Below are 55,697 nucleotides of genomic sequence, written 5' to 3' on the forward strand. Positions count from 1 at the left end.
AGGGTGGAGGAAAGAGTGGCGGACTCAGTGAAAATGAGATTGTTCAGGGTCTGAAAGAGGCGTTGAACGTTGGAGTCAGCATCGGTTCCGACTCCGCCTCGAAGGTGGATGGTTTCTTTAAAAACGAGCTGATTAAGATCGCTGTGCCGCCCGAAGCGCAAAAAGTGGCCGAAACGTTGCGCAAAATGGGACTTGGGGAACAGGTCGATAAATTCACATTATCACTCAACCGCGCAGCAGAGGATGCAGCCAAAAAATCGAAGCCGATTTTTTTCAAGGCGGTTAAATCTATGACCGTACCCGACGCATTAGGCATCCTTAAAGGTTCTGATGACGCGGCAACGCAATATTTGAAGAAAAGTACCAACGATGAGCTCTTCAAGACTTTCTTTCCGGTAGTCGACAGTACATTGAAGCTTAACAAAGCGACGCAGTATTACGCAGACATCGTCAAAACTTACAATCAGATACCTTTGGTTAAAAAGGTGAACCCGGATTTGAAGCAGTACGCGACCCAAAAAACGATCGATGGTTTGTACATACTGATTGCGCAGGAGGAAAAGAAAATTCGAGAAAATCCCGGTGCACGGGTGACCGATTTGCTGAAAAAAGTGTTCGGCCAAACAGGGAAGTAGGTTTCACGTCCCAGATTTGGACCGCCTGTTTGGGTTCAAATGCTTACTTTTGTAAAAATTAACACCTCAGTATGAAAAAGTCAGAAATACATTTTACCGTTGAACTCGACGAAAAAAATATACCGGAGAAGATCTTTTGGGACGCAACCGACAACCCGAACGAAGGTATCAACGACACCCGCGCCATCGCAATCGGGGTGTGGGACCATTACCACCGCGGAACGCTAAAAATCGATCTCTGGACAAAGGATATGGAGGTTTTTGAAATGAAGCGCTTCTACATCGAGCTCTTGAGCGGCATTGCGGATACATTGCTGACGGCGACAAACGACCGCGGGATGGCCGATATGATCGAGGGTGTTTGCGACACGTTGAGCAAGCGTCTGGATGAAGAAATGAAAGCAGCGAAATAACGTTTGTCACGCTGAGCGGAGTCGAAGCGCATGCAGGACGCCATTGCGTTTATCCTTCGGCTCCGCTCAGGATGACATTACCTTCGGCTCCGCTCAGGATGACATTACACAATATCTTTTAATTCCTCCTGAGCTTTTTTCGGCAAGCTGGCCACTACCAGGTCGTAAGAGTCTTTCACCCAGCTAAAAAGTTCCTCGCTGGGAATGCTGCCAGTGACGTACACGGTATTCCAGTGCTTTTTATTCATGTGATAACCCGGTTTCACGTCGGGATATTTTTCTCTTAACTCCTCTGCCTTTTCCGGATCGCATTTCGCATTGAACTGGTGCCTGGGCGAATCCAGCGGCGTGAGCAGGAACACCTTTCCGAGCACTTTAAAAACCAGCGTATCGGGGCCGAATGGCAATTCCTCCGTTACACCGGGTAATTTCAGGCAGTAATCCCGCAGCGTTTCAAGGTTCATCGTGTTAAGGCTCTGATGATCATGATGATGACACAAATCAAAAACATGACGATGGAGATACGGTTGATCCCGTGCATCATGCGCAAATTGAACGAATCGGGGTTGTTCGGGTCGCGTTTTTTGAAGACGCGGATGAAGTAGGAAAACACTTCGCCCAGTTGAAAGTATCTTTTCATTGTATTTGTTTAAACCAAAATTTCGCGTTCCTCCGGCTCTATCCACCGGCCATCTTCCCGGATCAACTCGATCAGTTCTTCCACCGCTTTCGACGAATGCACCGACCGCTTGATCACTTCCTGTCCGCGGTACAACGCAATTTTGTCTTTGCCCATACCCACGTAACCATAATCGGCATCGGCCATTTCACCCGGGCCGTTCACAATACAACCCATAATCCCGATCTTGACGCCTTTTAAATGCTCCGTATGTTTGCGGATCATCGCCGTGGTTTCCTGTAAATCGAATAATGTACGGCCACAGGAAGGGCAGGAGATGTATTCGGTTTTCGACATCCTCGTGCGTGCTGCCTGCAAAATGCCGAATGCGATACTGTTATAAGAAGCCGCTGCTTTTAACTTTTCCGGATGTTCTGTACCAGCCGGAAATTCAGGGGAAAGCAATGTTCCGTCACCGAAACCGTCCACCAGCAAACCACCGATGTCGGTCGCCGAGTATAATGTCAGCTTATCTTCCAGGTCGGTTTTATAGTCCCGCTGGATAATCACCGGTACCTTATTTTTCAGTTCCGTGAGTTTGTAAAAGAACCGCCGCATTTCCGGCATCGCGTGCGCATTGTGCGTATGAAGCACAAGTACGACGTTCTTTTCAGCTGAAATGCGGGTTAGAAATGCCTCGTCAAAGGGGTGAATGTCGCCTTTGATAAAATTCAGTTCGGATGATGTTTCCGTAGCTGCATTCCATTCAGCTACATCAAATAGCGGGAATTTGATATGCCTTTCGGGGTGCGCCTGCCATTGCTTCTGGTCGAGGATCTCACGAAGGCCGTTCGGCAACATGAAAGGCGCCGGTTTTTGCCCTGTGTAAATAAAATCGGCACCCTGGTCGTTCATTGCCCATTTATCAGGAACGGGGAGAAAGAAGTGGCCGATGCTTTTGAGATCATCCAATTGCTGAACTTCGATATTCGAATAGTCGGCAATCACACGCGGCACATTCAAATGGCCGATATTGTAAACTTCCCTCGTATCCCGACGCGTATACTGGAACGGATTGATAGGGCAATGGTCAATAGGCTCGATGGGCGCATGCGCTGCCCGTGACGTATACCGCTCGATCAGTGCGCGAGCCACCGGCGCTTCTTTTTCCGGCGCTTCGGTCAGTGAAACGCGCACCGTATCGCCCAGGCCGTCTTCCAGCAAAGTGCCGATGCCGACTGCCGATTTAATGCGTCCGTCCTCGGCCTCGCCTGCTTCGGTAACGCCCAAATGCAGCGGGTAGGGTTTCAAACCTTCCTCATCCAGCCGTTGCACCAATAAGCGATAGGCTTCGACCATGACCTGCGTATTGCTGGACTTCATCGACAAGGCGATGTTATAGTAATTGAACTCTTCGCAAATCCGCAAAAATTCCAGTGCGGATTCCACCATTCCCAGCGGCGTATCGCCATAACGGCTCAGAATGCGGTCGGAAAGCGAGCCGTGGTTGGTGCCAATCCGCATAGCCGTACCGTATTCCTTGCAGATTTTGACGAGAGGAATAAATTTTTCCCTGATCCTTTCCAGCTCGGCCGCATAGGAAGCGTCCGTATAATCGATCACCTCAAAACGCTTGCGATCGGCGTAGTTTCCAGGATTGATCCGAACCTTTTCAACGATGCGGGCAGCCAGTTCGGCTGCATTGGGCGTAAAATGGATGTCGGCTATCAGGGGTACCTGAATACCCAGCTTGCGCAATCCGTTACGGATATTTTCCAGGTTTTGGGCCTCCTTCACGCTTGGCGCGGTAATGCGCACATACTCGCAACCCGATTCCACCATCCGGATAACCTCGTCGATCGAGCCCTGCGTATCCATCGTATCGACGGTCGTCATCGACTGCACGCGGATCGGGTAATCGGAGCCCATCGGAATATCGCCAATGTTGATGGAGATCGTCCGGCGCCGTTCATAGGCGGTCAGCGAAGGGCAGTAAATATTGGTTTTTTGTTCAGAAGGTGTAATCACGGTCATTGAATGGTAATATCGACAAAGGTCTTAAAACTAAAACACAATCGGAACGCCAATGGTGCATTTTTCCGTGGTCGTCTGTCGGTTTGTAATAATCGCTTGTCGCCTTGTAAAACTTCGGTACTTCGCCCGTTCGTATATCGATCCCAGTCATTCACACATATCAACTTGAAAAGGTTATGTTTTGTATTTGAAATATTAAATATTTGTACCCATCGCCCCGATACTACATAGGAAAAGTCAATCGCTCAATGTTCCGGTAAAGGCCGCCGAATGTCGCGGCATCTGCATGCATCATCCACCATGTAAATCGGAGCCATATGAAGAAAACAAGTCTGTGCCTGCTTATCACAATGCTTTCAGCCGGTGTATTCGGGCAAGCATTATTGCGCTGGAATTATCCCTGCAAGCCGGGGACTGAATGCTGGAATGCGCTTACATCTGTCGAAGAACGGCAGAACGCCTGTCAGATCACGGGGATCGATCTAAAAACGTTGAGTACGGAAGAGTTGCTGCTGATAACGATGGAGCATCCGTTTTTTCGGAGCTACATCGCACACGACAGTCCCGTCGAGGGTTTGGGTTTTGCACTGGAAGGCTTCAACGGCTTTTTGGAATTCAAGGGGCGGCCCGACGCGATGAAAGCGTTGCGCGAGACCTATTTCAGGGAAGACTTCAATACGATTCGATCATTGTCAGACAGCGCTCAAATGGGAGCCTATTCACTGAAATGGATAGGGGCAGAGCTGATTATGAGCGACGACGCGCTGCTGAACCAGATGTCGCCCGGCGAGAAAGCCGAATTTTTGAAGCGCTTGCACTCACAGCTCCTTGTAAAGCAAAAGTACGGCAATGTTTTCGGCGGCATTTCGGACGGTGTCGACGCCTACATCTTTTACAAGGTGATGAAGACATTGAATGTGGATGTCCTGCTAAATGCATTCAGCCAGCAAAGCGCCGATCAGTTTGGTAACAGATTGATTGTCAGGAATTTATCTGAGCTACAAGCATTGCTAGTGAAATTTGAAGAGTTTATTAAAACCGTTAAACATTAAAATCGTCAGTCATGAAAACATTTAATATTCTCGCAGTAAGTCAAAATCGTAGTGTAAGCAAATTGTTGGCAATAGTAATTTTATCGACCCTCTTGTTCGGTGAATCTTGCGATCAAAGAGAGGTGAAAGAATACGAGGCTGTTAACTCCTGCTTCACAAAGGAATTCCTGGAAAATGAACCTTGGGTTAAGGATCAATTGGCATTTTTTCAGGTGCCTAAAATGAGCTTTCTGAACGTTGTTGTTTACGAATATCGCAGTCAATATTTTCTCGCGTTCGAAAATACAACAGTTTCGTCACCAATGTCTTACATTTTTGATTGTAACGGCAAGACTATTAGTGAATTGGGAATACACTACAACGAATTTTATGATCATGCTGAACCAAAGGCGATCCTATTACAAGAAAAATACTGATCTATGAAAAATTTGATAAATATTTTGCTGCTGGTCGTCAATGTCAATATACTTGCTCATGCACAAGTCAATACGCCAAATGGCGTCGCGGTTCCAGCATCTGCGTTATTTGTGTACCAGAATGCGGGGGATTACACAAACCCTCAATTACAGGCATTTCAAGATGCTGTTCAAGGCGGAGTTTATGGACCGAGTCGTGTCATTCTAGCCAATTATTCCCGGCAGTATAATTGCCATGGTTATGCCTGGCATGTTTCTACTGGAGGTAATCAAATTGGTATCAATCAACCGACCTATGGCGGTGTTACGCCTTACGTCGCAGGTGTAAATCCCAGCTATATTCAAGGAAATTACAGCGGCTCACAGGGAAAAATGCGAGTCCGGTATTCTGGCGATCATTCCGCGGTAACTACCTATGACGCCGGGAAGTTTATCTCAAAATTTGGTCCCGGCCCCTTGGTCAAGCACAATCCAACCGATGTCCCACCAGGATATGGCGTGCCGTCCACCTATTGGACTTGCAACTACGCCCCGCTATTAACCAGCGTCTACCTCGACGGTAAGCTCATCTCCGGAAGTTTCCAAAATACAACCTGGGGCGCGCATAATATGCAAATCTTCTGGGGACTTGATCCGGATACCGGGCCTGCATTCAGCTCAACTGCTGGAAGTACGATCATCAGTAACCAAAGTTCTGGCACGGTGAATTTTACATTCAATGGCCCGTCGAATAATGGTGGTCTCTCGATCGCATTCTGTGGACAGCCGCGGCATTCGTTTACATTCTTTAAACCAAACGGCGCTAAAATGCAAGTTTATCCTAATCCAGCTGAGAGTGACGAGACCATTACTGTTTCGGTAGAAGCCGGCGAGGATATTCAAGCCGTCAATTTGAATAATCAATTTAACAAGATGATAAAAGTTAACCTGCTGGACGACCGGCAACGGATTGTGCAAGACTACCTGCCGAACGCAGAGGGAAACCCGACCACAGTGAAACTGAAAGCCGGTTTAAAAGGAGAATACTTTTTGAAAGCCACCTTCGAGGATGGAACCACTCAGACCAAGCGGGTTTTAATTAAATGAAGAAGCTGATGGCAAAAGCCGCCCGGATACAGGTTACTCCTCGATCCGGGTGCCTTCATCTACTGTAATAATATAACTCTTCCCGCCTTCGCGCTCGATGGCTGCGGCCACTTCTTCCGCATGCGTAGGTGCGTAGGCGAACATGCAGCCGCCTCCGCCCGAGCCGTTGATCTTGCCGCCCAGTGCGCCGGCACCAAGAGCGGCGTTCATCATGCGTTCGATTTTAGGCGTGGAGGTGCGTTTGTGGTCGCGGAGATTTTGGTAATGTTTGTAGAGCAGGCTGCCGAAATGTTTATCGAAGTCGCCGCTTGCGTGGTTTTGGGCGCTTTCGATCAGCAATGCCTTCCCTTCTACGAGAATGTCCCGGTCTTCGATGTTGGCTTTCAGCAGTCCTAACTGGTCGGTGGAAAGCAACGACTTGTAATCTGACAGTTGCTCGATCGACGTTGTGAAAATAGAAAATGATGGATCGTAATCGGTGACTATTTTGATTACATCTTCCATTCCATAGCGACAACGCGCGATAATGCCGAGCGTATCTTTCGGTTCCAGCGAGTCGCCGAGCACGAATGTGCCTAGTTTCGGGTTTAATGCCTCTACTTTGATAACCGGTGTCGATTCGAGATAAATGACGTTACCAATGGCGGTGGAATAGTTGTCCATCATCCCGCCCGGCTCGCCGAATTCCAGTACTTCGGCCGCATTGGCGATTTCCCCTAGTTCCTTTTTGGAGAAATTAAGCGGGTTATCGCTCAGCTTATCCAGGAAATGTGCCCAGGAAACAATCAACGCCGAAGAGCTGGACGTCCCTGAATTGATGGGGATGTTACCATGAATGGTCGCTTCGAAACCTTTGGAGAACGTGAGCCCCTTTCTTTTTACAACATTGATGGTACTGCGGAAATAGTCCCGCGGCTTCACATAGGGAAAGGTAGTATCGAGGGAAAATTCTTCTTTGGTACCCAGATCGGGCAAATGCAACACTATTTTATGATCATCGCGATAACCACCGTCAACGCTAATCCTTCGCGATATGGCCGCTGCAATCACGGGGAGCCCCAGGTAATCCTGGTGTTCCCCGAAAAAGCAAATACGGCCGGGAGTTGAAATCCTCATTGAACTACCAGCTTTTCTTTTTGTGGCCTGCAAAGCCGAAATAGAGCATATAAATGTAAAGTGGAACCAAAATCCAGTAAGCTTTCTGCGTACTGCCGATCGAGTCGGCGATGCTTCCGTATACCAAAGGTAGCACTGCGCCGCCGGAAATACCCATTACAAGCAATGCAGAAGCGATTTTTGTGAATTTCCCCAGACCGCTCAAAGCCAACGGCCACAATGCAGGCCAGATCACCGCATTGGCAAAACCGAGGATCGCGATACAAAGTACCGAAGTGAAACCGGTGGAGTTGACGGCGATCACTGTTACGATCAGACCCAGAATGGCTGAGAATTTCAAATAGGCTTGCTGAGATACATATTTCGGGATCAATACGATACCCAGTAAATAGCCGGTCATCATACCATATAGAGTATAGGTTCCGAACAAACGTGCCTCTTCCTCGGGAAAACCGAGCGAAACACCGTAGCTGATGATCGTGTCGCCGGCGATTACCTCGGCACCTACGTAGCAGAACAGCGCCAATACACCCAATACCAGGTTAGGGAACTGCAATACACTTGTTTTCTGTGCCACTACCGGCTGTCCTACTACCGGGGCGTCATCTTCCTCTTCGCTCACTTCCACCAAGCCTTTCGACATTCTGATCACCAGTGCCAGGATCACCAATACGGCTGTCAGCACCAGGTAAGGCATAGCCACTTTGTCGAGCTCCGATTTGGGGTCACCCGTAGATGCGCCCGCGAGAAGAAGTTTACCAAAGATGATCTGGCTGAAAATACCGGCCGATTTATTGGCAATACCCATAATACTGATGCGCTGCGCAGCACTTTCGCGTGGCCCGAGGATCGTAGCATAGGGATTGGAAGCGGTTTGCAAAACGGTAAGGCCAATACCGATCGTAAAAAGGCCCACCAGAAATAGTGGATAAGAGGCCATTTCCGCAGCCGGAATGAATATCAGCGTACCTACCGCCATCACTCCGAGCGCCAGTGACATACCATTTTTAAAACCGGTCTTTTTCAAAACCATCGAACACGGGATCGCCATGACGGTGTAGGAAATGAAAAATGCGAACGTAACCAGATATGAACTGGTGTTGTCCAGCGAGAATGCTTTTTTGAAGAAGGTGATCAGTGTTCCGTTAACCCATGTGACGAAACCCATCACAAAGAATAGAATGCCGATAATGAAGAGGGGACCCAGGTAACTGTTCTTTTTGCTCATTTAAGGTATTGGATTAGGTTGTTCGGGTTATTTGTGCTGGTATAAATTTGGTTTTGTTATAATACTCAATATTCATCATTCAGGCCAAAGATCCGCTGATTTGTTCGCCATTTTCCCCGCGTAAAGTCCGGAATTTCAACGGGAGAGCTTCCACGGGCGATGGAAAGTTCTGACAACGGACTGATAGCGCTCCAAACCGCTGCGTCATAAACGTCGATCGGCGGGGCCGTTTTGCGCTTGATGGCTTCGACAAAGCCCCTCAATACAAAGTAATCGATGCCTCCGTGGCCGGCATTTTCAGCTTCTTTGGCATATTTTGCCCAGAGCGGGTGATCGTTTTTATCCAGGTAAGGCTTGTCGGGCTCGCCGATATGCTCCTTGGGTGACACGCCCTCGAGGTAAATCGTGTGGCCGTCGTTCATCCAGATTCCCTCAGTGCCCTGCGCGCGGAATGCGAGCGAGTAGGGGCGAGGCGAATTGGTATCGTGGATGAGGACGATGTTCTCGCCATTGTAGCATTGGATCATCGTTGTCACGATGTCCCCGAGTTTGAAATTGACCTTCGCATTCGGGTGGTCCTTGCCGCCATGGTCTACAATATATTTGTGTAAACCCCGCGATTTGGTTGACATCGACGTCAGGTGCGTGAAGCAATTACCCCGGTTAATATCCAGCCAATGCGCCACGGGTCCAAGGCCGTGGGTTGGGTAAAGATCTCCGTTGCGGTCGACGGAATGCTGGGTGCGCCATTTAGCTTCGGAAAAGCCTTTCGGGCCAAATTCGACGCCGTGGCCTTCATTGCTTTTGCCGGTGTTGAACTTGATACCCCGCAAATCATGCTGATATCCGCAATGTGCGTACGTCATTTCGCCGAACATACCTGCCCGGATCATTTTGAGAATGGCCATCACATCGCGCCGGTAGCACACGTTTTCAAGGATCATGCAATGCGAGCCGGTTTTTTCGAAAGTATTGACCAGGTCCCAGGATTCTTGCAGGGTAACGGTTGCCGAAACCTCTACGGCGGTATATTTCCCCGCATTCATTGACGCAAGCGCCATTGGCACATGCCATTGCCAGGGTGTGGCAATAAGTACGCCGTCCAGGTCGTCGCGTTTGACCAGGTTCATGAAGTCCTCTTCTCCTTTGGAATACACAGCCGGCGCTTTGCGGCCCGCTTTTTTGATCTTGTCGAGGGTGATGTTGATCGCGTCGGGATCGATGTCACAAATCGCGTTAATCTCGACATCCGGACGGAAAAGTGCCTGCTCCACGTGGTTACGGCCCCTCAATCCGACCCCGATAAATCCTAAACGTACATTTCCTGCCGGTTTTTCTTTTTTTAAACTAAGCGATGGAATAATTCCCGCGACGGGAGCGGCCAATGCTGTTTTTTGCAGAAAATCACGTCTATCCATATCAAAATCTCTTGAAAGTTTGCGGCTCGGTTGGTAGAAGATTATTTGGTCTTACCCAGTCCGGGGCTGCAATTTACACGCAAAAGCCAGATTTTTAAATTTTTTTATTAATTAAAAATTGACATTGCGGACGCTTGCCGGTAACAGTAAATAGGAACGCAGTGAACAATTTCCTAGCTTACAGCGTTTACCCGAAGCAAGAGACTCCTGAGAGCGATTCACAGCAAGCTCGGACCCTTAAATGTGTTGGACACAAACTTTGTTACGACATTTAAGGCAAACTAAATTTTTAAGTGGTTTAAAATATGGTGCAAAAGGTGGCGGTGTTCCGGAAGGAGCACTTCAATGCAGCCCATCGTCTTCACAATCCGGAATGGTCGGAGGAAAAGAACAGGGAGGTTTTCGGGAAGTGTAATAATCCCAACTTTCACGGGCACAATTATGAGCTGATCGTACAGGTGACGGGTCCGGTTGACCCTGAAACAGGTTATGTGATAGACATGAAAGTGCTGAGCGCCATATTGAAGGAATCCGTTATCGACCGGTTTGATCACCGGAACCTGAATCTCGACGTTGAAGAATTCAAAACCCTTAATCCGACCGCGGAGAATATCGCGATCGTTATTTATTCAATTATAAGACCCAAAATAGAAGCAGGTCTTGACCTGAAAATCAGATTGTATGAAACAGAACGGAATTTTGTCGAGTATCCAGTCCAGTGAAGCTTTGGACATCGAGGAGGTTGGTGACGATCATTTGTTTTCAGGTATTGAGACTCCCCTCCGCAAGGACGCGTTTGCCATGGAGGACGAGCTTAAAATGGAGCTTATCGAGAAACATTTCCGCCACATTATGGAGATTATGGGCCTTGATATGACCGACGACAGCCTCAAAGGCACGCCGAAACGGGTTGCGAAAATGTATATCAAGGAAGTTTTCAGTGGTTTGGATCCCAAGAACAAACCGGCGATCGCGCTGTTTGAAAATAAATATAAATACAACCAGATGCTGGTTGAAAAGGATATTACCGTGTTTTCGAACTGCGAACACCACTTTGTTCCGATTTATGGCAAGGCACACGTCGCCTATATTTCAAGCGGAAAAGTGATCGGCCTGTCGAAACTGAACCGCATTGTGGAGTATTATGCCAAACGCCCGCAGGTACAGGAGCGGCTCACCGTTCAGATCGCCAATGAATTGAAGGAAGCGTTACAAACTGAGGATGTAGCCGTGGTGATCGACGCGCAGCACATGTGCGTACAGTCACGAGGGATACGCGACTCCGGCAGCTCGACGGTTACCGCGTATTATGGCGGTAAGTTCGAAGAGGAGATGACCAAGAAGGAGTTTCTGAGCTACCTCGGAATGTAGGGCGATCATGTCATGCTGAGCGCAGTCGAAGCTTATTGGCGCGATGCCAATACCCTTCGACTCCGCTCAGGGTGACATAGGCGGTCTTGCGTGAATTTAGAAGCTGTAAATGACAACACCTGACAAATCGCTTGTCAGGTGTTGTCATTTATAGTCAAGTATAGTCACTTGTTGTTGCGGATGCAGTTACACCGTCGGCCCAACACGTTCCAAAAGCGCCTTGGTAGCCTTGATACCGTCATATTCTGAAAGCTTGCTTCCTTCATACTCGATACCGGCGATACCTTTGAAACCGCTATCCTTTACTACTTTCAGAATTTTAGTGTAATCCGTTTCGATACAGTTGCCTTTTTCATCGAAATCGTAAGTTTTCGCGCTTACACCCTTTGCGAAAGGCATCAGCTCCTGCGTTCCCAGGTAACGGTCGTAAGATTCTTCGCAGCCGTTAGCCGAGCGTTTGATGCAGAAATTACCGAAGTCGGGCAGGGTACCGACATTTTTCATATTCACTTGTTTCATGACGCCCGACAGCCATTTACCGTTCGAAGATGAACCGCCGTGGTTTTCAACGATCACATTGATACCGGTTTTCGAAGCGAATTCACCCAGCTTACTCAGGCCTTCTACCGCCGCTTTCGCGATTTCTTCGTCGGAACCTTTGCCGAATGCATTTACGCGGATCGTTTTGCAGCCGAGGTATTTCGCTGCTTCAACCCATTTGTAGTGGTTTTCAACCGCTTTATTACGTACCGCAGCGTCGAGCTCGCCCAAACCGCCTTCGCCGTCGATCATGATCAGGTTATTGGTCACGCCATTGTCTTTCGCTCTTTTCAGAAGCTCGGCAAGGTAAGTTTTATCTTCTGCTTTGTCTTTGAAGAACTGGTTTACATATTCTACGATCGAGATACCAAACTCTTTTTTGGCGAGTTCCGGGAAATCAAGGTTGGTGAGTTTTTTCGCGAAAAGAGCCTTGTGCAGCGACCATTCGGCCAAAGAAATATCAAACCAGAGTTTTTTTGCAGCCGGTTCGGCGAACAGATCGGTGAATGCAGTGGCAGCAAGCGCAGTGGCTCCGGCCTTTTTAAGGAAATCGCGACGAGAAAAGTCCATGATTGGTTAGAATTTAGATTTGATTATTACTCCTGAATATTGATTCTGGCTTCGCGGTACAGCTTCTCGTTTTTGGTGAGCTTGGCTGCGTCCCATTCGATATCCTGCACGAATGCATGCTGGCGGACGGGACAGTGGTCGATCCTGCAAAAGTAGCAACATTGGTATACGCAAGGATCGGCGTGGACGAAAATTTCCGTCTCGCCCGGTTGTGAGCCTTTCAGGATGTTCTCGAAATCGTGGATCGTTTCGTGTACTTTTTGCAGCTCCCAGTAATAGGGCAGTGTTAAATGGCAGTCGATATGCAAGTCCGAACCGTATTGTTGGGCACGGAGGTTATGGACGTCTATCCATTCGTCCTTTTTGTTTTCATTTAAAACCTGGATCACCTTGTCGAGCAGCAATTCGTCGCTGGCATCCATGAGTCCGGCGACCGACCTGCTCACCAGCTGAGACCCGCTGTACGCCAGAAAAAGCCCGAAAAGAAGAGACGCCACGCTGTCGATCCAAACATAGCCGGTAAGCATTATTAACCCGACACTTAAAATAAGCACGACACTGCTGATACTGTCCGACATTAAATGCTTCCCATCTGCCACCAAAGCGAGCGAATTCGCCCGGCGGCCTTCCGTCAGCAGCTTGTAGCCGATGGCGGTGTTGACAAAGATCGTGAAGATGATAAAGACCGAACCCTGCGCCAGGTTGTCGATAGGGGCCGGGTCCATGATCCTTTTCACAGCCTCCACGACAATGAATATCGAAGCGATGATGATCAGAGCCCCTTCGAAGCCGGCCGAGAAAAACTCGACCTTGCCGTGGCCATAAGGATGGTTGCGGTCTTTGGGCTGAGAGGAAAGATAAACGCTGTAAAACGCAAAACCACTGGCGATTACGTTGATAATCGATTCCAGTGCATCGCTTAGAATGGCATTAGAGGAGGTAAGATAGAATGCAAAAAACTTCAATCCTGTCAACAGAATGCTGGCTACAAAAGACAGCATGATGAGACGTTGTTTAAGCTTATTTTGGTTTATTTGCATTTGAGATTTGTCAATGAGGAGTCAAAAATACTAAGAAAATGCGGGTTATATCCACTGAAAATAACTGGAAAACACTATCGACTGAAACCGTTTATGAGAATGCCTGGCTGGAACTCAGTCACCGTGACGTGATTAACCCTTCGGGCAACAAAGGCATTTATGGTTTGGTTAAATTTAAAAATCAGGCGATAGGGGTAATTCCGGTGGATGCCGACGGCAACATTTACCTCGTAGGCCAGTACCGTTACGCGATCGATGAGTATTCCTGGGAAATCCCGGAAGGCGGCGGGGCACTTGGCGCCGATCCGCTTGACGCCGCTAAACGCGAATTGAAAGAGGAAACCGGTCTTCTGGCCAGCAAATGGACTAAACTCGCCCGCATTCACACATCCAACTCGGCAACTAACGAAGAAGGGTTCCTCTTCATTGCCGAAGAACTTACGCAAGACCAGGCCGAACCCGAAGACACCGAGGATTTACAGGTATGGAAATTGCCCTTAAAGGAAGCAGTAGAGATGGTCATGCGCTCGGAAATCACCGATTCGCTTTCGGTAGCGGGCATATTGATGACTGCCAGACTGAAAGGTATCTGATATGCTGCAAGCGTTATTTTACGGCACGCTGACCGGCGTCGCATTGTGCCTTACCTTTGGGACGGTATTCTTTTCACTGGTACAAAACAGCGTCGATAACGGATACCGCACCGGCATCAAAATCGCTTTCGGCGTATTTGTGTGCGATATCATCTTCGTTTTCTTCGCCATTTTCGGAACGGCACTGCTGCCCGACATTCCCAATTTTCAGAAATGGATGGCCGGCGCCGGTGTTGTGTTCCTCGTCGCGTTAGGTCTGAGTAACATCATCAAAGGCCAGCCGCAGATCGCCGAGCCGCAAACGCGTTTTGGAAACTTTCTTTACTATTTCACAACGGGCTTCTTGCTGAATGGGCTGAACCCTGTGAACTTCATCAGTTGGGTCACCATCGCTTCATACATCCGTACCAATTTGCATTATAACCTCAACCAGGTCATACTCTTCTTCGCAGCGAGTGTTGTAGCGGTATTTTTGGTGGAAAGCGCGATTGCCGTTTTTGCCCACAGGCTCAAAAAGCTCTTCACGCCCAAAGTGGTAACCGTATTTAACAAAGTGACAGGCGTGGTTTTTATTCTCATCGCCTGTCAGATTGCCTATACCAATTTTTTGAAGTAGGGGATCAAGGGGCAATATACCCCTCAGCTTTCAGGAAATTCTTCCAGTCGCTGATCAGGTCCTTTTTGAAAACGCGGGGGAACTTGTTCTGGCCACCGAGCTTGCCTTTGGATTCCATCCAGTGGTAGAACGCCTGGTTGGGCAGAACCGTCACAAATACCTCTTTCAATGCGTGACGCCGCTCGACAGCATAGTCGTCGTTTAGCTCCGATAGTTTAGCGTCGAGTTTTTGTTTCAAAACTTCCGCATCCACATTGGATTCGTCCACGCCTACGTACCAGTCGTGCGCGAATAAAGTACCGTACTCGATGCCGCACACGGTAAATTCTTTCACCGAAATACCCATTTCGCGTGATACGAGGTCGATCGCCTTGTTCATATTGTCGACCGAAAGGTGTTCTCCACAGAGGCTCAGGTAATGCTTTGTCCGACCGGTAATAACGATTTCACCGCGTGATTTGTCGACAAATTTCAGCGTATCGCCGATCAGGTAACGCCATGCCCCCGAGCAGGTCGAGAGCAGTAATGCATATTCTTTGCCCTCTTCCACCTGATCGATCATCAGCGTCTCGGGGTTATCGAGCATTACGCCGTCGGAGTCGAAATTTTGGGAGGTGAAAGGGATGAATTCAAAGAACAGGCCGTTGTCACACACCAGCTCCATTCCTTCCGCACCTGGCCGCGATTGGTAGGCGATAAAGCCCTCCGATGCAAGGTACGTATTGATATAGGTCATCGGTTTGCCCAAAAGCTTCTCGAAACCTTTGCGGTAGGGTTCGAAAGAAACGCCACCATGCGCGAAAACCTGCAAATTGGGCCATATTTCATGGATGTTCTTCACATGGTAATGCGCGATGATCTTTTCGAAAAGCAATTGGATCCACGCAGGAACGCCTACCACAAAGCCAATGTCCCATTCGCTCGCCACACGGGTGATTTCTTCCAATTTCAAGCCCCAATCGCGTTGTGCGGCGATTTTCTGGCCGGGTTTGTAATAGGGGCGGAACCAGCGCGGGATCTGCTGGATCTGGATGCCACTCAGATCGCCCGCCAGACTGCCTGTTTCGTGCGGGTTTAAATTCGTACTTCCGCTCAGCATCAGAAAACCTTTTTCATACAAATCCGGCGGAAGGTCTTTGTAGTAACCTAATGACAAAATCTGACGGATACTGGTCTTCTGAATGGCTTTCGTCATCGCCTTCGTGACTGGAATCTGCTTGGAAGCAGCCTCCGAGGTTCCTGAGCTCAATGCATAGTACTTCACTGTGCCGGGCCAGCAAACGTCATTTTCGCCTTCGAGAGACTTGTGCCACCACTCGTTAAATATCTTATTGTAATCGTAAACAGGCACCGTACGCTTGTATAGCTCGTAAAATGCGCCTTTTTCACCGAAAAGAATGGTGGAAAGCAGTTCGTCGAAGTTGTATTTCTCGCCGAACTCGGTATATCTGGCCTTGGCCAGCAGTTTGGCCAGGGTTTTCTTCTGTTGCTGGTGTAAACTTGCCTTGCGGCGATTGGCAACAATGTTGCTGAAATGGATGCCTTTCTTTAATAAACTGCCTACTAATGCCATAGCTGTTGGTTAAATTACAAATCCCAGGTCGATAGCTTTTTCAACGCTTCATACTCTGTCAGATCATATTGACATGGCACCACTGAGATATAGTTATTATCCAGTGCCCAGACATCAGTATCTTCTTTTTCCGTATCAAAATTGACAAACTCTCCGGCCATCCAAAGGTAGCCGCGACCATTAGGGTCGACACGGTAGTCAAATTTCTCCTGCCATTTGGCATGTGCCTGGCGGCAAACCTTCACGCCTTTTAGTGCCAGATCCGTTTTTGCGGGAATGTTCACGTTCAGGGCAATGCCGTTTGGAATACCATTTTTTAAAGCCTCCTCGGTAATCGACCTGATAAAAGGTATGGCGTGGCTGAAATCAGCGTCCTCCCTGAAATCGCAAAGTGAAAAACCGATTGCCGGGATGCCTTCGATGGCCGCCTCAATCGCTGCCGACATCGTACCGGAGTAAAGCACGCTGATCGAACTGTTGCTGCCGTGGTTAATGCCACTCACCACCAGGTCGGGCTTGCGGTCCTGCAAGACGTAGTTTTTAGCGAGTTTCACACAGTCGGCCGGTGTCCCCGAGCATTCGTATTCTGTAATATCATCAAAAATATGGGTGGAATAGAGCCTTAGCGGTTCACCGATGGTAATGGCATGCCCCATTCCGGATTGCGGACTGTTGGGAGCGACTACGATCACCTCGCCCAGCGTCTGCATAATTTCAACCAGTGTTCGGATTCCTTTTGACGTTATTCCGTCATCATTAGTAACTAAAATGAGGGGTTTCATATATTTCTACTGATCGGGTGCTTAGCTGCTTCTTGCGATCTCGTCTGCCGGCTCAGTAACATGGTTTTTAAGTGAATAAATATTTAATTGCGCTTTTCAAGCTGCCAAATTTAAGCAATATGCCTTCATTCGCAACACTGCAAGCCTCTGTCGGAGACATTCCGACTATTATCGAAATCCAGGAAAAAACATGGGAACCGACTTACCGTGACATCCTTAGCAAGGACCAGATCGATTTTATGTTCGAAAAAATATATTCTCCCGAAGCCCTCACGCACCAGATGCAATCCGGTCAGCAATTCCTGATCCTGGTGAGCGACCAGGCTCCCGTCGGGTTTTCGTCGGTGGCGGAAGAAAAACCCGGAAAGTTCAAATTACACAAAATATATGTGCTTCCCGCGATGCAGGGAACCGGCGCGGGGAAATTCCTTTTACACGAAACTGAAAATTACGTCAAGTCGGCGGGGGGAACGGTGCTGTTGCTGAATGTGAACCGCTACAACAAAGCGAAAACATTCTATGAAAAAATGGGCTTCCGCGTTGTGGACGAGCAGGACATTCCCATCGGGCCTTACTGGATGAACGATTATGTCCTCGAAAAAACCTTAAACTGAACCGGCTATGCCGATTCAGTTTTCAATGCCAGTTTCATTTTTTTGATATTCTTCTGCTGGCTTTTGAGGCCTTGCAAAGGGTTGTAATTGTTGCTGTTTACCACGTAGTAGCCCGTGCCGTCGTAGGCTCGTTTACCCGGGTGCGATTTGCATTCCGCCGAGCATGTACCTTCCATATCCCAACCGCATTTTTCGCAGATCGGTACGTGGTTATTGCATTCGGCATTGGCGCAGTTTACCATGCGATCGCAGGGTTCATCGCAGATGTAGCATTTGGAGATCACCGTCGGGTTGACTTTGTTGACATCGACGGTAATGCGGTTGTCGAACACGTAGCATTTGCCGTCGAAGTTCTCGCCGCCCTCTTCAAGGCCGTACCGTATAATGCCTCCGTGGAGCTGGTACACATCCGTAAAACCCTGATCGAGCAGGTAGGCACTGGCTTTCTCGCATTTGATCCCGCCGGTGCAGTAAGTGACGATCTTTTTATCTTTCAAATGGGCAATCTCGTGCACGTGTTCGGGCAGCTCCCGCAAGTTATGCATATCGAATGTGATCGCACCCTTGAACTTGCCCACTTCATGCTCGTAATCCGAGCGCATATCTACCAGCACCACGTCCGGGTCGTTGAGCATAGCTTTGAAATCGGCCGGTTCGAGGTGCTTGCCTGTGCGTACGAGCGGGTTCACGGGAAGGTCTGAATTGACGATCTCATCCTTCACGCGCACGTGCAGTTTTTGAAACGCAATGTGGTCCGACTCTTCCACTTTAAACTGGACACCAGCGAACCGTGCATCGGAACGGACATAGTCCATATAAGCCTCGCATTGCTCGGGCGTGCCCGAAACGGTGCCATTCAAACCTTCCGGCGCCACGATAATGCGGCCCAGCAGGTTGTTCTGCACACAAAACAAATGATGCTCATCGCGATAGGCATCCGGATCGGCGATGGTCGTGTAATAATAATATAGGATAACCTTGTAAGGTTTCATCGGTTGTCGATTAAGTATTCCAAAGGAAAAAAGAGAGGAGTCCCCTCGCCAGGTGCCGGAGGCCGGACCGCAGCTTTTTTCTCCAAATCAGCCGCAAATATACGAATAATGCAAGTTTTAAGAAAATGCCGAAAATCAGTTTTGTGGCTGATCGGTTATCCGTTGAAATACATATTTTTGTAAGCACTCGTTCATTTACTCAACTCATCCCAATTTCCTTATGCACATCGCTATCATTGGTAACATCGGCGCCGGTAAAACCACATTGACTCAAATGCTGGGCGACTATTTCAAATGGGAGGTAATGTACGAGGCGGTGGAAGGCAATCCCTATCTGGCTGATTTTTATCAGGATATGGAGCGCTGGGCATTCAACCTGCAAATCTATTTTCTGAACAATCGTTTCGCGCAGGTTCAGAAAATACGCGAAACGACTTATTCGACCATTGTCCAGGACCGGACTATTTTTGAAGATGCCTACATTTTCGCCCGCAACCTGTATGAATCCGGCGTGCTCGTCGAGCGCGATTACCAGACCTACCTGCTGCTTTTTGAATCCATTATCCGCACCGTTTCCCAGCCCGATCTGATGATTTACCTCAAAGCGGATATTCCTAAACTGGTGTCACAGATCAAAAAGCGCGGCCGCGATTTCGAGTCCGATATTTCGGTCGATTATCTTCAAAACCTCAATCACTACTACGAGGATTTCGTACAGAACTATGAGGATGGCAAGATTCTGGAAATTGATGTGAACAATATGGATTTTGCGTCGAACCCAGACGACTTCAATCACATTATCTCATTGCTTAACAAGGAACTGTTCTACGTGTAGCGAAAGCATCAATGCATGCAGGCAATCGCCTTGTTGAGCAACGCGTTTTTCTGGTTGTCGAGCTTGAAAACCTTGGTATCTTCCGGAAGCAGCACTTCGATTTTCGTGGCGGCTTTCATCCTTTCAAGCTCTTTCGGCGTAACAGGGGCGGCCAGTACAAAAATCGGCTGCCAGTTGCTGCGGTCATTAGCGGCTGAGTACAGCGAAAATTGTCCTTGCGGTGTCCAAAATCTGATCTCGATAAACATCTGGGTATAGTACACCAGTCCGATCCGCTCGTTATGGTAGCTCAGAATACGTTCTTCTCCTGTGCGGGTGAGCGTCAGGTATTCCTTTTTGTCGGCAAGCTGGATCGTGTGATAATGTACTTTCTTGTGATTCGATGGGCTGATGGTTTCCTTGCATTGGGCCAAACATTTGTAATTTTCAGCCGTCAGCAAACCGACCACACCAAGCAGGAAAGTAAACTTCATGCAGGGGGCATAATTCAACACTTTCTTGATATCGGGGTTATTCAAACGATTGTAAAGATACTCGCCTGATAAGTAGAATGCAACAAGATCCGGAGAAATGACTATTTAGCCCTGCGTTCCTCTGCCAGTTGCTTGTAAACTTCCCCTAATTCGTCTTTCAATTCCCTGATTTTTGATTCCAGTTTCTCGACTTCACTTTTGTGGACGAGGTCTTTCAGATACATGATAGTATCAGATTCTCCTTCATAGCCGAATAACCAGTTAGGATTAATTTCAAGCTCCCTGATGAGCAGTCCTATGGCGTCGGAAGTGAATTTTTGATCTCCTGCGAGGACTTTTGAAATTTTGGATGGGGATAAGCGCACGATCTCGGCCAGTTCGCTCGTGTTCAAGTGGTGTGCTTTCATGAGTGCCGCTATTCTTGCAACTTCTATCATTGCTGTCAGTTCTGTTGTGATACCGCATTGTTTCAGGCCTGGGAATCCCGAGCGAATGCAGTATGTACAAAGTGTCTAGGTTAAGCGCGTTGTGTAAATATAGTAAAAGTAGCGGCATTCCGGCAGTGGTATGGCGAAAAGCATAGGGAGGATGTGTGGAGGCTGCAATGGAAGTAGAGCAGAGACCAAAGGGCATAAAAAAAGTGCGTTGGTTTATCCCAAACGCACTTTTACGGTGACCAGAAGGAGAGTCGAACTCCCATGATCTTTTTATAATATGCTTATTATGAGTTAGTTAGAGATTCCTGTTCGTTACGAGAGTGGGTTATTTATGCGTTCGATTGTCCCGAAATTGTCCCGAGACGGAATAGTGCGTAATTCGCTACCTGATAGGAGCGTCAACAATGCGTAGGGCTTGCCATACTTTCCTGATTTTGGAAAGTGGGATTTCCGTGGTTCCGCTGGTGGTAGAATTGTCCGAATGCAGGGCCAAAATGCCGTTCACAGGACTGTTTTTTACTCTCTTAATAGCAAAGAAGTTCCCATACGCAACGGCGTAGACGCCGCTCAGTAAAAACTCCCAATCATCCGCCGGGACTTCCTGACACCTAATTTTGGCCCCATCGCAGTAGTATGGTTCCATACTGTCACCATCTATTTCAAAGATGATCTGTCCCGCGTAGCTCTCTGTCGGGTTCAACTTCAACGCCTCAAACGTTTCAAATTCCGCCATTACACTTAATGATTCCATGAAATTCACTCTCGATTTTGTACTGATAAAGGTTAGATTTTCATAGTTAAGTGATTCCCCCTCAATCAGTTTCACAGAAGAGTTTCCGGGAGCGGGATTAAACATCTCCCCTTCACCGGTTTTCCACCAGTGAGCATTCACGTTAAACGCATTGAGGATCTTGTATTCCAAATTGGGGCCAACTTGGAGTTTACCAGCCAAAATTTTGGAGATCGTTCCCGTATCGGTTTTAATACTTGCAGCGAATTCTTTTTGCTTTATTGATAAAGCCTCGATGAGTTGTTTTGTTCGCGCCGCAACATTGGCGATATGTAACTGATTGTCAGTTTGTTGTTTCATCCAGAAGAAAGGGTAAGAAAAATAAGTTGGGATTTCCCTTGTTTTAAAATTGGGAAATCCCAATATTTACGCTGTAATCATTACAGTGTAATCATTACAGCGTAAATGTAGCGAAACCAAAACCTAAAATGAAGACAGTATTAGTAACTGAAATCAAAGAGCGCCTAATGGTCGAATTCCGGAGTTTAAAACCCCGAAAGCCCGGCAAAGAGTGGCGCAGACTCCTAAAAAGCTTCAATGATTGGCACAGTACCGACGAAGCCGGTAACATTTGGAGAAACGCCGCCCGAGGATTAGCAGGAAGTGAAGGCCTGCGACAGCTTGTAGCAGATATGCAGACGATCTTGGAAACAGAGCAAGACTATCAGGAAGTGAAGTTTTCCCCCGCGCAGGTTCGGCAGGGGCGTGAAAGTTCGATAGCACTAAGCGCCTCGAACCTGCGAAGACGAAAAAAAGGAATAGGAGTGGTTGCAAAATGAGCATTACGGAGAGTTAATTTTTGTCCTACAAGAATTGACCGCAAAATGCACATCACCGATGCAATCCACCCCTAACTCCTTCGAAAATTAGTGTTTTTTTGATTTTAAGGGATATTCCAGGCCCAGGAAAATAATGTCCTTTCAATCAGTGTAACAATCAACGTTTTTGCCCCCTCAATTTAAAACCGCAATCAAATGGAAACTTTTACCCTTTCCGTAGTGGAATTCGTGCGTAATCCCGATTCCCTGGCCACCGGCTTTTTGGTGCTGGCCATTGCCTGCCTTGTTTGTATACCTCTCTTATTTACTCGTAAAAATGGAAATCCTTCAACACTTCATTAACGGGCTAGATATGTACGACCTGTTGGCCGCCGTAATCGGCTGCGCCCTTGGATGTGCAATTGGCTTTATGATCACAGATTTTAATAATTCACCAATATTCCCCCCAGATTATGACTTGCCAATTAATCATCCAGCCGCCAAAAAGGAAAGTTGTTAAAACAACCGTTTCGCCTGATTATGACCAGATACCGGCGCTAAATGACCGTATCAAGTGCCCAAAATGCGGGCGAATCCAGGTCGCCAGCATTTTGCAAACATGGCCCTGGGCAACCTACATACACTACTGCAATAACTGCCAACACATAATTACAGAATCTGACTGGCAGTCAGTCAAATAACCCATTCCACAAATGACGCTATCAGAAATTTTAGCCCTTTGGGATGCCGGACGGCTTCCCGAGGGATCCGAGCAGCTTTGTGCCTGTAAAAAGGTCATGCAGGCAGCTTTTGCCATCACCGTAGATACCTGGGCCGCTACATCGAACCCGGTTACCGGCGCAATGCTGGGAAAAGAGCTGGTTACATATGAGAAAGTTATCCGGGCCATTTCCCAACGCCTGGTTGAACAGCCGGTTAAAGGCGCCCAAATCCCCGCCGCGACTGTCCGCCGTGGCCCTGAACAAATGTTTTACCTTGCTTCGAGAGTGATATAATGGGAGAGCAAAAGAGGAATACCGATTCCCCCGCATTTAGTTTTTTTGCAGGCGGCGCGAAAGTCAATAAACCGTCGCAAAACGTAACCCTGCCGCAGGTTATTGAATGGATCAGAACCGGCATGTATGCTGATGTAGTTAAGGCAGTTAGGAACGCGACGAATGAGAAGGAAGCCGCATTTATTAAACGGGGCCTGGACTATGTGACGCTTTCCGGCATATTCAGCCCGACCAGGAAAGCCGAAAACCTGGTCAGCCACAGTGGCCATATCGTTATCGACTTCGACCACATCGAACAGCCCGAAATGTTGAAAATGCAGCTGATTTCGGATCCTTACGTGGCGGCTTGTTTTATTTCCCCTTCCGGCGCTGGACTAAAAGCCGTTGTTCGGATTAAGGACGGGACCAAGCACAAGGAACATTTTGCAGATCTAGCCCATTATTTCAACAACGTATATAGGCTAACGGACGCCGAAAAAGTGGATCCGTCGGGCAGTGACGTTAGCCGCGCATGCTTTCTTTCCTGGGATCAAGACGCATATTACACACCTGATTCAAAGGTTCACGTAATACTGAATAAGATCCCGGAAAAGCCAAAAACGCCGCAGCAGCTGGCTAATGATGCCAGCGACGTGGAAAAACACGTGGCCGCCGTTGTTGAGCGGATCGAGGCCAGCAAAATGGACATTTGCAATGACTACGGCACTGAATGGTTGCTAATCGCTTTCAGCCTTTCTACGCTGGGCGAAAATGGCCGCCAGTACTTCCACCGGATTAGCCAGCAAAACGCCAAATACGACGAAAAGGACGCGGAAGAAAAATTCGATAACGCGGTTAAAACAAGCCGATTCACTAACGCCGCCAAGTTTTTTAGCATTTGCAAGGATTACGGCATTGACGTGCGCCGCCCCCAAAAAGAGGGACAGGCGAAAACCGAAACATCAGAGAAACCGGTAACCGGCCAAAAAATGGATGTAAGCAATGGTGATAGCTCTAAGCTTGCCAAAAACGGGAAGAAAAAGCAGCACGAGGAAGGCGAGAACGAAGAAGTGGAAATTTGGCACCCGACGGTTTGGTATTTGAAAGATGGCGGGATTAAGATCCGGGGCGGCAAGTATTTCGACTTGGTGGCGCCAAACTTCCAGATCTTTATCAAATACAAGACCGAAGACGAGCAGGAGAACGTAACCTGGGTTTTGGAAATCCGTATGGATACCGGCCGTTCCGAATTTATCGAAGTATTGCACGACGATTTTTGCAGCGCCCGGAAGCTGAAAAATATGCTGGCCACCAAACGACTGGGATTCAAAATTAAGGACGGCCACCTGGACGAGCTACACAGCTACTTATTTACTGAAACAGAGTTTTCGACGGCTACAAAGGTTGTACGCTACGGATACCACGCGCCCAGCAAGGTTTATTTCTTCGCTAACAAGGCATTCAATCTGAAAACGAATACCATGTTGACCCCTGACAACTTTGGAATCATTGAGGCCAATAAAATGCACCTTTCGATTCCACAACCGCCAAAAGCGAAACAGATCCGCAATACCCTAACGGATACAAATGTAACCTTTGGTGACTTTTGGGGTCTTTATGCCACGGCCCACCTGCATGAAAACGCCTTTGTTCCCGCCTGTTTCTACATTTTTAGCCTGTTCCGGGATTTGGCGTTACAGTATAAAAACTTTTCCCCGATCCTGTTTTTAAAGGGTGGGGCAGGCACCGGTAAATCGTCGATGGTTCGGGTTTTAACCGCCGCTTTTGGTCGGAAACAGGAGGGTGTGAACTTAAAAGGTAAAAATACGGACGCCTCTCTGGTGAAGCTTATGAGCCAAAGTAGTAATGCAATTATCTGGTTCGACGAGTTTCACAACGAGCTGACCAATGAGGGCCTTTTACAAGCGGCTTATGATAACGACGGTTACCACAAATCAACAACCGATTTTAACAGTATTGAAACGGCCGCCGTCGAGATTTACAGTGCCCTGGCCCTGACTAGTAATTACATCCCGCAAAACCCCATTTTCTTTTCCAGGTGCGTGTTTATCCCGATCACGGCCCAGCAAAAGACCGACCACCAAAGAACCGCCTTCGACAAGCTGGAAGCGATCCAAGAAGCGGGAATGGGATGCCTTACCATTGAGCTGTTACAGTACCGGGAGATCTTGGAAGCAAATGACAACTATGCAGTTAGTTATAACCGGATCTACAATAAACTAAAAACTAAGTTCAAAGGCCAGAACGTACCAGAACGCCTTTTTGCCAATATGGCCCAAATTATGGCAGCGCCTTATTTTCTGCACGTTATGGGCAAAATCAATATGTTGACCGTCCAACACGACAACGAAGCCGACATACTCGACGAATTTGTGGACATAGCCGAAAACTTTATAATGCGGCAATACCGGATCCAAAGTGAGAGTACGGCAGCAGCTGAATTCTTTGAGATTATCCAGTCGCTTTTCGAAAGCTATGTAATCCAGGAGGGGTTCCACTTCCGGTTTGAAGGGGATCAAATCCTAATCAATTTCCGGAAAATGTACAATTTGTTTGCACAGAAGTATAGGCAGACTTTTTTCAAATCTCCGCCCGATCGGGACACAATTCAGTCGGAGCTTACTACACTATCGGGCCAAACCGAGTGGGAAGCAATTTCGAAGACGATCAGATTTTTGAAAGACGACGATTCAAATTCTAAGTCTTCGACCATGCCGCAAACAGGAGCCTGTCGCCTGGATTACAAGATGTTAGCAAAGACTTTTGGAATAGATCTGACGAAAAGGCCAGAACCTAGAATGTAAAAAGAAAGATTTTTTTCATTTCAAAAAGGGAAAAACAGCTACTACGCTACTACAAAACAATATAACTATCTGATAATCAAATAAAAGAGTGTTGTAAATGTGTAGTAAAGGTGTTGTAAAAGTGTAGTAGTGTTGTATTTGTAGTAGATGTAGTAGGTGAGCTACTACACTTTTTGAAGGATAAGTATTTAAAAATCAATCAGTTAAAAAAGTGCCGTAGTGTAGTAGAAACACACCCCCTTAAAACTCAAAAAAAAATCATTTTTTCAATTATGGCTGAATCGCAGGAAAGTACAACAATCGACGAAGACCTGCCGGTTAATGTTGACCGCTTCTTTGTCCAGAAATTCAGCCGGTGGACGGATCCCAGCGGGCGCCTTTTGGTTGTTCTAGGCTTCTACTACGGCAACGGCGGTAAGCCCGAAACCGGCGTGAATTATCGCGAGGCCCTGGATCTGCTTTCTGTTCACGACGAAAAAGTGGAATACGTCCTGATCAGGCGATTTGTCAACCTGGTGAACCTGGGGAAGCTGGCACCCTGGGAAGATCAAGAATTCAAAGCATTAGCATAACCATTTAATTCAAACCAAACAGTACAATGAAACAAATTCTTATTACCGGCCACCTGGGCCGCGATGCGGTACAACGCAATAGCAACGGCGCCGACTTTATAAGCTTCACCGTGGGGGTGAGCGAGAAGGTAAAAGATAGCCAGGGGCAGCCAATGGATAAAACAGACTGGTTTTCGGTGATCAGCAAGCATAAAGGAGTGCTTCCATACTTGAAAAAGGGCACTAAGGTTCTGGTGCAGGGCCGATTCAATGCAAAGATTTACAGGAATACAAACACCGGCCAGGACGCTATCGATTACACAATCAACGCCGACGCCATCGAATTGCTATCAGCTGCAAACACCGTCCCGGCCACCGGCCCCACAGATAGCCAGGCCACGACAGCCAGCCCGGCGACCCCCGGCGCGGAAAAGGCAGACGACGATTTACCATTTTAATGCTTGCTGATGGAAGAAATTAAGCCTGGCCAGGTCTGGGAGAGCCGGAACGGCGCCCACTGGTTTATTGATCAAATAATGCCGGAAGGCTGGGGCCTGACGCCGGTAAGATCCGGGGAACGTCACTGGCAGCAAAACGGCCGGTACTGGGACGACAAAACCGACCACACCAAAGACCTGGTAAAGCGAATTTCCTAACGCCAGGATCCAGTAAAACCATTCCGTGGAACAGGTAATGGCCTGTTCCACATTCACCGCCCAGCTGGGCAGTAATGATTATCGCAATGTATTTCATGACGCATAATGACAGTGATACCGGTCTAAAATTCGCATATGTCCAATTTGATATGGAGGAAGCGATTGAGGCACAAAAGGCGATGGCCACAAAGTACGGATTTGAGGCGTGGCGGCCTGGATATTGGAGCCTTGCCGGACGCTTTTCTTCGGTCGTTTTTAAGGAGGCGCCGGATATGAAATTGTGGAAACTAGTTAAGGGAGATAACGAGTATATGCCCAGGTTGACAAGTAAAGCGGGTAAGTCAATAGATGCCGAATTTTCCAAAATGCCGTGGGTTCCGAATTGGAGATTGAACGAATGCGTCGGTATTAAAGACCAGTTCGGGCATATCGGAGTTTGCTGGAATCATCCTGATTTGTTAGGTTTTTCAGTGCCGGATGAATGGGAATTTACATGCCCGGCCGATTGCCGAGAAATTACTAGAACCGAGTATTTGCAAACCTTTTCAAAAGAGGGAACCGATGGGCAGCAGCACAAGTAAAATAGCTGACGAAATACGGCTGCATGGATCCTGGGATAACTACCTGGCCTGGGATAATGAGCAGTATAAAAAGTGGGCGCATACTGAACCGCCGAAAACCCTTCAAAGAAAACCCATTGAGGTAAGGGCCGTAGTGATCAAAAAACCGCCGCTGGGTGTGATGCCTTACGGGATCTGGTTAGTGAATCGCTTTGACGAAGTGAACGCCGCTATCGCCAGATATGAGGCCGCTGGATGGAAGGTAAACCCGGACTGGATCCAGGAAAGAGAATGGCTACACAAATTATTATCAAAAGCAATCGGAATTAATGAAAATGGAGAATCAACTAGATATTAAACAAGTTATTGCTGTTATTTCAGGATCAGCAGGTTGCGGGAAAACGCATTCAGTTAGGGAATACACCAGGGGGAAAAATGTCATTTTTTCGACATTACGGGACTTCCCGATCGTACTAAGACGCATAGATGATTCGACGGATTTTCTAGTGATAGATGAGATACAACGCATCGATTCGTTTACATGGTCTGCATTATTGGACGGTTTTGTCGCCACCGGACAGTCTCGCCCAGAGAGGAAAATTCAGCTTCCAGGACTTATTTTAATCTGTCAGGTAATACCAGAACAGCTGCAAATGTCCTTAGAAGTGGGACGCTTGAAACAAATTGAATTTGCGGGAGGTGGGCTTTCAGGTTATGGCCCACGTAAGGGCGATTACCGGGTTGTAGCGTACCAGCGTGTGCCCAGACATTCACAGTTCAACCCCTTAACAGATCCGAACCTTATGGACAAACAACAAGTGAAGCTACTGGCCGACAAAATAAGTGAGATTTGCGACCACGTCCCCAACGGACTATCTGGCCTAAAAGATGCTCTAACCTTCGCACAAATGGAATTGCTAATGAATTTTCGGTTTGGGAAACAGGGTTCAACCTTCCAAAAGGCCCTGATTTTCGCAAAGTCGATCCCAGATTTTACAGATTACGATAGCGGCGAATTTTTTGATTGGATGATGCAAGACGAAGAACATTTAAAATACCTGCCCTACTAGTTTAGACGACCTATGACCAATCGAAGAACCCAAGCAGCTCCGGAAATGACACATATTTTTAAACCAGAAGCTAACGCCTTGGAAACGAGGATAAGGCGGGAGAGTGGCGCAAAGATCATTGTGCGCGTGGGTGGCAAACGGTCGCTGATGCGCTTTTACCTGAAAGATCGGGGCCAGGGTAGTTATAAGGTCATTTCGTACCGGGACGGCCTGGATAAAGTGACTATTACCGAACTGGCCGAGATCCAGCGCGAATTTCAAGGCTGGCGAAGTCTAACATAAATAAGGCCGGGACAATGTTCCGGCCTTATCGGTTTTACTCAACGTTTTTGCGTTTCACCGCAAGCGTACAATATACACACACGTGCCAGGCGAAACGCTGCACATTGATTTAGCGGCAAAAAAGAGGTTACTTTCGCACGTAATAACCCAGCACCCGTTTTATGAGCCTGGCCGGTCGAGCACCTGCCGGGCTTTTTTATTTGACTTAATACTGATCATGTGATACTATTGTGATCAATTTCATGGTACTCACTTCATCAAGAATATGGCAGCAAGACTAAAACAGGGTGACGTCTTCCTGATTAGTAACGGGGATTTTGTTACCGCAAATGGCTTTAATGTCGAAATTGGCCATTTATACGATAAGCCGGTTAAGCATGACAAGACCAGGGAGAAATTGAGGGCTGCGATCATCGACCAGCTTTACAAATATGGCGTCCGGTTCGACTACGACCTGATAATTAAGTTTATCAATCACATTGCGCCCGACGTTCCGCCCAGTATGACTTTGATTGAACAGGGCCACTTCATTGTCACCGAGATAAAAGGGCTAGGGGAAACGGTTAACGAGCGGGTATATTGCAAGCGGTTTCACCCCGAGCCAGGGCAACGGGCAGACGAATTCCATTTCTTGCAGAATGCCCACGGGGCTGGTAATTACAAGTACAATGTGCTGATGACGTTAGGGCCGGATGAGTATTCATAATCGGGCTGGTGACTATTCATTTCGCGATGGGCTTATAGGTGGGGCGCAAAGAAGGAGCAGGAGGGAAAACTATCGTATCTGTGCCGGTTATTCTCACTTTTACACCTTGTGTTTGGGCTTGATTCGTCATTGAATCACTTTTTTTTGGTAAGTAGCCCAGATCATTTGCCAGTGCAAGGAAACTTATTATCAACGCAATTATACCGACCCACAAGGCGTTCCGCGAAATCTTCTCACTTCGTCGCGCCCTGAATTCTTCCTGCGTTATGTAGCCATTTGCTACGAAAGCATTGAATTCTGCCGTTAGAAGGACTTGTTTTGTTGCGTAACGAAGTATCAGCGCGGATATTTCAGGGTCAGGAAATTCGAAATATTTGCTGTCGTCATTAATTTCTCTTGATCCGATATTGGTAAAGCCCCGAAGTTTTACAGATGTGTAAATGGTTACCAACCCTTCATTTTCCAACAACCTAATTAGCTGGATTATTGTAATTATTTCCCTTATTTCATTGTAATACGCATCCATTTTGCTAGATACGGTTCCATATTGTTGCAAAGATCCTTCATAGAAAACCTTGACTTTCCCTTCCTTTAAGGTGTCGGCGTATTCAATCCGCATTACGAAATCTCCCAGGTTCCATTCCAGGAAGTCAAATATAAAGTTCAGGGGTTCTTCACTTTCTCGAAGCTGTTCGCAAATCCGAATTTCCTTTTCATTTAATGCTCTCATTTGCGCGAATCGATTATGTGCCTCGAATTAATAAAGCGTGGGCGGATTGCACAAGAAAAGGCAAATACGCCACGCAGCTGAACTTAACGAACGACAAACTACTAAAAATATCGGGATCACATCCAGAATGAGAAGAACAAGCGTTTTTATGGCTATTGGTTGAATGTAGCACCCCGTTGTCTAATCTCTGTCTGGTGCTTTCGATACGTTGGCAGAACCCACTTGAAAAACGGAATGGCCCATAAAATTGTGTGTAGAATGAAATTAAATACAAGATTTGGTGAACCGTCTCCGAAAATCGGAATGAAGGAGAAGAAAAAGGCCGAGTAAACGGCAGCCATTATAAAAAGAGATCCTACTAACAATCCACCTTGAAGTGTTTTCCATGTGATCTCAGATCCCATGAATGGTGTAATATAACAGAGGATTCCCAATGCAAGCGGTATGAGGGCAGACGTGAGAAAGTGAGCGATGTGGTACCATCCATCAGGCCGTTTGTGAAAATTTAGATTGTTGCTTATTACCCCTCGAGCATTAAAAAGCATATCTCGGTAATCCCACCGTTCCACTATCTGCATTTTTTTTCTCACGAGATACTTCGCAGTTGTACTATCAAGATTCTTGTTTTGTAGCATCTGTTGGATCTTCTCCAACTGCTCAATTTTTTGACTATTAAAGGCATTGGTGAAAAAGTCCGTTAGAAAATCGATAACGAGAAACAAAGCAATGACGATGAAAATCACGTATAGCTTTTTGCCAAATGAGCTTCTGTTACTTAAAAATAGATCAGCGAAACCGTTAAGAAATTCCATAATTAGTTACGGGAGGGAAGTGATTTTTATTTGCGGGAAATGGGTAAGGCGTCTACAAAATTAGTGATTTTTATGTCCTTTCGGTCCCGCGACCAGCTGGCCAGCTTGCAGAAAAAACGCAAATGAGCCATGCAGCTGATCGTAAAAGACGACAAACTACAAAAATACCGGGATCACATCCAGACCGGGGCCGAACTGGCCGAAGCCGATAAACGATACTTTGACAGATACTTTTTCGCCTTCACTTTGCTACTCGACGGTTTGAGCGAACGCAAGGTGGTAGAAACCCTGATGTTCAGCCCTGAACCGATTGGCCGGTTAAGCCAGTCCCACGCCTACAACGTGGTCAACGGGTGCCAGCAGATCTTCGGCGCCCTGGACTTTGGCAACGCCAAAAAAGTGGCCCAACGCGAGATTTACGCCGTCCGCCTGGAAGAAATCGCTCATTCCCTGGAAGAAATGGGCCATAACCTGCTCAACGAATACAAAATGGAGCTGGAAGACGACGACGGGAACCCCATTTACAAAATGGATCCTGATATCCAGGAAAAGGCCGCCGGGATCCTGGAACGGTCGGCTAACGTCCGCATGAAAGCCGCGAAAATCCGGGGCCTGATGGAGAAAGACAAGGTAGAGAACCCGAACCGCTACAAAGTTGCCCCCAATATCATTTTCACCGACGATATGTCAGCGCTGGAATTAATGCGCGAGATCGAAGACACCCAATTTGACGATGTTACCAGAAACGGAAGCGAGGCTGTTTAAAGCCAAAATGCGGCAGCTCGCCGGGAAGGCGAACGTCGTTTTTCTGTCCACAAAGCAGAAAATATTCATCAATAGTACGGCCAAACGCAAAACCCTACTGGCTGGCCGCGCATTCGGGAAAACCTTTACTTTGCTGGTTTGTATCGGCTACATCGCCAAGATCCTGGGCCGGGCCAAATTCTTTTTGGCGGGGCGTACCTTCAAACAGGTACTGGACATTGTTTTGACCGATAGCGCTGATGCCTGGTCACAAATGGGCTGGTACGAATACCACGAAAAAGTAAACCCGTTCGGTAATTACGTGCTTTTCAAGGAGCCGCCAGCCGATTGGCCAAAGCCGTATAAACCGCCAAAAAGCTATAACCGCTGCATCACCTTTGACAGCGGGTTTTGCCTGCAACTGCTTTCGTTCGAAAAGCCTGATTCCAACCGGGGCCATAATTTTGACGGGGGGTTTATTGACGAGTCGGCCATTTTTAAATCGGATTGGGTTTCTAAAATCTTGATGGCCACCCTTTACCGGGCCAATTCCTGGCGGTTCAAAGACAACCACCTGCACAACGCGTTTTACGATTTCACGTCAAACCCCTGGACACAGACGGGGCAGTGGATCTTTAAAACCGAAGAGCTGATGCGGGAGAACCCGGAGAAGTATCTTTTTTTAGAGGGGACGGCCCACGACAACCCGACACTAAGCCCGGAATATATTACCAACATGGAGGAAAATACAGAGCCGCTGGTTTTCCGCATCGAGGTTTTGAACGAGCGTTTAAAGAAGCTGCCAAATTGCTACTACCCAAAATTTGATTCGGATAAGCATTGCACCAGCGACATTTACAATTTCGACATGAACGCCGACGGGCTTTGGGTGCCTACTTATTCGGACTATGACCCGAACAAGGCCCTGGAAGTAAGCCTGGATTTTAATAACTATATCTGTTGCGGTATCATTTGCCAGGATGCGCCGGGTAAATTGAAGGTGATCAATAACGTGTATGTCAAGCAGGCAAAGGAGGAAAAGACCCTGGCCGAGACGCTGGCTATCGCCATATCGGACGCTTACCCAGACCATGTTCGAAAGGACATTATCGTATATGGTGACGCGTCGGCCAGCAGTAAGAGCGCCGGTAGCAATACGCCCATGTTTGCCCAGGTGGTGGCCGAGTTGCGCCGCCTGGGATGGCGGGTGTACCTACGGGTATTGAAGGCCAACCCCGAGCACAAGGATAGGTATGTGCTGATCGACGCCATCCTGGCCGAAGGCTCACCCCACTATCCCAAGGTGCGTATCAACCTGAACTACTGCAAGGCCCTGATCATATCCATCCAGAACACACCAATAACCAATGAGTTCAAGAAAGATAAGTCAAGCGAAGGAACGAGCACACCACAAGAGTACGCAACTCACCTTAGTGATTGCCTAGATTACATCCTTTACTACAAGTATTCGAGTGAATCCAGCAAAACCAAGCTGAAAGGCAAAGGAACGCGCATGCGGTTCCTGGGCGGGTGACCGGCCGCCCCCTATGGGACTGCCGCACCCACCAGATGGCTTTCAGATATCCCATTTTTTTTTCTCGCGGTAATTACCGGAATAGGAAAGGGCGCCGCCTTGCCTGGGAGAGCTTTGGAAAATAAAATGGCCGTGGCGGGTTTTCTGGGGCGTAACGATTTGATAGCCAGCATTAAGCCCAAAATAGAAATTGGAACTGTTTTCAGGCGTTTTTTCTGTCTTTTCCTGCGCCCCCAATGGGAAATAGTTTTGGGCTATGGAATCTATCAGCATAGACACTTTTTGGAAACTGTTGCACGACCCATCTAACCGGGGCTTCGACTTGAAATACCGGAAAACCGACGGCAGCTTTGGAATGAAACAAAACCTGGGAAAATCCGGGAAGCGCTTCGAGGGCAAAAGCACGAAAGGGAAACTTCGGTACGACCTGATCGAAAAGGGATCTGTGCTTTTGGAGGATATCGACGGGCTGGGCCATCCGCTGACGCTTCGCAACCGGTTAATACTGGCAATCAGGCTACCCAGAACTACGAAATGGCTTCGAATTATTCATAAAAACTACTGAAATGGTTACAAAAATTGAACATGGTTTCTACCACCTCAAAACTGCCGACGCGACCGTAATGATCACGCCGACCATTGACGTGGTGACCAGCGACAAACCCGAGGGCACTTTCGCCAAAGACTCAAACTTTAACTGGGTAAAATGGGGTAAGGAAGACCGTCAGGCTATCGAAATGCTGAAAATGTGCTGGGAATCGCCGAGCAAACCGCGCCTGATGGATACGGCCAAAGAATTCATCCTGGGCGCCGGAATCCGGTTAATGCAAACCGACATCAACGAGGAAGGGAAGGAGGTGCGCAAGCTGGTAAGCGAACCGAAGCTGCGCAAGTGGCTACGTAGTAAGCAAATCTATTCCCGTTACCTGGAACTGGCCGCGTTGAGCCTGACTTTTGCCGAAATTGCTTTCATCCGCTTTTCGATCCTGGACGACGGCCAGGTGGCCCTGGAGACAATCCAACCTACGAAAGTACGGTTCGAAAAGCCGAAGGATGGCCGCCCGGTCGAGCGCGTTTTGATTAACCCATATTTCGGCACCACCACGCCGATTAAAAACGCCAAAACGGTTTCAGTTCCCATCTTCGACAAAGAAGACCCGAAGAAGTACCTGGAAAGCGTAATAGTGCTCAAAAAGGCCCAAATCGGCGCGGATTTCTATAACCAGGGCCTTTGGTGGGGGACAAAGACCTGGACAATGGTAGACAACATGACGCCGGAATACCACTTATCGGGGCTGACCAATGGCTACAACATCAAGCTACTGATCGAGATCGACGAAAGTTATTTCATCGTGGAAGGGGAAGATCTGAACGACCCGCAGATACTGGAACAGATCGAAAAGCGCAAAGATGAGTTTATGGCGAAAATGGACGAATATTTATCTGGCGTCAAGAACACCGATAAAGCCCTGGTACTGATCGGCGACATTATGGGCGAAGCGGGCAAGGGTGACAAAAAGCTGATCAGGATCACGCCGATAGAAAACAAAATGACCGACGACGCCTATATGGCCCTGATCGAACAGGCGAGCACAAAGCAGGCCCAGGGGCACGGGATCCTGCCGAGCCTTGCCGGTATCGCGGAAGGTAATAAATTAGGCGGCAGCGGGTCTGAATTGATGCATTCGGTCATGTACCACGTCCGGTACCTGACGCCGTCATACAGGCGCCTGCTTAAAGAACCGCTGGACGACGCCCTGGAAGTAATGGGCCACGACCTGGACAAAATGGAGTTCCATTTCGTGGATGTCGAAATGACGACCCTAGACAAAAACCCGACTGGCCAGCAGGCCGCAACCTCAAACGTGCAATGAAAATCAAACAATTTTTTGAAGCTATTGGGCTGACGCTAGCCGCCCTGTTTTATTCATTACTCGAATTGTTTTACCAGGCTGGCCGCTTTTTGGTGAAGTGGTTTCTAGTAGGTATTGTGGTAGCAATCGCCGCCCTGGTTTTTATTACTATTTCGCCTTTCTCGCTCTACAAATGTGCCGCCAGGGCAATATCACACCGGTCGTTTTCCGCCGGTGGCCAGCTGATGAAATGGATATGGTTTGACTTTTGGAAACAGATAGGACTATGAGCGCAGTGACACTTCTACCGTCCGACATTGTCAGCATTGAGGACTACTTTACCGGTATCGTCGCCCAGGATCCAGAGCTGAACACCCTGGTACTGGAAACCTCTAACAACCCTTTTGAAATGGAGCGGTTTAACGAGGTTTCAAACTCCGAAGGGTTTGCATATCCGGCCCTGGCCATGCTCATGCCGGTCATTACCGGCGACGACAACGGCATGCACGATTTTGAGGCAAAGCAGGAAATAGGTTTTTGTTTGCTGTATCCGACTGATGGCACGCACATTCAGAAATTGGAAAAATTTAAGCTTGCGCAGTTGGCCGCCTGGCGTATCCTGCGCCGCTTGCGCCAAGATACGAAAGCCGGGCGCTTCCGCATGGATAAACTTTCCTACAAAATGGCACCCTTTGAGTATGGCAGCGATAACGCGGTGGGGCAGTACGTTGTCCTGGTAATGATCACCAACACAAACGCGCAGATCGGGGCATGAGCGAACTTGTAAGCTGGTCGCCAGATATCGACTACGATACGATTTGGTTTGTGGTCAACCAGATCACAAACCAAATCAGCGGGCGCGGTATCCAGCAGCTGGAAGAAAAGCTGCAAGACGAGGGCCTGGTAATGACCGGAAAGCTAAAAAGTTCGCTTTTCCGGGAAGTCCGCCAGAATAACACTGCCTGGCTCACCGAACTGGCAATGCAGTTTGAAATGTATGGCCGCTTCAAGGACATACGCGAAATGCATTACACCAAGCAAATGCCAGCCAGTGACGACGGTTTTACCGACTGGGTTTCAAGGGTAATGGATGGGCAGGGTGGTAAAACGCCGTTCAAATTCATTTCCGGCCGAAAAAACGGCTCATTCCCAGCCGACAAGTCCGAGGCCGTCCGCCAGCTTGCCTGGGCCATTGCCAGATCCCGGCTTTATCAGCCCATCGTAATCAGAAAAGGACGTGGCTGGTACATCCGTAATTACATGAAGGAGATCTACGGCGAGATTGAGGTAAATATCCAGGCCGCCGCCGCCCAGGCTGCACTCAACACAGTTAAAAAAGCGCTGCAAGATCGGAAGTAGGCAAAGAATATTTCGGCCGGCGCGCCGATCGCGAGCTGATAAACAAAATTTAATTCTGTAATTCCATGAATATAGACCTGTTAAAAGAGGGCTTAACCTGGTCGGACGCCGACCTGGTTAGAAATGAAATCGAGCACATTATCCCGGCAATGGATCCGGAGCTGTTCCCGGATCGCTCCGGGATGCGCTACTACCTGGATCTGAAAATGCCGGAATTCCCCCTTTCGCCCGTATTCGAAACCATGCTTACATTGGAGGGCCGGGAAAAGCCGCCGACCAGCATTGGCGGCGCCCAGGTGTACGAAGGCTGCGCGTTCCGCCTGGAAGAAATCCTGGCTGGCCAGCTCACTATAACCCTGCCCGAACGCGGCATGGTGGGCCTGACGGCGATAGCGACGCTGACGGCGCCCTACCAGATCGGGGAGAAGATACAACCCGGCCTACTAGACCGGACATTGCCGACGCGTTACGCGATCCGGGCGGGCCTGGCCCAGCGGGATTTTGTCGGCTACCAGCATTCGTTTTTTTCGCGTTTCCAGAGCGAAAAGCGCCGTTTCCTTACCTGGCAACTGGACGGCAAGCAAGTAAGCCCCAATCAGCCTGAATTCATGTACTTTTTGCTGAATATGGCCCCATTCTCCGACGTGGTGAGCTTACGGGTGCGGGCAACGACGAAAACCGGTGAGCAGTTAATTTTCACCGTATCGACCATTTCAGGAGTTCGGCCGTACCAGGTAATTTGCGCCGCTGTGGGCGCTTCGGCGCTGGGCCTGGGCGATGATGTCACCAATTACGAAATATGGCTTTCTGACGATCAAAACCGGCGCTTAACCGAGATCCGCGCCTACACCATCGACCGGCGCCGACATAAATTTGAACGCTTTGTGCTTTTCTCCAATTCCCTGGGCGGGTTTGATACCCTGCGCGTACTGGGCAAGGCCAGCCAGGAAACGGACGTTACCAAAGCGACGACCCGCAAGGAACGCCCGGCCGGTAAGGGCCTGGACTTTTCCGAGTTGGAAGTAATTGGCGTCACCGAGAATTCGGGCATTCAGTTTTCAACGGGCCTTTTTGAGCAGGAAATTGAATATTATTCAGACTACCTGCGCGAACTGATGGTGGCTGAAGTGGTGCTAATGGATACGGACTACGGATTTGAAGCGCTGAACCTGATCACTTCAAACCTGAAATACCAACAAGACCGGCCCGGCCTGGTCGAGCAGGTTTTCCAGTTTCAGCGTACCTACTCCGACAAGAATTATAGCCGCATGCCAGCGGCGGCGCCGATCCCGGCCCGCGCCACCAAATGGGTGGGCGTTTCATCCAGGGCCGTACTGAACGAGGCGGGCAAAAGAACGGGAAAGCTGACCTGGGAGCGCCTGCAAAAAGTGTATGCTGATGACGGCAGTAAAGTAGTTCCCTACGCGGTTAAGGTCAATATCCCAGGGGATCCCGATTATATCCAGCCGTGGCGGGAAATTTCAATTACGCCCGGATCTACACCGCACCCGAGCAAGGTTATTACTAGGGCCATCGACTTTAAAAAGGCCGGTTGCGGGGACGGTTTCCTAGGCACGGCGCCAGTAGTGACGATCCCGGCCGGGAGCTTTGGCGGGGAAATGCCGGGCGATGCCGACGCGCTGGCCGAAGCGAAATTTAAGACCTACAACACCCAGGAATATGCGAACCAAAACGGAACCTGCGAAATCAATAATGTGCCGGTTCACGTGGCGATTTTTCATAAAATCCCAATGAATAACGACTTGAAAGTGGTAGCAAACGGCAAGTACGGGCCGGTGGTCGATATGCGGATAGACGGCAGCGTGATGGTGGTAAACACCATTGGCCAAACTCCGCCGGTGCCACGCCAGTCCGATACTACGGTGGTTACGGGCGTTAAAAACCTTGTTTTCGAGGTGGAATACAATAATTCCCCGTTCCAGGCTTGCAAGTTGAAAGCAGTAGGCAAAAACAAAGAAATCACCATTTCCGCGCCTGGTTTTTACATCCTGGAAGATGTGCAAATCAACAGCGCCGACGAACCTTTGACCATTGAAGTAGTATTAGCGTAGCCCTATGTATACCGAAATCAGAATAGACGGCCAGGCCCTGGATTTAGGCGAGGCCCCGAAAATGCCCATCAACCTGGTAAACCCGCACCTGACCTATGAGCAGATCCCCAACAGCGTGGCCAGTATTCCGAATTTGCCTTTTTCAATCCGAAATCAGCGGATTTTCGAATATTGCGAAATGCCGCAGGCGGGTAACGACTTGTATAAATACCTGTGCGAAGTGATCAATAACGGCGCGTTGGTCTACCACGGGAAAGCGTATGTTAAGAACGGCAACCCGAAAACCGGCTACCAGCTGGAAGCAGGCGACGACCTGGGCCGTTTTTTCGGGCCGTTTTCCGACCTGCCGCTGACCGAACTAGACCTGGGCACGGTCGAGCTGCCCGAAGTGCTCACAGCCGCCGTCCAGGTAGCCGGTAAAAACGCGGTCTGTTTCCCTTCCATGCTCAATCCTGACTACTACGGAACCAATGGCTGGGCGCTCTCTCCGCCATACACTGGCTTTGTGAACGAGTACGACGGGGCGGCCTACACGACCAGCGGCCCGAAAGTGCCAATGCTGTTTATTGGCTTTGTCCTGGATCGTATCGCGGCGCTCACCGGCGTAACGCTATCAGGATCGTTTCTTTCACATCCGGTTTGGCAAACGCTGATTTTAACCAACTGGCGGGCGCTGGACGGCGACCAGGTGGTTACCGTTAACCGCCACGTTCCTGCCTGGACAATCGGGAAATTCATTTTGGAGCTGCGAAAAATTGCGAACCTGCGCTATAAGTTCGACGCGCCGAACAAAAGGCTGGAAATCGACTTTTGGGAACCCTTCCTGGACGCGCCGCCGGTCAAAGACTGGACAAACAAAGCCACGCCAGGGCACGACAAGTACCCTGAATTTAAACGGCGGTTGCAGCTGGCCTTCGAGCTGGACGGCGGCGATAGCTTAATGAAGGACAAACCCGAGGCGATGGCCGACTATTTCACGCCAGCCACCGGCAACCTGGGCACGGACGCCATCGACCTGGTGAAAGTCCCTTTTTCGCTTTCCACGTTCCTGGTAGACGATGAATCGGGCCTGCCGTATGCCAAGCAAAGCGGCGTTACAGCCGAGTTTAACCAGCTGGCCGTAACGACCGCGCCGCGCCTTTTATTCTGGCACGGTTTGACCGAAGAAGTGCCGCTGGCCAGCCCCGAGTCGGGCGGGATCAGCCTTTATCTGACCGGCGCGGCCGGTATTGCGGCCACAAGTTGGTCCCGTATCGAGCAAGTGCGCCGGGAAATGTTCTACCTGCAAAAGGGTTTTACGCTCAACGAAACCGACCTGGCCACGCTGGATTTCTCCCAGCCGATCCATTACCACGGTTTAAACTACCTGGTCGCTCACATTTCGGGCGAACTTCCGGTGGAAAAGGAATTAACCTGCCTGTTATTGAAAATTTAACCAGGACGCGCCGAATTTGCGCTAGCTTGTCAACCCCTCGCCGCTACCCGCTTTAACGCGCCGTAGCGGCTTTTTTGTGTCCTTTCGGGGGGCTTCCGCGCTGGTTTGCTTGCATTCGAATTAATCCCACTACTTGAATGCAAACCAAATGTTACAGCAAAATGAAACCGTCAGTATCACCCTAAAAATCGAGGGGGACGAGTCGCGCAACAACCTTGCGCTACTCGAAAAACAAGCCAAAGACCTGAAAAGGGCGATGGATGACGTGCCGAAGGGTTCGGCACAATGGCAAACGCTCAATAAGGAGTTAAACGCCAACCTGGTGCAGCAGCAGAAACTACGCGCTGAAATTGGGCTCACCGGTCTGACCTACAAACAGCTGCAAACCGAGGTCAGGAGTCTAACCAAAGAGCTTTCCCAGCTCACGCCAGGCACGGCCGAATTCATTGCAAAATCCAAGCAGCTGCAAGAAGTCACCGCCCGCGCCAAGGAGGTCAAAACCCAAATGACCGGCCTTTCTGACGCCATCGACCAGCCCAACAAACAAGGGCTTTGGGGTAAGATGGTTTCGGGGGTTAACACTGTAAAGGGCGCCTTTAATGCGTTTTTGGCCCTTGCCGTAGTCCAGTACATTTTCGAGCTGGGAAAAAAGATCTTCGACACAACGGCCCAGTTTGAGAAGTACGACAAGGTGCTGACCACCGCCCTGGGAAGCCAAAAGGAAGCCCGCAGCAGCCTAGAAGCGATCAAGAAAATGGCCGCCGAAACCACTTTTGGAGTGGATGAGCTGACCGAAGGCTACGTAAAAATGGTTAACCGGGGTCTAAGGCCGTCGCAAAAGGAAATGGTTTCGTTGGCGGATCTTGCCGCCTCCCAGGGGAAAACCTTCGACCAGCTGACCGAAGCGGCCCTGGACGCAATGACCGGCGAAAATGAGCGCTTAAAAGAGTTCGGTATTTCCGCTAAAAAATCCGGCGACCAGGTAACATTCTCTTTCAAGGGAATGCAGAAGACCGTAGCCAATACGCCGGAGGCTATTAATGGCGCTATCGTTGCATTTGGCGAAATGGAAGGTGTGGCCGGATCCAATGCCAAAATGATGGAGACTTTGGGCGGGAAATCTTCGAACCTTTCCGACAATATGGACGCCCTTATGGTGACTATTGGGGACGGGTTACGGCCGGTTTTTATCGCTATCCTGGATCTGATCAATGCCAGCATTCCGGCAGTTACTTTCCTGGGCAAGGTTTTCGCGTCGGCCGCCGTCGGGATCAAGGGAGTAGCTACCGTAATTTTCGACCATGTGCGAAATATCGCAATGGGCCTGTTCAAGTTAGGAGAAGCTGCATTTGAAGCGGTCAGGGGAAATTTTTCCGCTGCTAAAACGGCAGCCGAAGAAGCGGCTAGCTACACAAAAAAGTCAATTACCGGGATTATTCCCGAGGTCACAAAAACCAAAGACGAAATCCTGGGTATCTGGAAGAACCCGAATGCGGAAGTAGAAGCCAAGCTGGCGGGTAAAAAGCAAGGCGAGGCCCACCAAACCCAGGTTACCGAGGCCCAGAAAAAGGAGGCCGAAAAACGCGCCAAGGAGAAGGAAAAGGAGCTGAAAGCCTTCGAGGACGCGGAAAAGAAGTACGACGACAAGCGCGCCACAGACCGCGCCAAAGCCTTGGAGCTTATCGCCCAGCTGGAAAGTGAGCACGAGGCTACCGTGGCCAAAAACTCGCTGGCCACCGACCAGGCTAAAATTGAGGAGAAACGCCGCCGCCGGCTCAAAGAAATCAACGATTCGACCGCCGACGAGACCACCAAGGAAACGGCCCGCGTCGCCATTAACCGCAATGCGGATGCCGAGATAGCTAAAACGTCGGAAGAATACCGGAAAAAGACCCTGGCCGATGAAAAGGAACACGCGCTGAAACGGGCGGAGAATGCCCTTTTTATCAGTAACCAGCAGAAGGAAGCCGAACAGGCCCTGCTAGACTTCAAGGTGATACAGGCAAAGGGGAATGCTACCCAGCTGGCCGCCATTGCCAAAGAGCGGGCCGACCTGGAACTGGCCCACCTCAAACAGCAGCTGGCCCAGGAAGAAGCGGCGGAAAAGGCCCGTATCGCTGCCGATATCACCGACAACGACCAGGCCGCCGCCGCCATTTTGGCCGTGGAAGCCCGCTACCACCAGGAAAGTATAACTGCCGAAGCGAAAGCGGCCGCCGACAAAAAGGCCATCGACGACGATTTGCGAAAGCAAAAGCAGCAGAATTTGCAGGCGTATTCGGATATGTTCAAAAGCCTTTTGAACGGCGATATTTCCGCATTCACGGCTGGGATGTCCCAGATCGTCCAGGGCCACCAGACCGCCTGGCAGCAGCGGCTAAGTGCTGATATGGCCAGTTACGAAACCGGTGCCCAGGCAGCCCAGGCGGCAGTCTCGTTCCTTAACGATTTGGCCCAGAAAAAAGCAGAAAAAGCAATAGCCGAAGCCAACCGGGAGCGCGACGCAAAGGTGGCAATCCTGACCGCTGAGCTATCGGTAACCGAATCAATGATTACCGCCAGCTCGAATTACGTTACTGCTCTAAAATCGGCCGAAACCCAACGCCTGGCCGAGCTACAACGTATACTAACCAGCGAAACTACCACGGAGGAACAAAAACGCGACGCGCTGAAAAAGTATTACTCAGAGCAGCTACAACAAATGAAGGCGGCCGAAGAGCAGAAAATCCAGGATCTGCAACGCCTGGCCAACCTGGCAAAAACCGAGGATGAAAAGCGCACCATTGAAGCTAAAATCGAAATGGCAAAAAAGGAATCCGAGGAAAAAATACGCCTGGCCCAGGAGGAAGCAGACTCTAAAATGGAGATGCTCGACGAGCTGGAAGATTTTTCGATGGAAAGCAGCCAAAACCTGCTAGACGACGCCCAAAAATCTAGTGATAAACAAATCACGCTTGCGTCGGATGAAGCCGAGAAAAAAGCAGAATTCAAAGAGGATCTGGAAGCGACCATAGCCGCCGAGAACCGCAAGGCCCGCGCCACTGAAATAGCCGAAAAGCAGAAGGCGTTCCGGGCGCAGAAAAAGGCCGATATCGCTACGGCCCTGATCACCGGCGCCCTGGCAGTGCTCAAAGCGTTAGCCAACTTTTTCCCCCTGAACATCATCCTGGCGGCCACGGCGGCCGTGGTCACCGGCGTGCAAATTGCCAAGATCAAAAACCAGCCGGAACCCACCTTTGCACAGGGCGGATTCATCGCCAGGGGCGGCAAACACGGCAGCAGCTACGGCATGGGCGGCATTGCGCTAATCGACCGCATGAGCGGCAAAGAAGTGGGCGAGATGGAAGGCGACGAAGCCATTATTTCAGCTGATCAAACGGCGGCCAATATGCCGCTGATCAACGAAATGTTCAAGAATGCCAGAACGCCTGGTATGAGAAGCAAAGCCGTATCGATGGAAACCGGATTGCAAAGCAGCTACCGAGACGGTGGGGCGTTATTCAGTTCGCCTTACTGGGAAAAGGGCATGTACCTATTCGGATCCAAAAAGCGCAAGGCCGAGCAGGCCGCCAAAGACGCGGAAGCCGAAGCGGCAGCAGCCCAGGCAGAAGCTGACAAATACACCTCCGAAATGCCGAGTGCCGATACAGGCGCCTTTAACGGCATCGATGGCAGCGAACCCAACCCATCGACAGCCGAAAGCCAGAAAGCCTTTGAGGCGTCGCAAAAACAGGGCGAAGAGCAGCTAAAATTGTTAAAGCTGATCATCGAGACACTGGAAGTTACCGGAGACAATACCGCCGAGTCGCTCAACCTGGTGGTGAAGGCGCTTGCGGCCAATGGCCAGACGGTTGCCGACGCGCTCAAACTGCTAGGAAACGAGGTGAATTCTTTACGTGGGGCCATCGACGCGGTAAGGGCGGCAGTGAATGAGAATACCGGCGCTACCAGGGGCGTAGAAGGCGCGGTTAACGGTGCTAACGCCCAAGGGGTTCTACATGGAATTTTAGGTGCAATAAGTAACCTGAAATAATGTAAATATTCAAAGAAGTAAATATATTTGTGTATTGCGTTACAAAGTAACACTACAAGCGTAAATAGTATTTTTCAAATAGTGAATAACCCACTCAATAACTCAACCAATGACGAAGGAAATTACAATCAGTGTTCCAAAGTATGTTAAGAAATTCCTTTTGTCAGAACCCGATTACGAGCTACTGGGGCCAGATACGATTCTGGCCCCGCAGAAAAGCGAACTGGGCAAGCTGATAGCGGGGTTTTCCAGGATGATCCCCTACAATCAAAACATTGAGCCGCTTGTACTGAACAAAACCAGCGAGGCGCTAACGATCCGGTACCTGTGCAAGAAGAAAGCGCTGGACGTACCAGTGGAGCGTTACGCTACCCTGGTATCATTCCTGGACGAACAATTCAGAGCGTCTTTAATTCGCGAGGTGTCGGCCATTCATGCCATCCATTCCGAACCGGAATACGCCTGGATGGTGCGTTCGTTCCTGGATCGCCGTAATGTGGTGGTGAGCGACGAGCGCGACAAGGATATGGAATGGGACACGGCTAAAAAGATTTACCGCGACCATTTGGAGCGGATCAACCGAAAAAATGTAAGAAATCGTAAACTTTCGCAGCCGCTTTTGTCAGGGCTGGGCGGTTTTTGTCGCGTGTAGGGCGATTTTGTCCCGATTTTATCGATTTTGTAGGCCTCGAAAACCGCGTTTCCAGCCTGGAAATGCGGTTTTTTATTTCCCTGAAACCCGTTTTTTTGTCCTTTTGTAAGGGGCTCAGCCGCCATACTTTTGAGGTATGACAGCTGTTAACTCTCTTTCCCTCTGGGCGCCAATTGATCGAAATCGATCAGGCATTCGTCGGCTCAAACTTGTAGACTCCGACGCGGTTTCTATCTCCTCTGTAAACGCCGAGCTAATCCCGCTCGAAGATCTGGTATTTTACGAATTTATCTTCCCCAATCAGCTGGCGTGCGTGGCCAGCTTCCAGCGCCAAATTAAAGAAACCGGGGCCGCATTCTGGCTTACAACCGTTTCATTCTCCCTTCCGCACATTAATAACCAGATCTTACAATGGGTGGCCCAAAACCCAAACACTGAATGGCTGGCCATTGCCGAAGATTATAACGGCAACGTCCGGGCGCTGGGTGGCACGCCCGGCGGCATGCTTTTAAGCTTCGACGGCAACACCGGCGCCCGCCCTGGTGACGCTAACCCGATGAATTTTGCGCTGGCCGCCGAGCAGATCCAGCCATTTACCGCACTGACGGCTTACGAAAACGCCGAGCTTTTCACTAGCGGGGAATTCGATTACAGCTTTGATTTCTCTTTCACATCTTAAAACAACGTTACCATGCAGAATTTAACCCGGTTGTCGGGCCGCCTGTTACTGTTAGCCGCCGTGATGCTGGCCCACATTCAGGCGGTAATCGGCCAAACGACCACCACAAAGTCTTTACGGACGCAGATTAATAACACCCTACCCAGCAATACGGCCCGCTCGATCACCGCCGAGAAATTGCGGGCCGTATTCCTATCGTCGGCCAATGCCATTGATTCGATCTACACGACGATTTCCCAGGCTAACACGGTCGGCGAATACGACGCAAGTACCGGCATTGCAACCATTTCGGCGACGGATTCGACGATTACGCCGGACACGGTCGCCGCGTTTGCTGATGGCAAATATTTTGACGTGGTCAAGCCAGGGAACCGGACGATTACCGGCGCGGCCGTCGATATGCAGGTGGGCGGCAAGATCATCGCCAGGGGTGGCCGTTGGGGCTACATCCCGCCCAGCGACCTGGCGCTCTCCAAAACTGCCTATCTGGAAAATAAGCTGCCTTACAAAAACCTGGCGAATCCGCTAGAATTCATTGACGGCGGGTTTATCAATGGCGCTACCGGGGCATACGGCGCAAGTGCTGGTTACGGCTATACCGGCTTTATTGAGGTAACGCCGGGGCTTCCGTATACGGGCAAAGGCGCTTCCTCCAATGGAATGCGCCACCTGGCGTTTTATAATGCGGCCCGCGCATTCGTAGCCGGTGGGTATAGCGCCAACGTGACCACGTTTACAGTGCCCGCCGGTGTGAAATACGTAATAGCCTCATATTACGCGGCCGACAAATCGACATTTCAATTTGAACAGGGCGACACGCCTACAAGCCCCGTCCCCTATGGCACAGCTATACTTTCCAATACGCTGGTAAACCCGTCGGCGGTCGCGACCACGGCCACCAGCCGGTTTATTAGCGACGCCGAGCGTATTACCTGGAACAAGAAATTAGACCAGGCGCAGGTCGTTTTGGACACTGTTTTGACCACCAAGAACCTATTCAGGCCCTCTAACGTGGTTACCGGCGCTCAAAACGTAGTCCAGACCACAAACGGCGCATTCTTAACCATAGCGGGCTGGATTCGAACCGGGCCGATCAAATGTAAGCCTAACACTACCTATACGATCAGCGGATTGGTCACGCGTAATAGTAAGGCCGTAAGGTACGAGGACGCCGCTGGCGTTTTCATTTCATATACCCCGCCGCCAAGCCCGGCCACCGGCACCACGATGACATTTACCACGCCAGCCGGAGCCGCAAAGATGTATATCAACCTTCAAAGGGTCGAAGAAACGGTAACGCTGTCAGCTATTCAGGTCGAAGAATCGGCCACCGCGACGACTCTTGTGCCCTATGGTGAAACGGTAACGCTCAAAACGCTAATGGGCCATGTGCTCAGTAAGCTGGACGTGGGCCTGACTAACGTAAACAACACTGCCGACACGGACAAGCCGGTTTCAACAGCCCAGCTTGCCGCCATTAATTCCAAAGTAGACACCACAGCGGTATCCTGGACACTAACGGGCAAAAGCAAGAACCTGGCCGACATAGACGGCTTTACCGACGGCGGTTATATTGAGAATACCGGGGCAGTGGTCACCAATGCCGCTTACGGCTATACGGGCTTTATCGAGGTCACGCCTTTTCAGACTTATAGCGGCTATGACGGAACCAACGGCATGCGAAAAACGTGTTTTTTCGACGCTAACAAAACGCAGGTAGCGGGCGGTTCAACCAACGCCGTAACCACTTTTACAGTGCCCGCAGGTGTTAAATGGGTGCGGGTAAGCTACTATATCGGCGGTAAAAACACATTTCAGTTTGAACAAGGGCCAGCGCCCACCTTCTTTTCTAAATACGCGTCAGGTACGAAGGCCCTGACTGCTGTTTTCGGGGCACCGGTGATGCAAAACGCATTGAATGCAAAGCGTACCATTACCCTAGCCGATTGTGAGCGCATTTTGCTGGTAGGGGATAGCTATTCGGTCGGCTACAACGCGTTGCCAGGCAAAAGCTACATATCGGCCCTTAGTATGTTTTCGGACTGGAACCTGGATAACTATTCAAAATCCGGTGACGCCACCAATATGATTTTAGCCCGCCTACTGGCCAATTCCGCACAATATAAGGGCGTAGTGCCCACCAGGCTAAAAGGCGGCGGCTATGCGGTAATTATCAGCTTTACCAACGATGTTAACCAATCGGTTATTAATTCGACTGCCCAGCTGAACACCTACCTGGCCAATATCCGCCTGTTGGCCGAAGCGCTTAAAGGGCTAGGTTACAAACCGGTAATTGCCACCGAATACCACGCCAGTACCGGCACGAATGGGACGGGCCTGGTGCAGGCCGCGCTATCCCAGTTTTGCGAGGAAAACGGCTACATCTTCATGGACGTCTACGAGAAAACGCGCTACCTGAAAGGCGCTACCAATTTTGCGAACTATTGGGAGGGGTCACACCCTGGAACGCGCACAAATGCGATTTTTTGGACTAATATGTTGCCGTATGTTAATGCCTTGCCGCGCCCGAGATGGGGGATTAAGATCTACCGCAAACGGGATTTGGTCAGCGTGGCTACCGTCGCGGATCTGATGTATACAGGCGCTACCGATCGGGCGAAGAAGTTTAAAGAGATCCTGGTTACAGGCCAGGCCATGAGCGCGGCCACTTACAATAAATATGACGACCAGGCCAACTGGACGAGCGCCAGTAACGTGGTAAGCGTCAGCGAGTACTACGATTTAATGAATGGGAGTACCATCGCAATGGGCGACTACTCCCTGATGGAGGTTACAGTAAATACCACCCCTGAAAAAATCAGCCGCCTGGATATTAAAGTGGGCGCGGTCGATGCGGTCTACGTCAAAAATAACATTAGTCAGACCTGGACGCCGTTGACCGTGACCGGAGGCGTGGTAAGCCTGACCGATTTTGCAAGCCAGATCAACTTTGACAAAGCCAGTCTGTTGATAGTCAAAGCAGGCGGCTGGAATATGTTAGCGCCCCAAATCGACTTTTACGGCGTCGAAGGGAAAACTTACTACCAGAAACCAGCACCGCGCGAATTCCGCACCGGTGAACTGGTCACTACGCGTAATTTCAACGCTGGAACCAGCGGCTGGACGGTTGCCGGAACGATCACACCGGCAGCGCCGGAAGATAGTGGGAGCATGCCCACGGGTATTACCAAAGTAGCGACAATCAGCACCGGTAACGATGTTGCCCAAACGGTCAACTTTGCCGCCGCCACCTACAAGCGCCGCGCCCAATTGAAAATCATAGCCCGCCGCAACCCGCCGCGCTACGATAGTGCCAACGAGTTTCCGGTAAACAGCCCCATTACCCTGGATAGCTACGATTTCGCAAACGTCAGGGCCAATGTAACGAAGGGCGCCAATACAATTACCATGAAACAGGTGGTAGGTATGCACTGGACGGAAGCCATTTTCGAATTCGACGTGGCCGCCGGGGATACTTCCTACACAATTGGCATTCAAAAGGATGATCAGGACTTTGAATTAGCCGATTTGAGCCTGAAAATAGAGTAATAGGTTAATTGGGTTAGGTTAGGTTCGAACGTTCGCTGGGAGTCCCGGCGGGCGTTTTTTTATGTCCTTTCTGACGCGACCAGGTGCCGGTAACATTGTGCCACGAATAGTTCAACAACCAAACAAGGTACAATGTGAATCAATTACCGCCATTTTCAATCTGGCACATTTTAGGAACCCATTTGCCAGAGATTCAAGCCAGGATTCAGGGCGCCGTTCCGGTTCATGCCAAATTGGATCCTGTATTGCCACAGTCCTATGAGCCACTTATCCGGGCGTCAGGGATTGAAAAGGCATGGAACGAGTACTTTATCCGGGTTTATTCGCCGGACAAATCGGTTCTGGTTCTTCCCGTTGAAGGGGAAATGAGCCGTAGTAGCTACTGGAACTGGGGCAATGAATTCCTGATGCGCCAGCTCAACGCGGCGGCCGCAGACTCCGAAATTAAAGCCGCCGTCCTTCGCTTTAACACCCCTGGCGGCACTGCCGACAGTACCCCTGCATTCGCCCAGGCGGTGGCAAACTTCCGCAAAGTTAAACCCATCGTGGCCCAGACGGGCTACTGTTACAGCGCAGGTTATTTCGTGGCCAGTCAATGCAATGAAATCATTGTCGAAGATCAGGCAGCGGGCGGCGTGGGTAGCATAGGCACCCTGTTGATCCGCGAGAACTACGCCGAATGGCTGGAAGCCCAAAAAATCGAAATGGAGATCATGCGGGCAAAAGGCAGCGAAGATAAAGCCCTGGTCAACTGGATCGAAAAACTTCCGGAAGAAGCCCGCGCCCAGCTGCAAGCCAGTTTGGACGCCTGCCAGCGTGAATTCGTCGGCTTTGTCAAGCGAGGACGCGCCGGAAAGATCAAATCCGACGAAGTATTTACCGGCAAAACCTACAACGCTTCAGAGGCCATTAGCATGGGACTGGCTGACGCCAAAGGGGATCTGATTACGGCCGTCAAACGAGTTCTGGCCCTGGCCGCTTAAATCAAGTTTTCACCAATAATTCAAATACACAATGAGCAAACCCACAATCGGGATTACCGCATGGCTAAACAATTTTTTCGGCGGATCCCATAAGGCAATTTCCGAGGCGCTACCGACCGAACAGTACAATGCTTTCGTGTCCGAGGCCGAAAAACTGATGCAGGCCCAGGGTGCCGACCCCGAGCAAAAGAAGGAAGACGGAAGCCCCGAGCCAACAAATTCCGACGCGACGCCGGAACCAAAGAACACCGAGCCGACAAGCACCGATCTGCAAGCACGGATCACGGCTCTCGAGACAAAGCTGGGCGAAGCCAATACAGCCCTGGAAGGCGAAAAAAAAGCGCATTCGGCGACGTCTGCACAGCTGACCGAGGCGAAAAGTGCGCTAACTGCCTCCGAAGACAAAAACAAGCAGCTGCGCCAGGCTGTAAACCCGGTAGGGGACGAAGATCTGGTAAATAAGGAAACAGGAAATTCTAATACGGGCCTGACAAAAGCAGACATCGAAGCCCGCGAGGAATACAAGAGAAACCGCACCCAGGCGTAGGCCAACCAAACAGGGAGCGTATGCAGCACCCGAACCTGATCGAGCCAGGAACGGGGCTGCATTTACAAAGGATCTATTTTTTCAAACCTCTAATACACAATTAAATGGCAAGTGTTGATTTAAGCAAACTGGACAACTCGCTGAAAGTCCGCAGGGCACAAGGCGTAAGTCTGATGAAAAAGAAACTTACTGACGGCTGGGGCAAGCTTTCAGGATTTCAAAAATTGCGGGTAACCGACGAATTGCCCCTGGGTTCTATTGTAATGCAGAGCATGACCCAGCCGGGCGGTAAAGGTACTTTCAACCCGAAGGCGAACGCGTTAAAAGTTGAAGCCCGTATAGCAAAAGTTCGCCCGGCAAAAATCGACCTTCTCATTGGCGAGGTAGAGCGCAAGCAACTGGAAGCGACCTATTTTGCGCAGGTACAGGGCACAAACGGCCGCGACCCGGAAAACTTCTGGCTTGCAGACCATATTTGGGAATCGGTTACACAGATGGCCGGTGTGGATACTTTGAAGGGCGTCTGGAATGGCGTATTAAATTCCGCTGGTACAAATGCAGTCGATGTGTGTAACGGTATTGTTACACTGATCGACCTGGATATTACTAGCGAGGATCTGCCGGAAGAATTGATTTTGCAGCATGCCGCCGACTACTTTTTGCAGGAATCGAACATTATCAAGGAGTTCAAAGACCTTTCTAAGATCTTCCGTTCGAAGCTTCCGGCCTATGCTTACCTGCCTGCAACGCTGTACTGTGCGCCTGAGCGCCTTTCCGAATACGAATTTGCAGTGGAAGCCCTGAACGGTAACAAAAACACCTACAATTCATTCAATCAGCCGGTGCTGTACTGGGCTAAGAATATCAAAATTGAGGCGGTTATCGAGCTGGCAGGTACCGACTTTGTAATGATCACGCCGGACGACAACCTGGTGTATGCTACTGATCGCACAGCGGAAGGTGTTGAACTGGAAAGCGATTATAGCAAGCGTGACCGCTCTATCGCCATCGTGGCCGACTGGGATTATACACCGAATTACTTCCGTTCCGACCTGAACGTGGTAAACGACCTTCGCGCAAGACCGGTAGGCGCTGGCGTTTAGTCAATCCATTTTTTCAATCCGTTCAAATTTCAATAACCCACTAATCGGGAATGCTGCCAGCCGGTGGCATTCCCACAATCAAAACAGTATGAAAAAGTATTTGAATTTCCTTTTTGTTGCGGCCTGTGCAATCCTGGCCGTTCATATCGTGCCAGAAGTAGAGCAGCTGATGGGCCTTGCAGATCCCGCAGGTTTGAGCCTTGCCGTGTTCGCCTCCTTTGCGGGCCTGAGAAACATCGACGAGCAGAAAGCGAACCCCGCCGGTATCCGCCGTATAGGCGTGATTGCGGTTAAAGATTTGCTGGATACGGTGATTGACTGGCCCACGGCTGTGGGCGCGGATCCCGACGTGGATATGACTACGATGGAAATTACGACGGCGCTGCCGGTGGCGGCTGGCAAGAGCGTGGCGGTGATCACACCGGCGGACAACTCCGCATTTATGAGCTTTGAAAACCAGGGCGACCGCTATTACCAATCCTACAAACACAGCATGGGCTTTGATATCGCGGGCCTAACCAAAGTTCAGTCTGTCGAGCTTCGCAAATACCTGAACACCGGCGCTATTTTCTTCACAGAATACAACGACGGCGAAATCCGCGTGGTAGGTTCCAAGCTTTCGCCCATTGTACTGAAAAGTAAAGGCGATTCGGGTAAAAAAGGTGGTGATAAGCGCGGTTACGCCCTTACCGGCGACAATGACAACTTTGTTATCGAGCCGCCTTTCTACCCAGATACGCTGGCGCTGCCTGGGATGTTGACCCCTGTTATTCCTTAATAAATGGGCAAGACAATAAGAATAAGACTGGCTTTTCAATCTGAAAAGCCAGTCTCGTTTTGGTTCCGAAAAGCCTACTACTTCGTGAATCCTGGCCCAAAATGGACGATGCTAGACCACGAAGTGGCTAGCGAGCTAAAACGCCAATTCCCGACCTGGTTAGAGCTTTACACCAAAAAACCAGCCACCAACGGCGAAACGGCCCAATCGTGATTCTACACGCTTATTTCTCACCTTTTTTTTCTAATCGCAATGAATATCAAAACCAAAATTGCCCTTCACAGCGTAATGCAGAAAGTTTCCAGGGGCATTATTACCGACGATCAGGCAGAAGCAGAATTCAAGAAAATGACCGGCCAGGATCTGAAAGAAGTAATAGACCCATCCGACGAAGAAACGGGAAAGTTTTTGGCCTTTCTGGAAACGGCATACCCAGAGCCGCAGGCCAGCCAGCCGACCGAGCCAGAACAGGACGGGCCGGAAATGGATCCGTCGGAGCAGTCCAGCGACGCGCCAGCGGTACCAGTCGATCAACCGGAGCGCACACGTCAGAGCAAGCCGAAGGAAGAGAAGTAAAGCCGGGCCAGCCGCTTACCCCGGAACAGTTCAAAACCGAGTTTGCCAAGTGCTGCCAGCTGATCGACGAATACAACCGAAAGGCGGCAGACCTGGCAGACCGGATGCATCATCTTCCCGAGGGCCAGGCATTTAAAAAAGAGGTCGCCGAAGTGTTGTACTACGATGATCTGTACCGCAAGCAGCTGGCCCGCCGAAAGTACATCCAAGAAAACAGGATGCTGCCGGAAGACGAACCGGTAAAATCTTTCCGGAAAGATTACCACATCCCTGCCGCAGGGGTAGAGCTGGGCCAGGCCCTGGGGAATCTGTCTAAAAATGTTTCGGTCTGGAAAAAACGCGTAGACGATCCCCGCTACCCGGAAGCCGAGCAAAAACACGCCATGTACGTGGCATTGTACAACGAAGCCAAAACAGCGGCCGCCGCCGAGCGTGCCCGTATCCAAAGTTTAGCAAATGACTCTAATAACCACGATTGACCAGGTACGGGCCGTTATCGGTTCGGCCGTCCGTACGGAAAATACTTTCGAGATTTTAAAACCTTACCTGGCCAAGGCCGAAGGGGAGCTGGTTACCGGCCTGATCGGATCCGCGCAAATGGAGGCGCTGGAAGGTGTGCAACAGGGAAAAACCGCGATCCTTAAAAAGTTGGTCGAAACCGCCATTGTCTGGAACGGGTACCAGGATGCCTGGCACCAGGCGTTCTACCAGTTCACGGGTAGCGGTGTCAATAAGCAGAAGACGGAGAAGGTAGAAAGCCTTTTCAGGTACCAGGAAGACGGCATACAAAAGGACGTTATCAAAAAGGCGGATGAAGCCATAGAGGCCCTAATGACCTTTCTGGAAACGAACCTGGCCGACTTTCCGCTTTACAAGGACTCGCCTGAGTTTTCCCAGAATTTCGGCTACCTGATCAGCACACCTGCCGCCTTGCACCGGGCATTGCCGCAGGTTTCTAGAAGCTACCGGATGTATACCGTGCTACGTGGCTATATGGAAGCGGTCGAGCTGAAAACCGTCAAAACTGTTACCGGCGTGGGGCTTTACATGAACCTGAAAGAGAAGATCCGAACCGGTGAGGCCCTGGACAACAACCACACCGAATTGTTAAGGCTCTGCCAGGAGTATGCAGCCGCCGCCGTTTTGCTGGAAGCTATGCCGTGGATCCGCGTACAGTTTTCGCCGTCCGGCGTCCGCATTTCGTCCGTGTTCAATAACCTGCAAGACGAAACGCCGCTGAAAGACGACCAGGTGGACTGGCTAATGGGAATCCTGAAAATTCGGATTAGCGACGCTAAAACCGCCTTACGTATGTACCTAAACGGTACTGCCGGGCCAGCTGTGTTTCCCGAGTATTACGGTTCCGATCTTTACCGCACGCCGGACAGCCGCAAATGGACAATGCCCGACAATGAAGGGCGCAAACACTTCCGGCTATGAAAAGGGTATTCGTTGAAGAATTGAAGGCTGGCTGCCAGCTTTGTGACAGCTACCAGGATCTGAAAGGGAAAGAAATCATTCCGCTGATCCGAGCCGTTTATCTGCAACCACATAGCCCGGAAGCGAAACTGGCGCTTTTAAAATCGTTGTTTTTTTGCCCGGAACAAGTTTGGGAGCAGCTGCAAAGGCCTGAAAACCGCGCCGAGCTTTGGCGCCTGGTGGGAACGCTAGACTGGATACTGAAAGGGCCGGAATTTCGCCCGGTGGCGTCGGTAAAACTGAAAGGCCGGGAATTCCTGCTACCCGACAGCGATTTGCACCAGCTGGGGACGGCCGAATTTGTGGTGGCCACCGCGCACCTGATCGCCTTTTACAACGCAAAGGAAAAGACGGCAGCACACCTGGCCAAATTTATGGCCACCATTGCCCGGCCGAAACCCGGCGTAATGGAACGCTTTAAATCCGATCAAAAAGCCGATCCGCGCGAGGCTTATGATTCGGCCAAATGCGACGCCCGCGCCCAGCTTTTCGAGAAATGCGACCTGGTTACGATGATCACCACCGCCCAGTGGTTCAACAATGCGGCGAACAGGATGCTGGCGATGTTCGGAATGGTCAGCGGCGACCCGGACGCCGCCCCGATCAGCCAGGGGATATTCGTAAAAGACTGGGAACGGCAGATTATCAAGGTAGCTGAAAGCCCGGTTTTTGGTGGCTACGATCAGGTTATGGCCAGGCCGCTGGCCGACGTGCTGGGTTACATCGAACTAAAAAACGATGAAATCCGCGCCAAAATAGCGGCGAACAGAAACTAATTTTTCAACCCACTGTAAACAATCCCACTAATGAAACGATTGCTTTTTTTGCTTGCCCTGGTGGTAGGCTTGCAGCTGAACGCTTCCGCGCAGCTCAAATTCGCTATTGATTTACCCGACACGCTGGTGGGGAAGAGAATGCTTGAAAATGCCATTAAGCAAGCATTTAAGGACTACGGCAAGCCCACGGATCCGGTAGTGGTTAAGCCCGTCGAGAAAGTAAAGTGTAGCGATATCGGCCAGGGGCCGGATATCAAAGCGGTTACAGGCGTGAGCGCTTCCGGTCTGGATCTCAAATTTCACGGTAACGGGATCGACACTATCCTGGTCGACATTCTTAGCCCAGCTGGCCAGCTG

General features: G+C 49.7%; 63 protein-coding genes (2 of these 63 running past the window's edge). 46 read left to right on the forward strand and 17 right to left on the reverse strand.

Annotated features, from left to right (window positions below; all coding sequences use genetic code 11):
- Positions 1-635 carry the 3' portion of a DUF4197 domain-containing protein gene (locus AAHB90_RS15085; RefSeq protein ID WP_342086039.1) on the forward strand. 91 nt of this gene lie to the left of the window's left edge, so the window shows 635 of its 726 coding nt (coding positions 92-726); its start codon lies off the left edge, out of view; its stop codon occupies positions 633-635.
- A 71-nt stretch (positions 636-706) separates the two neighbouring features.
- Complete coding sequence (gene gldC / locus AAHB90_RS15090) at positions 707-1,048, forward strand: gliding motility protein GldC (RefSeq protein WP_342086040.1); 342 nt, start codon at positions 707-709, stop codon at positions 1,046-1,048.
- A 104-nt stretch (positions 1,049-1,152) separates the two neighbouring features.
- Here gldC and AAHB90_RS15095 read toward each other — a convergent pair whose 3' ends face one another.
- The 3 genes from AAHB90_RS15095 to ispG are packed head-to-tail and all read right to left on the reverse strand — an operon-like array spanning position 1,153 to position 3,701.
- Positions 1,153-1,512 carry an MmcQ/YjbR family DNA-binding protein gene (locus tag AAHB90_RS15095; RefSeq protein WP_342086041.1) on the reverse strand — a complete coding sequence of 120 codons (360 nt, stop codon included), beginning with the start codon at positions 1,510-1,512 and terminating at the stop codon, positions 1,153-1,155.
- Positions 1,509-1,688, reverse strand: a complete 180-nt coding sequence (locus AAHB90_RS15100; protein WP_342086042.1) for a DUF6728 family protein — start codon at positions 1,686-1,688, stop codon at positions 1,509-1,511. The genes AAHB90_RS15095 and AAHB90_RS15100 overlap by 4 nt, the downstream gene beginning before the upstream one ends.
- A gap of 9 nt (positions 1,689-1,697) precedes the next feature.
- On the reverse strand, positions 1,698-3,701 hold the full coding sequence (gene ispG, locus AAHB90_RS15105; protein WP_342086043.1) for a (E)-4-hydroxy-3-methylbut-2-enyl-diphosphate synthase: 2,004 nt from the start codon (positions 3,699-3,701) through the stop codon (positions 1,698-1,700).
- Positions 3,702-4,018: 317 nt separating this feature from the next.
- On the opposite strand from ispG, the gene AAHB90_RS15110 reads away from it, so the two are divergent.
- Genes AAHB90_RS15110 through AAHB90_RS15120 form a run of 3 tightly spaced genes read left to right on the forward strand, consistent with a single transcriptional unit; the run spans position 4,019 to position 6,255 of the window.
- Positions 4,019-4,753, forward strand: a complete 735-nt coding sequence (locus AAHB90_RS15110) for a hypothetical protein (RefSeq protein ID WP_342086044.1) — start codon at positions 4,019-4,021, stop codon at positions 4,751-4,753.
- A gap of 11 nt (positions 4,754-4,764) precedes the next feature.
- Positions 4,765-5,169: a hypothetical protein gene (locus AAHB90_RS15115; protein WP_342086045.1), complete on the forward strand. Its 405-nt coding sequence runs from the start codon at positions 4,765-4,767 to the stop codon at positions 5,167-5,169.
- A gap of 3 nt (positions 5,170-5,172) precedes the next feature.
- Positions 5,173-6,255, forward strand: coding sequence for a T9SS C-terminal target domain-containing protein (locus tag AAHB90_RS15120; RefSeq protein WP_342086046.1), 1,083 nt, complete (start codon positions 5,173-5,175; stop codon positions 6,253-6,255).
- A gap of 33 nt (positions 6,256-6,288) precedes the next feature.
- On the opposite strand, the gene AAHB90_RS15125 is transcribed toward AAHB90_RS15120, so the two are convergent.
- From AAHB90_RS15125 to AAHB90_RS15135, 3 genes are all read right to left on the reverse strand, one after another.
- Complete coding sequence (locus tag AAHB90_RS15125) at positions 6,289-7,371, reverse strand: GHMP family kinase ATP-binding protein (RefSeq protein ID WP_342086047.1); 1,083 nt, start codon at positions 7,369-7,371, stop codon at positions 6,289-6,291.
- A gap of 4 nt (positions 7,372-7,375) precedes the next feature.
- Entirely contained in the window at positions 7,376-8,599 is a 1,224-nt protein-coding gene (locus tag AAHB90_RS15130; protein ID WP_342086048.1) for a sugar MFS transporter, read from the reverse strand.
- Between the two features lie 65 nt (positions 8,600-8,664).
- Positions 8,665-10,017, reverse strand: a complete 1,353-nt coding sequence (locus tag AAHB90_RS15135) for a Gfo/Idh/MocA family protein (protein ID WP_342086049.1) — start codon at positions 10,015-10,017, stop codon at positions 8,665-8,667.
- A gap of 305 nt (positions 10,018-10,322) precedes the next feature.
- Between AAHB90_RS15135 and AAHB90_RS15140 the strand changes: the two genes are divergently transcribed.
- Positions 10,323-10,739 (forward strand): 6-pyruvoyl trahydropterin synthase family protein, encoded by a 417-nt coding sequence (locus AAHB90_RS15140; RefSeq protein ID WP_342086050.1) that lies wholly within the window; start codon positions 10,323-10,325, stop codon positions 10,737-10,739.
- Positions 10,699-11,388: a GTP cyclohydrolase I FolE gene (gene folE, locus AAHB90_RS15145; protein ID WP_342086051.1), complete on the forward strand. Its 690-nt coding sequence runs from the start codon at positions 10,699-10,701 to the stop codon at positions 11,386-11,388. Before AAHB90_RS15140 ends, folE begins: the two co-directional genes overlap by 41 nt.
- A gap of 186 nt (positions 11,389-11,574) precedes the next feature.
- Here the strand turns inward: folE and AAHB90_RS15150 are convergent, their stop codons facing one another.
- Together AAHB90_RS15150 and AAHB90_RS15155 are read right to left on the reverse strand one after the other, a co-directional pair.
- Entirely contained in the window at positions 11,575-12,498 is a 924-nt protein-coding gene (locus AAHB90_RS15150; protein WP_342086052.1) for a sugar phosphate isomerase/epimerase family protein, read from the reverse strand.
- Positions 12,499-12,524: 26 nt separating this feature from the next.
- The gene (locus tag AAHB90_RS15155; RefSeq protein WP_342086053.1) at positions 12,525-13,538 is read right to left on the reverse strand and encodes a cation diffusion facilitator family transporter; all 1,014 of its coding nucleotides are present in this window, start codon (positions 13,536-13,538) and stop codon (positions 12,525-12,527) included.
- A 38-nt stretch (positions 13,539-13,576) separates the two neighbouring features.
- Here AAHB90_RS15155 and AAHB90_RS15160 point away from each other — a divergent pair, with 38 nt between their 5' ends.
- A complete protein-coding gene (locus tag AAHB90_RS15160) occupies positions 13,577-14,131 on the forward strand; it encodes an NUDIX hydrolase (RefSeq protein ID WP_342086054.1) in 555 nt (184 codons plus the stop codon).
- Position 14,132: 1 nt separating this feature from the next.
- Positions 14,133-14,747, forward strand: coding sequence for a LysE family translocator (locus tag AAHB90_RS15165; protein ID WP_342086055.1), 615 nt, complete (start codon positions 14,133-14,135; stop codon positions 14,745-14,747).
- Between the two features lie 4 nt (positions 14,748-14,751).
- Here AAHB90_RS15165 and AAHB90_RS15170 read toward each other — a convergent pair whose 3' ends face one another.
- Entirely contained in the window at positions 14,752-16,320 is a 1,569-nt protein-coding gene (locus tag AAHB90_RS15170; RefSeq protein ID WP_342086056.1) for a GH3 family domain-containing protein, read from the reverse strand.
- Between the two features lie 14 nt (positions 16,321-16,334).
- Positions 16,335-17,102 (reverse strand): 5'/3'-nucleotidase SurE, encoded by a 768-nt coding sequence (gene surE, locus AAHB90_RS15175; RefSeq protein ID WP_342086057.1) that lies wholly within the window; start codon positions 17,100-17,102, stop codon positions 16,335-16,337.
- 119 nt (positions 17,103-17,221) lie between these two features.
- Between surE and AAHB90_RS15180 the strand changes: the two genes are divergently transcribed.
- On the forward strand, positions 17,222-17,716 hold the full coding sequence (locus AAHB90_RS15180) for a GNAT family N-acetyltransferase (protein WP_342086058.1): 495 nt from the start codon (positions 17,222-17,224) through the stop codon (positions 17,714-17,716).
- Positions 17,717-17,721: 5 nt separating this feature from the next.
- Here AAHB90_RS15180 and trhO read toward each other — a convergent pair whose 3' ends face one another.
- Entirely contained in the window at positions 17,722-18,708 is a 987-nt protein-coding gene (gene trhO, locus AAHB90_RS15185) for an oxygen-dependent tRNA uridine(34) hydroxylase TrhO (RefSeq protein WP_342086059.1), read from the reverse strand.
- Positions 18,709-18,928: 220 nt separating this feature from the next.
- Here trhO and AAHB90_RS15190 point away from each other — a divergent pair, with 220 nt between their 5' ends.
- On the forward strand, positions 18,929-19,543 hold the full coding sequence (locus AAHB90_RS15190) for a deoxynucleoside kinase (RefSeq protein WP_342086060.1): 615 nt from the start codon (positions 18,929-18,931) through the stop codon (positions 19,541-19,543).
- Between the two features lie 8 nt (positions 19,544-19,551).
- On the opposite strand, the gene AAHB90_RS15195 is transcribed toward AAHB90_RS15190, so the two are convergent.
- The 3 genes from AAHB90_RS15195 to AAHB90_RS15205 all read right to left on the reverse strand — a co-directional run bounded on the left by AAHB90_RS15195 (position 19,552) and on the right by AAHB90_RS15205 (position 21,543).
- Positions 19,552-20,016: a hypothetical protein gene (locus AAHB90_RS15195; RefSeq protein ID WP_342086061.1), complete on the reverse strand. Its 465-nt coding sequence runs from the start codon at positions 20,014-20,016 to the stop codon at positions 19,552-19,554.
- A 101-nt stretch (positions 20,017-20,117) separates the two neighbouring features.
- Positions 20,118-20,423: a helix-turn-helix transcriptional regulator gene (locus AAHB90_RS15200; RefSeq protein ID WP_342086062.1), complete on the reverse strand. Its 306-nt coding sequence runs from the start codon at positions 20,421-20,423 to the stop codon at positions 20,118-20,120.
- Positions 20,424-20,835: 412 nt separating this feature from the next.
- On the reverse strand, positions 20,836-21,543 hold the full coding sequence (locus AAHB90_RS15205; RefSeq protein WP_342086063.1) for a hypothetical protein: 708 nt from the start codon (positions 21,541-21,543) through the stop codon (positions 20,836-20,838).
- A gap of 128 nt (positions 21,544-21,671) precedes the next feature.
- Here AAHB90_RS15205 and AAHB90_RS15210 point away from each other — a divergent pair, with 128 nt between their 5' ends.
- From AAHB90_RS15210 to AAHB90_RS15265, 12 genes are all read left to right on the forward strand, one after another.
- Positions 21,672-22,022: a hypothetical protein gene (locus AAHB90_RS15210; RefSeq protein WP_342086064.1), complete on the forward strand. Its 351-nt coding sequence runs from the start codon at positions 21,672-21,674 to the stop codon at positions 22,020-22,022.
- Positions 22,023-22,217: 195 nt separating this feature from the next.
- A complete protein-coding gene (locus AAHB90_RS15215; RefSeq protein ID WP_342086065.1) occupies positions 22,218-22,364 on the forward strand; it encodes a hypothetical protein in 147 nt (48 codons plus the stop codon).
- 350 nt (positions 22,365-22,714) lie between these two features.
- Entirely contained in the window at positions 22,715-23,017 is a 303-nt protein-coding gene (locus AAHB90_RS15220) for a hypothetical protein (protein WP_342086066.1), read from the forward strand.
- Positions 23,017-25,821, forward strand: coding sequence for a BT4734/BF3469 family protein (locus AAHB90_RS15225; protein WP_342086067.1), 2,805 nt, complete (start codon positions 23,017-23,019; stop codon positions 25,819-25,821). Before AAHB90_RS15220 ends, AAHB90_RS15225 begins: the two co-directional genes overlap by 1 nt.
- A 272-nt stretch (positions 25,822-26,093) precedes the next feature.
- Positions 26,094-26,393, forward strand: coding sequence for a hypothetical protein (locus AAHB90_RS15230; RefSeq protein WP_342086068.1), 300 nt, complete (start codon positions 26,094-26,096; stop codon positions 26,391-26,393).
- Between the two features lie 26 nt (positions 26,394-26,419).
- Positions 26,420-26,830: a single-stranded DNA-binding protein gene (locus tag AAHB90_RS15235; RefSeq protein ID WP_342086069.1), complete on the forward strand. Its 411-nt coding sequence runs from the start codon at positions 26,420-26,422 to the stop codon at positions 26,828-26,830.
- A gap of 9 nt (positions 26,831-26,839) precedes the next feature.
- On the forward strand, positions 26,840-27,028 hold the full coding sequence (locus AAHB90_RS15240) for a hypothetical protein (protein ID WP_342086070.1): 189 nt from the start codon (positions 26,840-26,842) through the stop codon (positions 27,026-27,028).
- 74 nt (positions 27,029-27,102) lie between these two features.
- Entirely contained in the window at positions 27,103-27,609 is a 507-nt protein-coding gene (locus AAHB90_RS15245) for a hypothetical protein (protein ID WP_342086071.1), read from the forward strand.
- A complete protein-coding gene (locus AAHB90_RS15250; RefSeq protein WP_342086072.1) occupies positions 27,590-27,946 on the forward strand; it encodes a hypothetical protein in 357 nt (118 codons plus the stop codon). Before AAHB90_RS15245 ends, AAHB90_RS15250 begins: the two co-directional genes overlap by 20 nt.
- Positions 27,924-28,658, forward strand: a complete 735-nt coding sequence (locus AAHB90_RS15255; protein ID WP_342086073.1) for a hypothetical protein — start codon at positions 27,924-27,926, stop codon at positions 28,656-28,658. The genes AAHB90_RS15250 and AAHB90_RS15255 overlap by 23 nt, the downstream gene beginning before the upstream one ends.
- Positions 28,659-28,736: 78 nt before the next feature.
- On the forward strand, positions 28,737-28,940 hold the full coding sequence (locus AAHB90_RS15260; protein WP_342086074.1) for a hypothetical protein: 204 nt from the start codon (positions 28,737-28,739) through the stop codon (positions 28,938-28,940).
- 265 nt (positions 28,941-29,205) lie between these two features.
- A complete protein-coding gene (locus tag AAHB90_RS15265) occupies positions 29,206-29,646 on the forward strand; it encodes a hypothetical protein (RefSeq protein ID WP_342086075.1) in 441 nt (146 codons plus the stop codon).
- A gap of 16 nt (positions 29,647-29,662) precedes the next feature.
- On the opposite strand, the gene AAHB90_RS15270 is transcribed toward AAHB90_RS15265, so the two are convergent.
- Positions 29,663-30,376 carry a hypothetical protein gene (locus AAHB90_RS15270; RefSeq protein WP_342086076.1) on the reverse strand — a complete coding sequence of 238 codons (714 nt, stop codon included), beginning with the start codon at positions 30,374-30,376 and terminating at the stop codon, positions 29,663-29,665.
- Positions 30,377-30,528: 152 nt separating this feature from the next.
- Complete coding sequence (locus AAHB90_RS15275; protein ID WP_342086077.1) at positions 30,529-31,188, reverse strand: hypothetical protein; 660 nt, start codon at positions 31,186-31,188, stop codon at positions 30,529-30,531.
- 129 nt (positions 31,189-31,317) lie between these two features.
- On the opposite strand from AAHB90_RS15275, the gene AAHB90_RS15280 reads away from it, so the two are divergent.
- Together AAHB90_RS15280 and AAHB90_RS15285 are read left to right on the forward strand one after the other, a co-directional pair.
- A complete protein-coding gene (locus AAHB90_RS15280) occupies positions 31,318-31,953 on the forward strand; it encodes a hypothetical protein (protein WP_342086078.1) in 636 nt (211 codons plus the stop codon).
- Positions 31,922-33,466: a terminase large subunit domain-containing protein gene (locus AAHB90_RS15285; RefSeq protein ID WP_342086079.1), complete on the forward strand. Its 1,545-nt coding sequence runs from the start codon at positions 31,922-31,924 to the stop codon at positions 33,464-33,466. Before AAHB90_RS15280 ends, AAHB90_RS15285 begins: the two co-directional genes overlap by 32 nt.
- Before the next feature lie 42 nt (positions 33,467-33,508).
- Here the strand turns inward: AAHB90_RS15285 and AAHB90_RS15290 are convergent, their stop codons facing one another.
- The gene (locus AAHB90_RS15290) at positions 33,509-33,739 is read right to left on the reverse strand and encodes a hypothetical protein (protein WP_342086080.1); all 231 of its coding nucleotides are present in this window, start codon (positions 33,737-33,739) and stop codon (positions 33,509-33,511) included.
- On the opposite strand from AAHB90_RS15290, the gene AAHB90_RS15295 reads away from it, so the two are divergent.
- The 21 genes from AAHB90_RS15295 to AAHB90_RS15395 form a co-directional block, all read left to right on the forward strand.
- Positions 33,723-34,031 carry a hypothetical protein gene (locus tag AAHB90_RS15295; RefSeq protein ID WP_342086081.1) on the forward strand — a complete coding sequence of 103 codons (309 nt, stop codon included), beginning with the start codon at positions 33,723-33,725 and terminating at the stop codon, positions 34,029-34,031. The two genes, AAHB90_RS15290 and AAHB90_RS15295, sit on opposite strands and share 17 nt — an antisense overlap.
- Before the next feature lies 1 nt (position 34,032).
- Positions 34,033-35,340: a hypothetical protein gene (locus AAHB90_RS15300; protein ID WP_342086082.1), complete on the forward strand. Its 1,308-nt coding sequence runs from the start codon at positions 34,033-34,035 to the stop codon at positions 35,338-35,340.
- Positions 35,337-35,609, forward strand: coding sequence for a hypothetical protein (locus tag AAHB90_RS15305; RefSeq protein ID WP_342086083.1), 273 nt, complete (start codon positions 35,337-35,339; stop codon positions 35,607-35,609). The genes AAHB90_RS15300 and AAHB90_RS15305 overlap by 4 nt, the downstream gene beginning before the upstream one ends.
- Positions 35,606-36,094: a hypothetical protein gene (locus tag AAHB90_RS15310; RefSeq protein WP_342086084.1), complete on the forward strand. Its 489-nt coding sequence runs from the start codon at positions 35,606-35,608 to the stop codon at positions 36,092-36,094. Before AAHB90_RS15305 ends, AAHB90_RS15310 begins: the two co-directional genes overlap by 4 nt.
- Positions 36,091-36,678 (forward strand): hypothetical protein, encoded by a 588-nt coding sequence (locus tag AAHB90_RS15315; protein ID WP_342086085.1) that lies wholly within the window; start codon positions 36,091-36,093, stop codon positions 36,676-36,678. Before AAHB90_RS15310 ends, AAHB90_RS15315 begins: the two co-directional genes overlap by 4 nt.
- A 65-nt stretch (positions 36,679-36,743) precedes the next feature.
- Complete coding sequence (locus tag AAHB90_RS15320; protein WP_342086086.1) at positions 36,744-38,750, forward strand: DUF5977 domain-containing protein; 2,007 nt, start codon at positions 36,744-36,746, stop codon at positions 38,748-38,750.
- Positions 38,751-38,754: 4 nt separating this feature from the next.
- Positions 38,755-40,185: a hypothetical protein gene (locus AAHB90_RS15325; protein ID WP_342086087.1), complete on the forward strand. Its 1,431-nt coding sequence runs from the start codon at positions 38,755-38,757 to the stop codon at positions 40,183-40,185.
- 148 nt (positions 40,186-40,333) lie between these two features.
- Positions 40,334-44,218, forward strand: a complete 3,885-nt coding sequence (locus tag AAHB90_RS15330; protein WP_342086088.1) for a hypothetical protein — start codon at positions 40,334-40,336, stop codon at positions 44,216-44,218.
- A gap of 109 nt (positions 44,219-44,327) precedes the next feature.
- Positions 44,328-44,870 carry a hypothetical protein gene (locus AAHB90_RS15335; protein WP_342086089.1) on the forward strand — a complete coding sequence of 181 codons (543 nt, stop codon included), beginning with the start codon at positions 44,328-44,330 and terminating at the stop codon, positions 44,868-44,870.
- Between the two features lie 136 nt (positions 44,871-45,006).
- Positions 45,007-45,549: a hypothetical protein gene (locus AAHB90_RS15340; protein ID WP_342086090.1), complete on the forward strand. Its 543-nt coding sequence runs from the start codon at positions 45,007-45,009 to the stop codon at positions 45,547-45,549.
- 12 nt (positions 45,550-45,561) lie between these two features.
- The gene (locus tag AAHB90_RS15345) at positions 45,562-49,098 is read left to right on the forward strand and encodes an SGNH/GDSL hydrolase family protein (RefSeq protein ID WP_342086091.1); all 3,537 of its coding nucleotides are present in this window, start codon (positions 45,562-45,564) and stop codon (positions 49,096-49,098) included.
- A 245-nt stretch (positions 49,099-49,343) separates the two neighbouring features.
- Positions 49,344-50,081 (forward strand): S49 family peptidase, encoded by a 738-nt coding sequence (locus AAHB90_RS15350; protein WP_342086092.1) that lies wholly within the window; start codon positions 49,344-49,346, stop codon positions 50,079-50,081.
- Between the two features lie 31 nt (positions 50,082-50,112).
- Complete coding sequence (locus tag AAHB90_RS15355) at positions 50,113-50,628, forward strand: hypothetical protein (protein ID WP_342086093.1); 516 nt, start codon at positions 50,113-50,115, stop codon at positions 50,626-50,628.
- A gap of 104 nt (positions 50,629-50,732) precedes the next feature.
- Positions 50,733-51,731, forward strand: coding sequence for a hypothetical protein (locus AAHB90_RS15360; RefSeq protein ID WP_342086094.1), 999 nt, complete (start codon positions 50,733-50,735; stop codon positions 51,729-51,731).
- Positions 51,732-51,819: 88 nt separating this feature from the next.
- On the forward strand, positions 51,820-52,509 hold the full coding sequence (locus AAHB90_RS15365) for a hypothetical protein (protein ID WP_342086095.1): 690 nt from the start codon (positions 51,820-51,822) through the stop codon (positions 52,507-52,509).
- A gap of 3 nt (positions 52,510-52,512) precedes the next feature.
- A complete protein-coding gene (locus tag AAHB90_RS15370) occupies positions 52,513-52,722 on the forward strand; it encodes a hypothetical protein (RefSeq protein WP_342086096.1) in 210 nt (69 codons plus the stop codon).
- Positions 52,723-52,761: 39 nt separating this feature from the next.
- Positions 52,762-53,085, forward strand: coding sequence for a hypothetical protein (locus AAHB90_RS15375; protein ID WP_342086097.1), 324 nt, complete (start codon positions 52,762-52,764; stop codon positions 53,083-53,085).
- 104 nt (positions 53,086-53,189) lie between these two features.
- Positions 53,190-53,564, forward strand: a complete 375-nt coding sequence (locus tag AAHB90_RS15380; RefSeq protein WP_342086098.1) for a hypothetical protein — start codon at positions 53,190-53,192, stop codon at positions 53,562-53,564.
- Positions 53,542-54,525, forward strand: a complete 984-nt coding sequence (locus AAHB90_RS15385) for a DUF6712 family protein (RefSeq protein WP_342086099.1) — start codon at positions 53,542-53,544, stop codon at positions 54,523-54,525. Before AAHB90_RS15380 ends, AAHB90_RS15385 begins: the two co-directional genes overlap by 23 nt.
- A complete protein-coding gene (locus AAHB90_RS15390; protein WP_342086100.1) occupies positions 54,522-55,340 on the forward strand; it encodes a hypothetical protein in 819 nt (272 codons plus the stop codon). The genes AAHB90_RS15385 and AAHB90_RS15390 overlap by 4 nt, the downstream gene beginning before the upstream one ends.
- Before the next feature lie 30 nt (positions 55,341-55,370).
- Positions 55,371-55,697, forward strand: partial view of a hypothetical protein gene (locus AAHB90_RS15395; RefSeq protein WP_342086101.1) — the 5' portion only. Its footprint extends 2,049 nt past the window's final position; only the first 327 of its 2,376 coding nucleotides appear in the window; it begins with the start codon at positions 55,371-55,373; the stop codon falls past the right edge of the window.

It is taken from the genome of Dyadobacter sp. OTU695, from assembly GCF_038440355.1.
In the GTDB taxonomy this organism is placed as follows: domain Bacteria; phylum Bacteroidota; class Bacteroidia; order Cytophagales; family Spirosomataceae; genus Dyadobacter.

What these genes read in the sequence shown, in the direction of transcription:
- gldC (WP_342086040.1), top strand. Translation starts at nt 707, where the DNA reads ATGAAAAAGTCAGAAATACATTTTACCGTTGAACTCGACGAAAAAAAT.
- AAHB90_RS15095 (WP_342086041.1), bottom strand. Translation starts at nt 1,512, where the DNA reads ATGAACCTTGAAACGCTGCGGGATTACTGCCTGAAATTACCCGGTGTA.
- AAHB90_RS15100 (WP_342086042.1), bottom strand. Translation starts at nt 1,688, where the DNA reads ATGAAAAGATACTTTCAACTGGGCGAAGTGTTTTCCTACTTCATCCGC.
- ispG (WP_342086043.1), bottom strand. Translation starts at nt 3,701, where the DNA reads ATGACCGTGATTACACCTTCTGAACAAAAAACCAATATTTACTGCCCT.
- AAHB90_RS15110 (WP_342086044.1), top strand. Translation starts at nt 4,019, where the DNA reads ATGAAGAAAACAAGTCTGTGCCTGCTTATCACAATGCTTTCAGCCGGT.
- AAHB90_RS15115 (WP_342086045.1), top strand. Translation starts at nt 4,765, where the DNA reads ATGAAAACATTTAATATTCTCGCAGTAAGTCAAAATCGTAGTGTAAGC.
- AAHB90_RS15120 (WP_342086046.1), top strand. Translation starts at nt 5,173, where the DNA reads ATGAAAAATTTGATAAATATTTTGCTGCTGGTCGTCAATGTCAATATA.
- AAHB90_RS15125 (WP_342086047.1), bottom strand. Translation starts at nt 7,371, where the DNA reads ATGAGGATTTCAACTCCCGGCCGTATTTGCTTTTTCGGGGAACACCAG.
- AAHB90_RS15130 (WP_342086048.1), bottom strand. Translation starts at nt 8,599, where the DNA reads ATGAGCAAAAAGAACAGTTACCTGGGTCCCCTCTTCATTATCGGCATT.
- AAHB90_RS15135 (WP_342086049.1), bottom strand. Translation starts at nt 10,017, where the DNA reads ATGGATAGACGTGATTTTCTGCAAAAAACAGCATTGGCCGCTCCCGTC.
- AAHB90_RS15140 (WP_342086050.1), top strand. Translation starts at nt 10,323, where the DNA reads ATGGTGCAAAAGGTGGCGGTGTTCCGGAAGGAGCACTTCAATGCAGCC.
- folE (WP_342086051.1), top strand. Translation starts at nt 10,699, where the DNA reads ATGAAACAGAACGGAATTTTGTCGAGTATCCAGTCCAGTGAAGCTTTG.
- AAHB90_RS15150 (WP_342086052.1), bottom strand. Translation starts at nt 12,498, where the DNA reads ATGGACTTTTCTCGTCGCGATTTCCTTAAAAAGGCCGGAGCCACTGCG.
- AAHB90_RS15155 (WP_342086053.1), bottom strand. Translation starts at nt 13,538, where the DNA reads ATGCAAATAAACCAAAATAAGCTTAAACAACGTCTCATCATGCTGTCT.
- AAHB90_RS15160 (WP_342086054.1), top strand. Translation starts at nt 13,577, where the DNA reads ATGCGGGTTATATCCACTGAAAATAACTGGAAAACACTATCGACTGAA.
- AAHB90_RS15165 (WP_342086055.1), top strand. Translation starts at nt 14,133, where the DNA reads ATGCTGCAAGCGTTATTTTACGGCACGCTGACCGGCGTCGCATTGTGC.
- AAHB90_RS15170 (WP_342086056.1), bottom strand. Translation starts at nt 16,320, where the DNA reads ATGGCATTAGTAGGCAGTTTATTAAAGAAAGGCATCCATTTCAGCAAC.
- surE (WP_342086057.1), bottom strand. Translation starts at nt 17,102, where the DNA reads ATGAAACCCCTCATTTTAGTTACTAATGATGACGGAATAACGTCAAAA.
- AAHB90_RS15180 (WP_342086058.1), top strand. Translation starts at nt 17,222, where the DNA reads ATGCCTTCATTCGCAACACTGCAAGCCTCTGTCGGAGACATTCCGACT.
- trhO (WP_342086059.1), bottom strand. Translation starts at nt 18,708, where the DNA reads ATGAAACCTTACAAGGTTATCCTATATTATTATTACACGACCATCGCC.
- AAHB90_RS15190 (WP_342086060.1), top strand. Translation starts at nt 18,929, where the DNA reads ATGCACATCGCTATCATTGGTAACATCGGCGCCGGTAAAACCACATTG.
- AAHB90_RS15195 (WP_342086061.1), bottom strand. Translation starts at nt 20,016, where the DNA reads ATGAAGTTTACTTTCCTGCTTGGTGTGGTCGGTTTGCTGACGGCTGAA.
- AAHB90_RS15200 (WP_342086062.1), bottom strand. Translation starts at nt 20,423, where the DNA reads ATGAAAGCACACCACTTGAACACGAGCGAACTGGCCGAGATCGTGCGC.
- AAHB90_RS15205 (WP_342086063.1), bottom strand. Translation starts at nt 21,543, where the DNA reads ATGAAACAACAAACTGACAATCAGTTACATATCGCCAATGTTGCGGCG.
- AAHB90_RS15210 (WP_342086064.1), top strand. Translation starts at nt 21,672, where the DNA reads ATGAAGACAGTATTAGTAACTGAAATCAAAGAGCGCCTAATGGTCGAA.
- AAHB90_RS15215 (WP_342086065.1), top strand. Translation starts at nt 22,218, where the DNA reads ATGGAAACTTTTACCCTTTCCGTAGTGGAATTCGTGCGTAATCCCGAT.
- AAHB90_RS15220 (WP_342086066.1), top strand. Translation starts at nt 22,715, where the DNA reads ATGACGCTATCAGAAATTTTAGCCCTTTGGGATGCCGGACGGCTTCCC.
- AAHB90_RS15225 (WP_342086067.1), top strand. Translation starts at nt 23,017, where the DNA reads ATGGGAGAGCAAAAGAGGAATACCGATTCCCCCGCATTTAGTTTTTTT.
- AAHB90_RS15230 (WP_342086068.1), top strand. Translation starts at nt 26,094, where the DNA reads ATGGCTGAATCGCAGGAAAGTACAACAATCGACGAAGACCTGCCGGTT.
- AAHB90_RS15235 (WP_342086069.1), top strand. Translation starts at nt 26,420, where the DNA reads ATGAAACAAATTCTTATTACCGGCCACCTGGGCCGCGATGCGGTACAA.
- AAHB90_RS15240 (WP_342086070.1), top strand. Translation starts at nt 26,840, where the DNA reads ATGGAAGAAATTAAGCCTGGCCAGGTCTGGGAGAGCCGGAACGGCGCC.
- AAHB90_RS15245 (WP_342086071.1), top strand. Translation starts at nt 27,103, where the DNA reads ATGATTATCGCAATGTATTTCATGACGCATAATGACAGTGATACCGGT.
- AAHB90_RS15250 (WP_342086072.1), top strand. Translation starts at nt 27,590, where the DNA reads ATGGGCAGCAGCACAAGTAAAATAGCTGACGAAATACGGCTGCATGGA.
- AAHB90_RS15255 (WP_342086073.1), top strand. Translation starts at nt 27,924, where the DNA reads ATGGAGAATCAACTAGATATTAAACAAGTTATTGCTGTTATTTCAGGA.
- AAHB90_RS15265 (WP_342086075.1), top strand. Translation starts at nt 29,206, where the DNA reads ATGGCAGCAAGACTAAAACAGGGTGACGTCTTCCTGATTAGTAACGGG.
- AAHB90_RS15270 (WP_342086076.1), bottom strand. Translation starts at nt 30,376, where the DNA reads ATGAGAGCATTAAATGAAAAGGAAATTCGGATTTGCGAACAGCTTCGA.
- AAHB90_RS15275 (WP_342086077.1), bottom strand. Translation starts at nt 31,188, where the DNA reads ATGGAATTTCTTAACGGTTTCGCTGATCTATTTTTAAGTAACAGAAGC.
- AAHB90_RS15280 (WP_342086078.1), top strand. Translation starts at nt 31,318, where the DNA reads ATGCAGCTGATCGTAAAAGACGACAAACTACAAAAATACCGGGATCAC.
- AAHB90_RS15285 (WP_342086079.1), top strand. Translation starts at nt 31,922, where the DNA reads ATGTTACCAGAAACGGAAGCGAGGCTGTTTAAAGCCAAAATGCGGCAG.
- AAHB90_RS15295 (WP_342086081.1), top strand. Translation starts at nt 33,723, where the DNA reads ATGGAATCTATCAGCATAGACACTTTTTGGAAACTGTTGCACGACCCA.
- AAHB90_RS15290 (WP_342086080.1), bottom strand. Translation starts at nt 33,739, where the DNA reads ATGCTGATAGATTCCATAGCCCAAAACTATTTCCCATTGGGGGCGCAG.
- AAHB90_RS15300 (WP_342086082.1), top strand. Translation starts at nt 34,033, where the DNA reads ATGGTTACAAAAATTGAACATGGTTTCTACCACCTCAAAACTGCCGAC.
- AAHB90_RS15305 (WP_342086083.1), top strand. Translation starts at nt 35,337, where the DNA reads ATGAAAATCAAACAATTTTTTGAAGCTATTGGGCTGACGCTAGCCGCC.
- AAHB90_RS15310 (WP_342086084.1), top strand. Translation starts at nt 35,606, where the DNA reads ATGAGCGCAGTGACACTTCTACCGTCCGACATTGTCAGCATTGAGGAC.
- AAHB90_RS15315 (WP_342086085.1), top strand. Translation starts at nt 36,091, where the DNA reads ATGAGCGAACTTGTAAGCTGGTCGCCAGATATCGACTACGATACGATT.
- AAHB90_RS15320 (WP_342086086.1), top strand. Translation starts at nt 36,744, where the DNA reads ATGAATATAGACCTGTTAAAAGAGGGCTTAACCTGGTCGGACGCCGAC.
- AAHB90_RS15325 (WP_342086087.1), top strand. Translation starts at nt 38,755, where the DNA reads ATGTATACCGAAATCAGAATAGACGGCCAGGCCCTGGATTTAGGCGAG.
- AAHB90_RS15330 (WP_342086088.1), top strand. Translation starts at nt 40,334, where the DNA reads ATGTTACAGCAAAATGAAACCGTCAGTATCACCCTAAAAATCGAGGGG.
- AAHB90_RS15335 (WP_342086089.1), top strand. Translation starts at nt 44,328, where the DNA reads ATGACGAAGGAAATTACAATCAGTGTTCCAAAGTATGTTAAGAAATTC.
- AAHB90_RS15340 (WP_342086090.1), top strand. Translation starts at nt 45,007, where the DNA reads ATGACAGCTGTTAACTCTCTTTCCCTCTGGGCGCCAATTGATCGAAAT.
- AAHB90_RS15345 (WP_342086091.1), top strand. Translation starts at nt 45,562, where the DNA reads ATGCAGAATTTAACCCGGTTGTCGGGCCGCCTGTTACTGTTAGCCGCC.
- AAHB90_RS15355 (WP_342086093.1), top strand. Translation starts at nt 50,113, where the DNA reads ATGAGCAAACCCACAATCGGGATTACCGCATGGCTAAACAATTTTTTC.
- AAHB90_RS15360 (WP_342086094.1), top strand. Translation starts at nt 50,733, where the DNA reads ATGGCAAGTGTTGATTTAAGCAAACTGGACAACTCGCTGAAAGTCCGC.
- AAHB90_RS15365 (WP_342086095.1), top strand. Translation starts at nt 51,820, where the DNA reads ATGAAAAAGTATTTGAATTTCCTTTTTGTTGCGGCCTGTGCAATCCTG.
- AAHB90_RS15370 (WP_342086096.1), top strand. Translation starts at nt 52,513, where the DNA reads ATGGGCAAGACAATAAGAATAAGACTGGCTTTTCAATCTGAAAAGCCA.
- AAHB90_RS15375 (WP_342086097.1), top strand. Translation starts at nt 52,762, where the DNA reads ATGAATATCAAAACCAAAATTGCCCTTCACAGCGTAATGCAGAAAGTT.
- AAHB90_RS15380 (WP_342086098.1), top strand. Translation starts at nt 53,190, where the DNA reads ATGCATCATCTTCCCGAGGGCCAGGCATTTAAAAAAGAGGTCGCCGAA.
- AAHB90_RS15385 (WP_342086099.1), top strand. Translation starts at nt 53,542, where the DNA reads ATGACTCTAATAACCACGATTGACCAGGTACGGGCCGTTATCGGTTCG.
- AAHB90_RS15390 (WP_342086100.1), top strand. Translation starts at nt 54,522, where the DNA reads ATGAAAAGGGTATTCGTTGAAGAATTGAAGGCTGGCTGCCAGCTTTGT.